Genomic DNA, 57,671 nt, shown 5'->3' with positions numbered 1-57,671 from the left:
CATGACCGTGTTCGACGGTGCGGCGGTGGTCGAACAGCCGGCGTTCACGGTGCCGGTGGTCGATACCGTGGGCTGCGGCGATGCCGCCATGGGCTGCTGGATCGCCACCCGTCTCGCCGCGCCGAACGCCAGCCTGGCGCAGCAGGCGGCACGGGCCGCCGCCGCGGCGGCCGTGGTCGCCGGTCATGCCGGCGCCTACGCGCCGACACCGGCCGACATCGATCGCCTGATCGCCGGTCGCGGCTGATCGGTCGCCTGCCGCCCCGCGCGGACCTTCGCCATACTGTCGCCCCCGCCGCCACGCCCGCTCGCACCATGCTGCCGCCCGATCATCCGCAACGCCTGATCCTCGCGAACGAAGTGCATGCGCGGCCGCCGGAAGCGGTGGAAACGCCATCGCGCGCGGCCTACGTGGCCTTGCTGGTCGAGCGCAGCGAGCGGGCGCGCGAGCTCGAGCATCTTTCCGCCTTGTGCCGGCAGTATTCGGCGCTGCCGCCGCTGGCGGACGCGACGCATTTCAGCGTCCAGCTCGGATCGATCCGTCTGAAGTGGGAGCGTCACGGCGAGTTCTCGAGCTTCACCGTGCTGGCCAGCGGTGCCAGCCGCACGCCGTTCGCGGAGCCGGTGACGGCGCTGCTGCCGCCCGGCTGGCTGGCCGGATTGCCGGGTTCGACCATCGTGGCGGCCCATGCCGAGCTGATTGCCGACGAGCCGCTGCAGGCGGCCGGCGCGCTGCAGCAGGCGTTCGGCAGCCATCTGGTGGTCGGGGCCGAGGTCGGCGACCGCGCCGCGCTGACCTATACCGACTTCCGCGTGCATGGCGATGGCTTCGCCCGCTTCCTGATCATCGATCGCTCGCTGACGCCGCGTCAGGCGGGCCGGACCTTGCAGCGCCTGTTCGAGATCGAGGCCTACCGCGTGCTGGCCTTGCTGGCGCTGCCGATCGCGCAGCGCTACTCGCCGCGGACGCTGGCGATCGAACAGGAACTGTCCGAGCTGACCGACCGCATCGCCGCTGACGGCGGTGACGACGAAACGCTGCTGCAGGCGCTGACCCGGCTTGCGGCCGAAGTCGAAAGCGGCATCGCCGCCAGCCAGTTCCGCTTCAACGCCTGTCGCGCCTATCACCAGCTGGTGCTGACCCGCATTGCCGAGTTGCGCGAGCAGCGACTGGCCGGCATCCAGACGATCGAGGAATTCATGGCGCGGCGTCTGACGCCGGCCGTGGCCACCTGTGCCACCGTGGCGCAGCGGCTGCATGACCTGTCCGAGCGCGTGGCGCAGGCCAGCGCGCTGCTGTCGACCCGGGTGGACATCACCCGGGAACGGCAGAATCAGGCGCTGCTGGCGTCGATGGACCGCCGGGCCAAGCAGCAACTGCGGCTGCAGCAGACGGTCGAAGGGCTGTCGGTGGCCGCGATCGTCTATTACGTCGCGGGGCTGGTCGGCTACGTTGCCAAGGCCGGCAAGGCCGGCGGCCTGCCGGTCTCGCCGGACCTGTTCGTGGGCCTTGCGATCCCGGTGATTGCCGTGTTCGTCATCTACGCGTTGCGGCGCGCCCGGCACGCGCTGCACGACGACTGAGTCGCATCGGCGGCGGCATCCGTGACCGGCATCACGATGAATCGGCACAACTCGGTGCCGACGATGCCGACAGGTTGAAGAATCCTACAGACGACGACGCCTGAGCGGCGGAGGGCTCTGCTACGCTCGATCCAATGTCGAATCATCGTCCGGAAGCTCCGGCTTCTCGTTGATTCTTATAAAAAATTCCATCGAACGCCGCTCAGGAGCCTGCCCATGATGCCGTCCCATGCCGACCGCGATCGCCGCCGTCGCGAACCCAGTGGCCGTGCCCGGATGCTGGCGCTGGCCGCCGTTCTTGCTTTCGGCGTCGTCCATGCTCAGGACACGCCGACGCCCCTCGAGCCGACGACGGAACCATCGGAGGTTCCCGAGGCACCCGAAGCGGCTGAAGCACCCGACGGCGTCGAATCTTCCGAGTCCCCAGACTCGCCAGCGCGCGATGCGGATGCCGATGACGGCACACTGCCATCGGCTCCGGGCGCCACTTCCAATCGCGAAGACGGCGCGCCGAAAGGGCCCGGAACCCGCGAGGGTTCGTCGCAAACCGATGCCAGTCCCAAGGGGCCAGGCAACCCCAGCCAGGCCGCCCCGAAAAGGTCGGAAGTACCGCATTGAGGTGAGGCCCGATCGGAGCCGTTGGCGGTGCAGCAGGGCAGAGCGAAGTCATTGATTTGCCTTGCCAAGGACGAAGTGGCGCGCGGTCTGCCTGACCGTTGCCGGTCACGCTAGAATCCGGCGCGCACGAGGCCCGCGCTTGCGTGGCCGATGCGGCTTCACCGCGAACAGGAGTGCGCGCAATTGGCGACCACCAGCGACCGTTTCGAGCGACAGTTGGCGGCGATCGTCTTCACCGACATCGTCGACTTCAGCGCGTTCGTGCACCGGGACGAACTGCTGGGCGAGCGCCTGCTGAATCGCCAGCGGCTGGTGGTCAGGTCGCTGCTGCCGGTCTACGGCGGGCGCGAGATCGAAACCGCCGGCGACAGCTTCCTGCTCGAGTTCAGCAGCGCGCTGGCGGCAGTCGAAGCCGTGGTGGCGATCCAGCAAAGTCTGCACGAGGTCTGCGCCGGGCATCCGGATGATCCACCGGTCGTGCTCCGGGCAGGCGTTCACCTGGGCGATGTCGAACGGCGTGGCACGCGGGTGTTCGGAGATGGCATCAACATCGCCGCGCGCATCCTGCCGCTGTCGCCGCGCGGCGGCCTGGCCATGTCGTCGACCGTGCTCGGGTCGGTGCGCCAGCGGCTGGCCCTGCCGGTGGCGGCAATCGACGCACCGGAACTGAAGCAGATCGACAGCAGCCTCGATGTCTTCGTGGTCGAGGCCGAGGCGGTGCGGCAGGTGGCGATGACCCGTCCGCGCGATCCCGCCGACGTCGCCCAGACCAGCGTTGGCAGGCGCGCCGGCGGCACGCGCTCGTTCTTCGCCGAGTTGCAGCGGCGCAATGTCTACAAGGCCGGCGCGATGTACGCCGTGATCGGCTGGCTGCTGGTCCAGGTCGCGACGCAGGTGCTGCCGTTCTTCGACGTGGAAGGCAGGCTGATCCGGGCGCTGGTCGTGCTGGTTGCGCTCGGTTTCCCGGTGGCGCTGCTGATCTCGTGGTTCTACGAGATGACGCCGTCCGGGCTCCGGCTCGAAAGCGAGATCGAGCAGTTGCCGGAGCGTCCGCCCGGCCTCGAGCCGGTGCTGACCCGGCCGGTGCTGGTCGCGTTGCTGGCGGTTGCGGCGCTGGTCGGAATCGACATGACCCTGCGCTACGGCAAGTCACCGGGACCGGACGTGAGTGCGGACGAGGGCCGGCATTCGATCGCCGTGATGCCGTTCAAGAGCGTTGGCGGTGGGGACGACGGCAGCTATCTGTCGTCCGGCATTCAGGACGAGATCCTGACCCGTCTGGCGAAGATCGGCTCGCTGAAGGTGATCTCGCGCTCGTCGACGGCCTACTACGCCGCGCAGCCGGCGAACCTGCGGACGATCGCGAAGGATCTGTCGGTGACCCACATCGTCGAAGGCAGCGTCCAGCGCCATGGCGATTCGGCCCGGATCGCCGTGCAGCTGATCGCGGCCGATTCCGACTCCAGCCTGTGGGCGGAAACCTACGACCGTCAGCTGACCGACATCTTCGGCGTCCAGAGCGAAGTCGCGACCGCGATCGCCACCGCGCTGCAGACCAAGCTGACCGGCGTGCAGCAGCAGGATCTGGCGTCGACGCCGACGCGCAACGCCAAGGCCTACGACGCGTACCTGCGCGGCATCGCGCTCGACGCCCGCACCTTCGATGCCAGCTATCTCGGCAGCACCGCGCTCTGGATCGGCAAGGCGGTGGAGCTTGATCCGGAGTTCGCGCTCGCCTGGGCGCGGCTGGCCCGGGTCGATGCCAATCGCGCGTTCTACGGCTTCGACCTGCAGCAGCGGCCGTGCGAACGCGCGCGCAACGCGCTGGAAACGGCCGTGCGGCTGGCGCCGGACCTCGGTGAGACCGATCTTGCCCGCGGCTACGTCCGCTTCATGTGCGATGACGATCTGCGGGCGGCCGAAGAAGCGTTCAATCGCGCGCGGATCAAGCTGCCGAACAGTGCCGACGTGCTGAGCGCGCTGGCCCAGATCGAGTGGCGCAATGGCGACTTCCCGGCAGTGCTCGCGCTGCTGCGGAAGTCGGCCGAACTGGACCCGCGAAATCCGGAACTGCTGTCGCGGCTGTCGCTGTATCTCGGAATCAACCGACAGATGGCCGAGGCGCGCTCGGTGGCCGACCGGGCGCTGAGCATCACGCCCGACGACGCCACGCTGACTGCCCAGAAGGCCTTGATCGATCAGGCCAATGGCGATCTCGACGGCGCTCAGAAGCTGCTCGACACCCTGCCGCTGCAGCCTTCGTCGTACGACGTGTTCGATCCGAAAGTGCTGCAGATGCTGTACCGAGGCCGCTTGCCGGAAGCGATCACGGTGCTGAACACCGCCTTGAGCCAGGATCTGACGAGCCTCGGCGTCAATGTCGCGGACTACCATGCACTGCTGGCGACCGCGGAACTGGCCAGTGGCCGCGCGGATGCGGCGCGTGCCGCGTTCGCCGCCGGCTACGAGCTGCTGAAGCCGTACGACGATGGCAGCCTGACCGACCTCAGCTCCAGCGGGGTCTACGCCCGGGGCATGCTGTGCCTGACCGCCACCGGGCTGAATCCGACCGCGGCCGACGGCAGCGACTGTGCGCGCCTGAAGCGCATTGCCACGTCCAGCAACAGCCAGTTCGCACTGACCGCCCTCGAGATTCTGGCGGTGACCCATGTCCTGGCCGGCCGTCACGATCAGGCGTTCGACGCGATCGGCAAGCTGCTGGAGCGGCCGTATACCAGTGTCCGATACACGTTCCCGCTGACGCCGGCGCTGCTCCGCGAAGACCCGATCTGGGCACCGTTGAAGTCGGATCCGCGCTTCGGCGCCTTGATCGCCGCCGACGCTTCCCCATCGCCCGAGAGTCCGGCCGGGCGCTGAGCGGCGACCCTTCGGGCGAGGCCGGCCCTGCGGTCGTCACCGACGAGCGGCGCCAGTCAGCGGAGACGGGCAGGGCGTCGGCCTGTCCGTCGGCGTTCGACTTTTCGACTTGCCGACTTTCCGACCATCCGGCCGCTATGCCGGATCAACCCTCGCGTCGCGCTTCGCGATCCGCGCGGCAGTCGCGCTGGCGGAGTCTCACCGGCGGCACTGCCGCATCTCCGGCAAGGCCATCACGCCAGTGGGCCGGGTCGATCGCCGAACGCCGTGTGCTCATTCCTGCCGCGCCAGCCTCTGCTGGACCTGATGGCTGGCAATACCAGCGTTCCTTCGTGCGCAGCAATTCGTTTTTAAGCCATTCGCGTTAATTCGCCTTCGAAATTTGATTTAATGCAGCTTGACTTTTGCCAAATCAGTATTTTATAAACCAGTTGTATTAAAAAAACGGTCGAAGTGCAGCGCGGTACGACATGCACATTCGGCTTGGTGCGAGGACATGGCAAGGCTTGCTGCACATTGACAGCCGCCTTGATTCGAACAGTGCGAAGGGGAGAGACCGTATGGAACCCGCCGGCGTTGCGTGCAACGAGGTGTCAGGAACAGTGCAGCCTGCAGAGGCTGGAATCCATGCAGACGATCTTGGCGCGAGGGCTCGTTCGCGACGTGGCCTCGCGGCATTGATCGGCGCAGCGGCGCTGCTGGGATCAAGCTTCGCGGCGCCAGCGCTTGCGCAGGACAGCAGCAGCAACGACGCCTCGCTCGACGAACTGCTGGGCCCGGCACCGGTCGACAGCGCTCCGCCGCCGGCAGCAGCACCCGCCGAGGCAGCGCCAGCAGCGGCCGCTGCACCTGTCGCGGCAACGGAACCGGCGGCGGCACCGGCCGCGGCTGCCGCCGATGCCGCGGCACCGGCGACTGCGGCCGAGGCCGAGGCCACGCCCGGCGCGGCTGAGACCACGACCAAGCGTCGCAAGAGCGGCATCATCGAGGAAGTGATCGTCACCGCGCAGAAGCGCGAAGAGAGCCTGACCGATGTGCCGATCTCGATTCAGGCATTCAGCCCGGAAGCACTGGCCGCGCGCGGCATCGACAACCAGATCGGCCTGAGCCGTGCAGTGCCGGGTCTGGATGTCGGCAGTCAGGCCGGTTACGCCACGATCTTCCTGCGCGGCATCGGTACCGAAGCGTTCCTGACCGCCGATCCATCGATCGCGAGCTATGTCGACGGCGTCTACTTCCCGTTTTCGCCGACCTTCGTGTCCGACTTCTCCGGCGTCAAGCAGGTGGAAGTGCTGAAGGGCCCGCAGGGCACGTTGTTCGGCCGCAATGCCGTCGGCGGTGCGATCAGCGTGACCAGCTATGCGCCGTCGTTTACCGAGGCCAACACCGATGTCGATCTCACCATCGGCAACTTCGCGCTGGTCAAGCCGCGCATCTACTCGAACTTCCCGATCACCGACAACTTCGCGCTGAACTTCAGCGCGTACTACTCGCAGTCCGACTCGAACCTGAGCAAGGACAGCCGCACCGGCGGTGAGCCGCTGCGCAAGCAGATCGACGAAGGCGTGCGCGTGCGCTCGCGCTGGGCACCGATCGAAGATCTCGACATCCAGTTCGGCTTCACCCGCACCCGCAACCAGAACAACGGTGCGATCGGCCAGAACCTGAATCCGAGCCCGCTGGGCCGCCTGCTGCTGATCCAGCCGCCGGACGACCCGCGCAACGTGCAGGTCAACACCCGGCTCTACGGCATCTCCGAAACCAGCGTCATCAGCACCACGAACACGTTCTATGCCCCGTGGCTGGACGTGAAGCTGCTGGCCAGCAAGCAGAAGAACAGCCTGCTGTACAACTACGATTTCGACGGCTCGACCCGGCCCTACGTCTCGTTCGATGTTCCGGGCCATCCGGCCGACATCACGCAGGGCGAGCTTCAGCTGATCTCGAACAAGTCGCAGCCGTTCGCGGACTTCCTCGATGTCACCGCCGGCGTCTTCATGTTTCACAACATCCAGGGCTTCAACCCGGTGCAGCTCGAAGTCGGCGATCTGGTGATTCCGCCGGTGCTCGGCAATCTGCTGCAGGATCTGCCCGTGGTCGGTCCGATCCTCGCACCGGGCCGCGCCTATCGCGTGCAGGCGCAGGCGCAGGTCAAGACCTTCTCGGCCGGCTACTACCTGCAGACCACCGCGCGCTTCACCGACTGGATCGCGCTGACGCTCGGCGCCCGCTACCAGCGCGAGGATCGTGGCGTTCACCGCTCCACCGTCAATCTGCTGGCCGGCACCACGAACCTTGGCGAGGCACTGGTTGGGGGCCCGCTGCTGACCTACAACCAGGCGCGTGACGATCAGGGCAACCTCTGGTGCCGAACCGCTCGACCACGCACGGCCTGTCGCCGAAGGTGACCATCGACATCCACCCGTTCCAGGACGAGACGCTGCTGTTCGCGTCGTTCCAGCGGGCGAAGAAGGCCCATGCCTACAACGCGTTCGCGGTCTACCTGCCGCCGCAGTACATCCGGCCGGAGGACACGACCGCGTATGAAATCGGCCTGCGCACGCCGCTGTTCAACGGCACCACGCGACTCAATCTGGCGGGCTTCTACTACCGCATCAAGGATCTGCAGACGCAGTACGTGTCGCTGATTTCCGGTGGCGCGCTGGCGTTCGAGAACGCGCCGCTGGCAACGTCGAAGGGTGTCGATTTCGACATCACTTCGGAACTGTTCCCGGAGACCATCGAAGGCTTTGCGGTGTCGCTGAACGGCGCCTATCTCGATGCCAAGTTCGGCAGCTATCCCAATGCCGCCGGCTACGATCCGCAGACGGGCCTGTTCTCGCCGAACAATGATTTCTCCGGCAACCGTCAGACGCGCACGCCGAAGTTTTCCGGAACGATCGCGTTCACCAAGCTGTGGACGCTCGGCAACAACGAAGTGGAACTCGGCGCGGACTACTACCGCAACACCGGCTTCTTCTACAGCGCCTCGAACGATCCGAACTACGAACAGAGCGGCTACGGGCTGCTCGGCGCCTTCCTGCGCTACGAGTTCGTGCCGTGGAAGGTGCAGGTGCGGACCTACGGCAAGAACCTGCTCAACAAGACCTACACCCAGGGCGTGATCTCCACCGATTTCGGCGGCGTGTTCTCGATTGCCGCCCCGCGTGAGTTCGGCGTGACGCTGTCGTGGAAATTCTGAGTTTGACGATTCGCAATCCGACTGCGCCGCAAATTCCACTGGAGGCCGTTACGCCATGAATTCAACTTCGCGCAAGCCCATGAACCTGGCCGCGCTCGCCCTGCTGTCGTTCGCCGGCAGCCCTGCCTTCGCCGACGCCCCGTCGACGACACCGCTGCGTCAGGGCCCGTATATCTCCGTGCTCGGCACGGCCGTCATTCCGGTCAACCGCGAACAGCTCAGCAACGGCTATGGCGGCACGCTGGGCTTCGGCTACCGCAAGGACTGGTATGCGCTGGAACTCGCCCCGACCGTGGTCAAGTTCAAGTCCACCGAATACCTCGGTGGCGGCGTCAATGCCCTGATCTTCCCGTTCCCGAGCTTTCCCTACGTCTACGGCGTTGCCGGCATTCAGGCCCTGCAGTACGTCAAGTTTCCGACCACCAGCGGCAACCGCGATTTCAACACGCTGAATGCCGATGGCGGTCTCGGGGCGCTGGTGCCGCTGCGTGTGGGTCAGTACCAGTTCGCCATTCGCGGCGAAGCGCGCTACCGCTACGGCAAGCGCGAGCGCGAGTACAACGATCAGGATGTCGACCTCAGCGCGCCGCTGCGCTATCGGCAAGTGGTGCTGCATCTGGGCCTGCAGTTCCCGCTCGGCTTTCTGCCGAACGAACCGGCTGCCGCCGCGCCGACCGAGCCGCAGGTGGTGCCACCGGAAGTGCCGGCCGACAGCGATGGCGATGGCGTGATCGATGCCACCGACCAGTGCCCGGATTCGCCGCCGGGCAGCGTCGTCGACGCGACCGGTTGTCCGCCGCCGCCACCGCCGCCGCCACCATGCAAGACCGCTGGCCCGGGCGAGAAGGTGTCGCTGGCGGGATGCGGCACCGGCGACAGCATCGTGCTGCGTGGCGTCAATTTCGACACCAACAAGGCGACGCTGACCGTCAACGCCAAGACCCTGCTCGATGACGTGGCTTCGGAACTGATCCAGTACTCGTCGATCACCGTCGAAGTCGGTGGCCATACCGATGCCCGTGGCAGCGATGCCGCAAACCAGAAACTGTCGGAACGGCGCGCCGCGGCGGTGATGAACTATCTGGTCAGCAAGGGTGTGGCGGCCGAGCGGCTGACCAGCGTCGGCTACGGTGAATCGCAGCCGATCGCCGACAACGACGGCGAAGCGGGCTGGGAACTGAATCGCCGCGTGGCGCTGAAGATCGTGTCGGGTACGGGCACGGTGTCGTCGCCGGAACCGGCTGCCGCCGATGCCGGAGCGCGCTGAGCGTCGGCGTATCGACATCCGCATGCGCGGCGTCGCCCATCAGCGCATCGCGGCTCGCGTCCGCGCCTTGATGCGGGCGTGGCCGATGGTGCTGCTGACGCTGGTGGCGGACGCGGCGGCAGACAGCGGGGACCGCACCGCCGTCACGCGCGGCCCCTGGCGCTTGAGCCTCTCCTGGTCGCCGCAGTTCTGCCACGCGGCGCCGGAGTTCTCGCAGGAAATCCAGTGCAGCACGGCACTGGGTTTTGCGCCGGCCGAGATCGTCGAATTGCCGGCGAGTGCCGACGGCGACTGCACGCGAGCGCGTGAAGTGCTGCCGCCGGATCAGCTCGTGCGCTTCCAGGAACTGTTGCGCAACCGGCGCTGGGGCAAGATCCAGGCGACGCGACGCTATCCGTGCGGCCAGGCCTTCGGCGTCGAGAACATTCTTGCCGGCGAGTATCTGTACGGCACGCTCAGGTTCCCGACGTTCGACACCGCCGGCCAGCGTGCCGACGCGGCGAATACCGATGACTTCGTACGCGGCTTCCGGGAACTCAACGGCTGGCCCGACAGCGTCACGATCACGCCGACCTGCGACCGCGGATGGCTGCGCTCGGTGGTGATCTGTGCCGACAGCGCCTTGCGATTCCAGACCTGCGAGGAACCGGCCGTCCCGCGCTGCCCGACGACGTTCAAGGTCCGCCCGCCAAGGGCTGACCTCGCGCGCTCCCGCTAGGCCGGATCCGGGAACATCGGCTTCGGTCGAAAGCTGCCGCCTTCGACGCCGAGGATGCCGTCGAGCACCAGATTCGCGATTCGGGGTGGCCCGTAGGCGGTCATCGTCACCCAGGTGATGTGATCGAAGTTGCCTTCGTCGCGGGTGGAGACCCAGCAGCCGCCGCTCGGCCCGAGGCGGATGTGATCGCAGCCGTCGATCACACGGCGCTGATAGTTGTGCAGATGGCCTGCGAATGCCGTGTACGGCCGGCCGGCGAGGGCCTGGCGAATCGTGACCAGTGCCGGATGCATCTCGCCCTGCCAGGCCGGGATGTGCATCAGCATCACGGTCCAGCGCACATCGGAATGTTCGCGCACGACGCTTGCTGCCCATTCGGCCTGATCTGCAGACAGATGCGCCGGCTGGCGCGCCTCGCTGTCCATCGCGGCTTCGATCCGCTCGGCGAAGGCTCGCGGGTTCGCGGCCTGCTCGCGCTGCAGCTTGCCGATGTCCAGATCTCGCTCCAGCTCCGGCGCCTGATGCGCCGGCGGGTCCACGCCGGCAAAGTCGGCCGCCCGCTGCGGCGGGTCCTGCGTGTTCAGCACCAGAAACAGCACATCGCGAAAGCGGAAGTGGTAGTTCAGCGCACCGAAGCGCCGCAGCCAGTCCGCCGCCATCGCCGGGTTGCTGACATCGTGATTGCCGGGCACGCGAAACAGTGGCACTTCGAGCGCTGCCGTCATCGCGTCGAACTCGGCCCACTCCGCCGCCAGCTGTGCCGGATTGCGGGTGTAGCCTTCGATGCAGTCGCCGATCTGGATCGCGAAATCGGGCCGCAAGAGATTGGTGGCCGCGATTGCGCGCTCGAAGACACCGGGCTTCGGCAGCCCGGTGCGGTCCGACAGCAGCACGAAGTTGAATTCCTGCGGCCGCTGTGGCCAGTGCTCCAGCCCCGACCACGGCGTGGCCGGGCCGATGCCGGGCAGTTGCAGCAGCGGCGCGACCGGCGCCACAGCCTGTTTCACGGCGCGCCGAGGCGCGAGCAGATGTAGTCGAGGTAGGTCTTCGGCCACATGAACTCGGACCAGCCCATGCCGCTGCGGCCATCGAGCTCGCAGCGCATCGCGCCTTCGTTCAGCACCGTGTGCGGGCCGGGAATCAGCGGGAAATGCGCGTAGTGCAGGCCGTTGAGCTTGGTCACGCGGCCGAGCGTGTCGACCATCTCGATCTCGATGTGTCGCTGGCGATACTGGTCGTCGTGATCGAACTCGACCTCGATCGATGCCATTTCCGCGATCACGCCGTCCTTCAGCACATAGCCGCGCAGCTCGGTGGTGCCGCGCGCCTGGAACTGCCAGAAATGCACGCAGAGATCGGGACCGGCCTGCGCGTGCAGCCACTTCCAGTGCTGCGGCGTCTGCCAGTCCCGAGTGCCCCAACTGTGATCACGGGCGCCGAGCGCTTCGAACGCAAGCTTGCGCTCGCCGACGCGAATCGTGCCGGTAACCCTGCCGGCCTGTTCGATGCGGTTGGTTGCCGCGTAGTCTGGACAGCCGTCCGGATGGAAGCCGTAGGCGTAGGGCGGATGGAAGGCCTCGAAGTGCGCGTGGATGCCGGCACCCTGACCCTCGAGGATCATCTCGGCCTTCTTGAACTGAAGGTCGTGCTTCAGATGCACCGAGCCGACACGCCAGTCGTCGAAGTTCATCGAGCGCGGCACTTCGATGCCGTCGATCGCTTCGGCGATGGGTTTGCCGCCGACGCCGGGGCCGAACACGACGAAGGCCGACCCGGCGACGCTGTCCTTGTTGACCCAAGTGTAGCAGAACGCCGCCAGATCATGTTCCGGCAGCACGAAGGTGTAGGGGACCGACTCGCGTTCGAGCGGCAGGTCGCGCAGCACGTGGCGACCGTCATTGACCGCATCAAGACCGGGGAACGGTCGATGTTTCAGTTGGGGTTTCACGGGAACTCCAAGGGCATGCCAACGGGAGAGGAGGGCGATGCGTCGACACGCATCGCCCTCCGATACTGATCACGCCATCAAGACGCGGATCGACGTGCCTCAGGCGGCTTTTTCGAGCGCGCCTTCGGTCGGCGTATCGGTCTCGTCATGGATGATGACGAGACCGTTGTCGCCGTCGAGCGTGATCGTCGCGCCGTCCGGAATCAGCTGCAGCGCGCCTTCGATCTGCACGCCAGGCAGGCCGAACTCGCGCGCCAGCAGCGCGCCGTGGCTGATCAGTCCGCCCGTTTCCAGCACGATGCCCTTGATCAGCATGAACACCGGCGTCCAGCCCGGATCGGTGGCATGGACGATCAGGATGTCGCCCTGCTTGACCTTGCCGATCTGGTTCAGCTCCAGCACCACGCGCGCCGTGCCGGTGACCTTGCCGACGCTGGTGGTCTTGCCACGCAGCACGCCGTCGCCCGAGATTTCCGGCTGGTCGATCGGCGCCGGACGGTCGGCGACGATGAAGGGGGCCGGGTGCCGGGCCTTGGTATCGATCGCGTTGAAGTTCTTGCGCCGCGCGTCGATCTTGGCTCGGGTCAGCCGCTTGTTATCCTTGCCTTCGAGCACTGCATACAGCTCTTCCATGGTCAGGAAGTAGCACTCCTTCATTTCCTTCAGGCCACCACGTTCGACGCAGCGCCGGCCGATCTCCTCGAAGCAGAGCTTGATGTCGTAGGTCGACCAGTCCATGACCTCGCGCTCGTTGTCGCGGTACTCGATGGAGTCATGCGAGAACTGGATCAGGAACTTGAACAGCTTGGCCTTGAACACGCCGAACTCGGGCGATGCGGCCAGATTGTCGTAGACGTGCTGGATCGATTCCTCGAGACGGGCACGGGTGCGGTGTTCCTGAATGCGCGGGTCCGGCGTGCCGAACAGGCCGGCGAACATGCGCAGATCGACCATCACGCTGTCGGCGCGACGATCGAAGTAGATGTCGCGATCCGGATGGCCGCGATGGCCGCGCAGGCGAACGTGCTCCTGATACTTCTTCAGGAACTCCGGGCCCTGAACGCACTGGCCGACGAAATCGAAGAAGCGCTCGTCCGGGTACTTGCGGTACAGCTCGCGCAGCTCCGGCGACTTGTAGACGAAGTTCGCCAGCTCCCACGACGCGTACGACTCCACGCCGGTGATGCACTCGTTGCGGGTGCCGGTCATCAGGTCCATGAAGATCGTCGGGCGGCCACCGGTGTACCAGTTGGCGCAGATCCAGCCGATCCAGCCCAGCGAGTCCCCCATGTACCAGAGCAGCCCGAACCAGGGCGGATCGTACGAGCTGATCTCGAGTCGGATCACTTCGGCAAGGTGCTTCTTCAGCTCCTCGTCGGACATCGCTTCGCGCTCGGCGACCGTGCGCGGCCGCGTGGCCTCGCGATAGACCGGGTTGTTGATGAAGTCGTCGCGGATCGCCTTCGGCCAGTTGAAGCCCATGTCCGGACGCGTGGTTTCCGCGCGCAGGAAGTACTCGATGTACCGGCCCCAGTCGAACGGGGCGTTCAGCACTTCCTCGTGCCACATCTTCGGAATCTTGTGCAGCAAGCCCGGACGCAGCGGCGGCGGGATCGACTGGATGATGCGATGACGATCGGCCTCGACGTTGTAGTACGACACGCCCTTGTAATAGCGCCACAGACGGCGCGTCGTGTAGTCCTGCTCCGGATAGCCGGCCACGTGAACGCCAACGCTGTGGCACTGGTTCAAACCCCAGCAGCGCCACGAGAACATCAGCGGGCTGATGGCGCCGGTCCACATCTCTTCCGGGAAGACGCGCGACCAGATGTTGTCGTAGGGCACGGCATCGCTGTTGCCCTGGACCGATTCGGTGACGTCGGCATCCCACGAGAACTCGACGCTGGTGATCGGTCGCGACTGCAGCGCGTAGAACTTGCCCTTGGCATAGCCCCACTCGATGTCCTGCGGCATGCCCTCGTACGCGGCCTGCACCTTGCGGCCGATGTCGGCGAGTTCCGCCACGCGCTCGTCGGTGAACGTGAACAGCTCGCGCAGGGAATCCGGCACATCCTGATGCACGGTGCCCACGCCGTTCGCGGCATCGCGGACGACCTGCACCTTCTTGCTGCCGAGGGTCTTCTGCAGCACCTTCAGGTTGCGGTGGCTGACGATGTACTCGTCCGGCGTGACGATGCCGGACACGATCGCTTCGCCGAGGCCCCAGCTGGCGTTGATCATCAGCTCGTCGGTCGCGGTGTTGATCGGGTTGCCGGTGAACATCACGCCCGACACTTCCGACTCCACCATCTGCTGCACGACGATGGCGATCGACGGGAATGCGTTGAATCCCTGGCTCTTGCGATACGAGACCGCACGTGCCGTCCACAGCGATGCCCAGCAGCGCTTGACGGCATCGATCACCGCCGCGTCGCCGCGGATGTCGAGGTAGGTGTCATGCAGGCCGGCGAACGAGGCGCCGTCCAGATCTTCGGCCGTGCCGGAAGAGCGGACTGCGACGTAGGTGTCCTGACCGAGCTTGGCGTATCCGGCGGTGATCTCGGAGGCGATGGCCGGCGGCACTTCGGTGCCGACGATGAGCCGGCGGATCTGCGCCACGGTTTCGTCGAGCGCCGTCGCATCCTGGTAGTTGATGCGCGCCAGCATCGTCGCGATCTGGCTCTTCAGGCTGTCGATATGGGCCATGTAGGCGCTGGTCGACACCACGAAGCCCGGCGGCACGACGAAGCCCTTCTGCGTCATGCGTCCAAGATTGGCGCCCTTGCCGCCGACCAGTGCGAGGTCGGTCCCTTCCGGATCGGCGAACCAGATCGTGTGGTTCGCGGCTGCTGCGATGCTCATCGTTTTCTCCTCCTGCTGTCGCGTGATGGCCGCCGGAGTGGACCCCGGCTGGTAAATCCGTATTGGGTCGAGGTGATGGTTCGGCTCAGCGCGACGGCTCCATCGTCATCGGCGGGCAGGCAATCGCTGCGGCCATCATCTCGATGGTGTCCTCGAACAATTCATCGAGTGGCAGATTCAGCTCCTCGCGTCGCGCGGCGTGCTGGATGAACGCGCTCAGGAACATCGTTCCGGCACTCTCCAGTCGCAGCCACAGGCGCCGCTCGCCGAGGAAAGCCAGCCGGCGGCCGAGCAGTGTGATCGCACGGCGATAGCTGACGCTGTTCGGCGACTCCACATCGACCGGGTGCGGCACGCCGCGTGGCCGATGGGTCGCCAGATAGGCGGCATGCAGTTTCATGTAGCCGACATCGTGCTGATGCTGGTACATGCGGAAGTTCGGCTCGAAGCACACCCGCAGCAGCCAGCGCAGATCGTTCAGCCGACCCTGCGCCTCGCCCAGTTCAAGCAAGGCCCTGCGGTGCGGCTCCAGCTGCCCTTCGCGCCATTCCAGGATCGCATTCAGCAGCCCCAGCTTGCTGCCGAAGTGGTACTGCACCGCGTTATTGTTCTTCTGGCCGGCCGCTTCGCTGATCGCGCGCAAGCCGACGCCATCGATACCGGCATCACCGAACAGACGCTCCGCGCAGATCATGAGCGCGATCTGCGTCCGCTCGCCCTTGCCGAGTGCCGTCTTGCTGTCGCTGCCATCCATTCGAAATGCCTTGCGAGCCCCGGCTTTTTGACCGTGGCTGAGTATTGACGGGCATTCCAATTTCTGTCAATCGACTTATTAATTTTGTGCAGCGCAGCGAAATCGTCAAAAAACCGCCGAGAAAAAGCTCGACATAAGCGTACCGACTTATTTGCAACCCGGCGCATGTCCGCCGTCGCCGCCGCAATCGGAAGCGCCGTTGGACTCTCAGGAACAAGGCGAGACGCCCGTGCCATGACCAACTGCCGGCGTCGGTCATCGCGCCGCGCCTCGGCCAATCCCGAATCCGCTCCATCGCCCCGATGCCGATGGGCGTCGATTGCCAATCCGCCGCGAATGCGCCCGCCGGACATGCTGCCGACGCGCTGCGCCAAGGTGACGCCGCGGTTGCCGGAGCCGTGGGGCACATTGTGACGCCGCGGCGATCTGCGGCCGCAGCGCGGGCCACGGGCCCCCACGGGACCCGCGAGCCGATCACCCATCGGTCGGTCGCCGCTCACTCCCAGGGAGCGAAGCCGCGTCGACGCGGGAATGTCAGGCACCTCCGCCGAGCCCGTCGCCCAACACTGCCTTGCATCCAACGCACAGGAATGCTTGTTGTCGTCCGATCAATGACTTGCGCCAGGGCTTCGAATGCGATGAATCAAGCCCGTGGTCGCTCCCGTGTGCAGCCACGCGCCCTGCTGAAAATCTGACAGTGGATTCTGACGCGACGCAGCAAATTCGATTTTGAGAAGCCAATCACAACGGCTGAAAAACCGTCGGTCAATTGTGACAAATGCATCATTTTCATCGGTCGGCAGCGCTGTAAGGTTTGGATCAACGGCGACGCGGTTGGGGCAAGAAGCCTTCCTAAACTTCATTAAATTTTCAGGCCTAGGACATTTGTCCTACGCCATGTGGATGAGGTCGATGCGAAGCGTCTTGGAAGTGACGCGGAAACGCGTTAAGTTCCAGCCAGACCGAAGTGCCGCCAAGAAACGCAAACTTGCATACAAAATAGCGTGCGGTCAGTCCGTCAAATCCTGACACGGGGAACGATGGCCAAGTTCGACATAGAAGATCTGCTGATCCCGGTGGGCGACGATGCGCCCAGCGGGCCCGATCTTGAATACGACGCTGACTTTCTGGCACTGGAGCGTGCGGCAGCGCCGAAAGCGGAAAAGGTGACAGGCGACAGCGTCATCGCCGGCGAAGAGCCGGATTGGGATGACGTCGCCGAACGGGCGGCAGGCCTGCTCGAACGCAGCAAGGACCTGCGCGTCGCGATCCATCTCGCGACCGCCTGGCTGCGGATCGGCGGGCTTGCCGGCTGGTCTGCCGGCCTAGCGCTGATCCATGGCCTGCTCGAGAACTTCTGGGCCGATGTGCATCCGCAACTCGATGCCGAGGATGACGACGACCCGACCCTGCGTGTGAATTCGCTGGCACCGCTCGGCAGTCTGAACGGCCCGCTGCGTTACTTGCGGGCCACGGTGTTCGTGCAGTCGCCGCGGGTCGGCAAGATCACGCTCCGCGACCTGAAGATCGCCAACGGCAGCCTGAAGCCCGCCGCGGTCGGCGATGACGACACGCCGCCGCCGCCAACCGTGTCGATGTCGGAGATCGAGGGCTGCTGCCTGGACTGCGCCGAAGAGCTGCTGCACGCCAGCGCCGCCGCAGCCCAGTCCGCGCTCGACAACGCCAAGGCGATCGAGAAGGTGCTCGACGGTCATCTCGGCAGTCTTGGCCCGAACCTCAAAACCCTGCTGTCGGATCATTTCGAGCTCCACAAATTCCTGTCGGCGCAGGTCGCGAAGCGCGCGCCGCCGACCGATGACGATGAGGACGAAGCCGACAGCGACGCCGGCGATGACGATGCCGGCGACGACGACCGCAGCACGGCCTCCGGCACCGGTGGCGGCGGCCGTTCGGTGCAGGCCGGTGGTGGCCGCATCGCCGGTCCTGCCGACGTGATCAAGCGCATCGACGAGATCTGCGAGTACTACGCGCGCTACGAGCCGTCGAGCCCGGTGCCGATGGTGCTGCGGCGGGCTCAGCGTCTCGTCGGCAAGGATTTCCTGCAGCTGTTGCAAGACCTCGCACCCGATGGCATCGACCAGCTGCGCGTCGTCACCGGCGCCCAGCCCGAGGCGGAAGCCGATGACGATGACGATTGACGGCGATCCGGTCGGTGTGGGTCGAAAGGGGCGGCACGGCGGAGGTCTATGACGCGGATCTGCGGCATGACGAGGGGTCTGGACCGGCTCGCGTCGAGCCGATGGTAGGGACAGTGGCTTCGCCGATGGGCACGTCGGTAACCGCGCGAAGCTGAACAGTTTTTGTCGTTGCACCATGCGGTGCCCCGGGCACCGCGACTCGAAACTCAGGAGAAACGGGATGGCCAAGCAAAGCAGTCAGAAGTTCATCGCCCGCAACCGGGCGCCCCGCGTGCAGATCGAATACGACGTGGAGGTCTATGGCGCCCAGAAGAAGGTGCAGGTGCCGTTCGTGATGGGCGTGATGTCGGACCTGTCCGGTGCGAACAACTCGACGCTGCCGGGGATCGAGGAACGCAAGGCGCTGGAAATCGACGTCGACAACTTCGACAGCCGCCTGCAGGCGATGAAGCCGCGCGTCGAGTTCTCGGTGCCGAACACGCTGACCGGCGAGGGCAATCTTCCGGTGAACATCACCTTCGAAAGCATGGACGATTTCTCGCCGACCGCCGTCGCCCGCAAGGTGGGCCCGATCGCGAAGCTGTTGGAGGCTCGCACCCAGCTGGCGAATCTCGGCACCTACATGGATGGCAAGGCCGGCGCCGAAGAGCTGATCGCCAAGGCGCTGAAGGACCCGTCGCTGCTGCAGTCGCTCGCGTCCGCTCCGAAGCCATCCGACAACACCTGATCTGGAGATCCTGCCCCCATGTCCACCGAACAACTGGCTGAAGCCGGAACCGGCACCAGCTTTGCCGAAGGCGGCGACTTCGCGTCGCTGCTGACCAAGGAATTCAAGCCGAAAAGCGATCGTGCGCGGGAAGAGGTCGAGTCCGCAGTCCGCACGCTGGCCGAACAGGTGCTGAACAAGTCGGACATTGTGTCCGACGACGTGACGCAGACGATCAATGCCTATGTCGCCGAACTCGATCGCAAGATCACCGAGCAGCTGAACCTCGTCCTGCATCATCCGGAGTTCCAGAAGCTCGAGAGCGCCTGGCGCGGCCTGCACTATCTGGTCAACAACACCGAGACCGACCAGCAGCTGAAGATCCGCGTCATGAACATCTCCAAGAAGGAGCTGGGCAAGACGCTGAAGCGCTACAAGGGCACGGCCTGGGATCAGAGCCCGATCTTCAAGAAGATCTACGAAGAGGAATACGGCCAGCTTGGCGGCGAACCGTACGGCTGCTTCATCGGCGACTATTACTTCGACCAGAGCCCGCCGGATGTCGAACTGCTGGCTGGCATGGCGCAGGTTGCCGCCGCGGCGCACGCGCCGTTCATCGCCGCCGCGAACTCCACCTTGCTCGGCATGGATTCGTGGAGCGAGCTGACCAACCCGCGCGATCTCGCGAAGCTGACGTCGACGCCGGACTACGCCGCCTGGCGCTCGCTGCGCGATTCCGATGACGCCAAGTACCTGGCGCTGGCGATGCCGCGCACGCTGTCGCGCCTTCCGTACGGCGCTGCCACCAATCCGGTCGAGGAATTCAACTTCGAGGAAGACGCGAACGGTCAGGATTCCAGCAAGTATCTCTGGCAGAACGCGGCCTATGCGATGGCCGTCAACATCAATCGGTCGTTCAAGGAATACGGCTGGTGCTCGCGCATTCGCGGTGTCGAGTCCGGAGGCATGGTCGAAGGTCTGCCGGTCCATACCTTCCCGTCGGATGACGGCGGCGTCGACATGAAGTGCCCGACCGAGATCGCGATCAGCGACCGCCGTTCGGCCGAACTCGACAAGCTCGGCCTGATGCCGCTCGTGCATCGCAAGGGCACCGACATGGCGGCGTTCATCGCGGCCCAGTCGCTGCACAAGCCGGCCGAGTACGACGACCCGGATGCCACGGCCAATGCCGCTCTCGGCGCGCGTCTGCCTTACTTGTTCGCGTGCAATCGCTTCGCGCATTACCTGAAGTGCATGGTCCGCGACAAGATCGGCTCGTTCAAGGATCGCAGTGCGATGGAAAGCTGGCTGCAGAGCTGGATCAACCAGTACGTCGATGGCAACCCGGCGCTGTCGTCGGAAGACACCAAGGCCCGCAAGCCGCTGGCTGGCGCACAGGTCGTGGTCGAGGAAATCGAAGGTGCCCCGGGCTACTACCAGTCGCGCTTCTACCTGAAGCCGCACTACCAGCTCGAGGGTCTGACCGTGTCGCTGCGGCTGACGTCCAAGCTGCCTTCGGAAAAGAAGTAGGGCTGAAAGGGAACGCCGGCTCCATGGAGCCGTGATCGGGAAGGCTGCGAATCAACCGCAGGCGCGGCAGTCCTTGCACTCGTTGATGTGATTGCGGAATCCGTAACAACCTCACAGGAGAAGATGTCATGGCATTGGACATGTATTTGAGCTTTGACGGCAACAAGAAGATCAAGGGCGAATCGAAGGCCGAAAACTTCGTCGACCAGATCGAGATCCTCGCGTGGAGCTGGGGCGCCAGCCAGAGCGCCACCACCCATTACGGTGAAGGCTCGGGCGCTGGCCAGGCCAACATTCAGGACCTCAGCGTGACGAAGTGGGTCGATGCGGGTTCGGCCGGCATCCTGCAGTGCTGCGTGGCGGGCGAGCACATCCCGGAAGTGGTGCTGACGATGTGCAAGGCCGGCGGCATCGACAACAAGCAGAAGCCGTTCCTGAAGCTGACGCTGACCGACGCGATCATCACTTCGTACTCGACCGGCGGCAGCGGCGGCGAAGACCGTCTGACCGAGAACATCTCGATCAACTTCGCGAAGGTGAAGTTCGAGACGCTGAAGCAGGACAAGAAGGGCGTCATCGCGCCGTCCGGCACGGCGAGCTACGACATCCCGGCGAAGAAGGTCTCGTAAGGCTGTCCATTCAGGGCAGGCGAACGCGGATCGGTTGTCCGCTTCGCCTGTCCCGGTTTTCCAGAATTCCAGGGGAACGTGCGTGCAGGCTCTGCAATCCATCAAAAACGGCGACGTGACTTCGGCCCTGCGTGAACTGCAGGCCGAGGTGCGCGGTAAGCCCAGTGATCCGAAGCTGCGCACGTTCCTGTTTCAGCTGCTGTCGGTGCTGGGCCAGTGGGACCGCGCGATGAATCAGCTCAAGGTCGTCGGGGAATTCGATCCGCTCGCGACGATGATGGTCCACACCTATTCGCGCTTGCTACAGGCCGAGGCACTACGCGCCGAGGTCTTCGCCGGCAAGCGAACGCCGGTCATCATCGGCGAACCGCCCTCGTGGATCGCATTGCTGTTCCGGGCGCTCAGCCTGGATAGCCAAGGACACCATGTCGAGGCAAGCGAACTGCGCGCGCAGGCGTTCGATCAGGCGGACGCCGTAGCCGGCGAGATCGACGGAACACCGTTCGAATGGATTGGCGACGCCGATCCACGTCTGGGTCCTTGCGTGGAAGTGATGGTCAACGGCGGCTACTCCTGGGTGCCTTACACGCGGATCAAGCGCCTGAAGGTCGAGGCGCCGACTGACCTGCGTGACAAGATCTGGACGCCCGTCGAAATCACCTGGGCCAACGATGGTCAGGTGGTCGGCTTCATTCCGACGCGCTATCCGAATTCCGAGCGTGCCGAAGACGGTGCGTTGGCACTGGCGCGCAAGACCGATTGGCTCGAAGTCGCGGATGGCGTCTCGTTCGGGCTCGGCCAGCGCCTGCTGGCGACCGACGTTGGCGATTATCCGCTGCTGGATACCCGGGTCATCACCTTCAACCACCCGGCCACGGCGGACACCTGAGCCATGGCGGAATTGACCGCACAGGAACGGTTGCAGCCGTCGCTGCTGGATCGTCTCACGGACGACGATCCCGGCAAGCGCGAAGAGGGACGCGACCAGCGCGTGATCTCCGCAAATCGCCTGCGCGAGTGCGTGACCCGCGATCTGGGCTGGTTGTTGAATACGGTATGGATGGAGTCGGATCAGCCACTGGAGTCCTTGCCCGAGGTTCAGAAATCCGTACTCAACTACGGCATCCCGGATCTGACCGGAACCGCCATTTCGGGGCTTGACGCGTCGGCACTGCAGCGCCGGCTGCGGGAAACGATCCTGCAGTTCGAGCCACGGCTGACGGCGGAGACCCTGAAGGTCGTGGTCGAAGCCAGCGATGACCGCATGGATCGGCGTTCGCTGGTGTTCCGGATCGAATCCGAGATGTGGGCGCAGCCGATTCCGCTGAATCTGTACCTCAAGACTGAAGTCGATCTTGAAACCGGGCGCCTCAACGTCACCGAGAGTCTCGGCTGATGGATCCGCGCCTGCTTCGGTACTACAACCGAGAGCTCCAGCATGTTCGCGAGATGGGCAGCGAATTCGCTCGGGAGTTCCCGAAGATCGCCGGGCGCCTCGGCCTCGAAGGCTTCGAGTGCGCTGATCCGTATGTCGAGCGTCTGCTCGAGGGATTTGCCTTTCTGGCAGCACGCGTCCAGCTGAAGCTGGACGCTCAATTTCCGGTGTTCACCCAGCATCTGCTGGAGATGATCTACCCGCATTTTCTGGCGCCGATCCCGTCGATGGCGGTGGTGCAGTTGCAGCCGGATCTGAAGGAGTCGTCTTTGATGGCAGGCGTCGTCGTGCCTCGCCACACGTTGCTGCGCGGGCTGACTGGCCGCGACGATCGTACCGCCTGCGAGTTCCGAACCGCGCACGACGTAACCTTGACGCCGCTGCGGGTCGACGAAGTGAAATACCTCGAAACACCGGCCGCAATCGCGGCGACCGGTGTGGTCGTGCCGCCGCGCAAGGCAGCACGGGCGGCGATTCGCATGCGGTTCTCGGTACCCGACGGTGTCACGCTGAACATGCTGACCCTGGACGAGATCCCGCTGTTCATCGCAGGTGCGGATGAACTGCCGAAGCGGCTGTATGAACAATTGCTGGGCAATGCCGTCGGCTTCATCTTCCGAGCGGTCGGCACTCAGGGTCCGATCAGCGAAATATTCGATGCCAACCAGATTCGTCGCAAGGGTTTTGACGATCAGGAAGCGCTGATTCCGTACACCGGTCGCTCGTTCAGCGGCTATCGATTGCTGCAGGAATACTTCGCCTGCCCGGAACGCTTCCTGTTCGTCGTGCTGGGCGGGCTGCGCCGTGCGATGAGCCGTGCGCAGGGCACCGAGTTTGAGATCGTGGTGCTGCTGAACCGCAGCGTCTCCAGCCTTCATGGTGCGGTCGACGCCTCGAACATCCGCCTGAACTGCTCACCGGCGATCAATCTGTTTCCGCGGCGTGCGGACCGGATCCACCTCGATCCGGGCAAGGTCGACTATCACATCGTGCCCGACCGTACACGGCCGATGGACTACGAGATTCACAGTATCAGTCAGGTCGAAGGCTTCGGTGACAGCGTCGATCCTGAGCAGCGCTTCCTGCCGTTTTACGGCTGCGACGAGCGGACCTGGCATCACCGGAAAGCCGCGTTCTACTCGATCCGTCGCGAACCGCGAATGCTGTCCTCGCGGCAGAAGCTTCAAGGCGCACGATCCAGCTACGTCGGCAACGAGATGTTCATTTCACTGGTCGACGGCAACGAAGCGCCGTACGCCACGTCGCTGCGGCAACTCGGAATGATGCTGATGGTGACCAACCGCGACTTGCCGCTGACGATGCCCATCGGCAAGTCGACCACGGACTTCACGCTCGATAGTGGCGCGCCCGTCGAGTCGATCCGCTGCGTCGCAGGTCCGACGAAACCGCGCGCGTCGATTGCGACCGGCAGCAGCGCCTGGCGCTTGATCAGTCATCTGCAGCTCAACTATCTGTCGTTGATCGAAGGCGGGCAGGAGGACAGCGCCGCCGCGATCCGCGAAATGCTGACCTTGTACTGCGACGAGTTCGATTCCGCCGCGAGACGTCAGATCGAAGGCATCAAGGCGGTGCAGTCGGCCCCGGTGGTGCGCCGCGTACCGGTACCGGGGCCGATCACCTACGGTCGTGGCCTCGAAATCACGCTGACCTGCGATGACGGTGCCTTCGAAGGGACCGGTGCGTTCCTGTTCGGCGCGGTGATGCAGGAGTTCCTTGCGCGTTACGTGTCGATCAACTCGTTTTCCGAAACCGTGCTGCGAACGGTCGAGCGCAACGAAGTGGCGCGCTGGCCGGCCAGCCTGGGCAAGCGGCATGTGATGTAGGCCCGCCATGGACTTGCAAGCCTCGCTGCAGCATGACCCGTCCCGGTACGACTTCTTCGCCGCCGCGCGTCGACTCGAATGTGTCTATCGGGATCGGCCGCGCATTGGCTGCTCGGTCAAGGCAACGGAGGATTTCGTCCGGCTGTGCCAGACGCCGTCGCTGAAGTTCGCGCCTCGGATGATCGAGCGCTACGTCCCGGGCGCGCCGGGCGAGCCGGCGAAGCTCTACGGCTTGTTCTTCGGCCTGTTCGGGCCGCACGGACCCCTGCCGACGCATCTGACCGAGTACGCGATCGACCGCATCCGGCATGAGCGCGACCACACGTTCAGTGCCTTCGCGGACATCTTCCATCACCGCATGACAGGGTTGTTTTACCGCGCCTGGGCCGATGCCGAGCCGACCGTGCAATTCGATCGTCCGGCCGAAGACCACTTCCGGCGCTACCTCGGTGCCTTTGTCGGGCTTGCCAGCGGCGACCTCGAAGATCGTGACGCGCTCCCTGACAGCTACAAGCGATTCTTTGCCGGGCGCCTCGTCTCGCATTCGCGCAGCCGGGAAGGCTTGAAGGGAATGATCGAGCGCTTTTTCCGCGTGACCGTCGACGTCCTCGAGTTCGTTGGCGAGTGGATGCGCCTGCCGGCAACTGCCCACATGAGTCTGGGCGGCGGCTCGGAACTGGCGTCGCTGGGCCGCACTGCCGTGATCGGCGAGTACGCGTGGGGCTGCCAGCAGCGCTTTCGCCTGCGGATCGGGCCACTGAGTCGCAGCGAGTTCGAGAAATTCCTGCCGGGCGGGGAATCGCTGAGGCAACTGGTATCGACGGTACGCAACTACGTCGGCGACGAAAAGGCGTGGGACGTCCAGTTGGTGCTGAAGAAAGAGCAGGTACCCGCGATGACCTTGGGGCGCTCCGGACGTCTCGGCCTGACCGGATGGATGGCACCGCCTCAACCGGCGATCGACGATCTGGACGACGTGATTCTTCGTCCAGTCGGGTGACGGAAATGCATGCAATCACGAGCTACGGACGGTTCAACCACTGAACAAGGTGTCGAGGTCCGGGGCCCCATGAGGACCCGATCCGGCACGCGTTGATCTCAACAACATCAAGGCAAGGGGAGCGACATGGCGGAAATCAGTCGGGGTGCACTGTTCGGCAAGCTGAACAAGCTCGCGTATCGCGGCATCGAGAGTGCAACGGTCTTCTGCAAGCTGCGCGGCAACAAGTATGTCGAGCTTGTGCACTGGATCCACCAGCTGCTGCAGCTGCCGGATTCCGATCTGCACCGCATCATCAAGCACTTCGGCCTGAACCCGTCGAAGCTGGCCGGTGACATCACCGATGCGCTCGATCGTCTGCCGCGCGGTTCCGCCACGGCCGACCTGTCGACCAACGTCGAGGAAGCCGTCAAAGAAGGCTGGCTCTACGCCACGCTGATGTTCGGCGAAGCGCAGGTGCGTTCCGGCTATCTGCTGGTTGGCATCATCCGCACGCGGGAACTGAAGTCCGCGCTGAACGGCGTATCCGCCGAGTTCGCGAAGATCAAGCCGGAAGAGCTGTCCGAACGATTCCGCGACATCGTTGCCGGCTCGCCGGAGGATGGCCAGTCGGCCTCCGATGGCTTCAAGGTTGGCGGCGCCGAGCCCGGCGAGGCCAGCGGTGCGATTGCGCCGGCCGCGATGGGCAAGCAGGAAGCCCTGAAGAAGTTCACCACCGATCTCACCGAGCAGGCGCGCTCCGGGAAGATGGACCCGATCGTCGGGCGCGACGACGAAATCCGTCAGGTGATCGACATCCTGATGCGCCGACGCCAGAACAATCCGATCCTCGTCGGTGAGGCCGGTGTCGGCAAGACCGCGGTGGTCGAAGGCTTTGCCCAGCGCATCGCGCGCGGCGATGTGCCGCCGAGCCTGAAGGAAGTGCAGTTGCTGGCGCTGGATGTCGGCCTGCTGCAGGCCGGTGCCAGCATGAAAGGCGAGTTCGAACAGCGGCTGCGCTCGGTGATCGAGGAAGTGCAGGCCAGCACCAAGCCGATCATCCTGTTCGTCGATGAAACCCACACGCTGGTCGGCGCGGGCGGTGCCGCCGGCACCGGCGATGCGGCCAACCTGCTGAAGCCTGCGCTGGCGCGCGGCACCTTGCGTACGGTCGGCGCGACGACCTTTGCCGAGTACAAGAAGCACATCGAAAAGGACCCGGCGCTCACCCGTCGCTTCCAGACCGTCACCGTCGACGAGCCGGACGAGAAGAAGGCCATCCTGATGATGCGCGGTGTCGCATCAACGATGGAGAAGCACCACAAGGCCCAGATTCTCGACGAGGCCCTGGAGGCGGCGGTCAAGCTGTCCGCCCGCTATATCCCGTCACGGCAGTTGCCGGACAAGTCGGTCAGCCTGCTGGATACCGCCTGCGCGCGGGTTGCTGTCAGCCTGCACGCCACACCGGCCGAAGTGGATGACAGCCGCAAGCGCATCGATTCGCTGAACACCGAGCTCGGCATCATCGCGCGCGAGAAGGCCATCGGTATCGACGTCGGCGAGCGTGAAGCCGAGGCAAGCGAGCATCTGACCCACGAGAAGGCGCGGCTCGCCGCCCTCGAAGCCCGCTGGGAGCAGGAAAAGACGCTGGTCAGCGAGATGCTGGAACTGCGCGCGAAACTGCGTGCCGGTGGCAAGCCGGTGGAAGGCACCGGCTCCAAGCTCGAAGCGGAAGCGGGCAAGGCGGGCGCGGAGACGGCAGCCGCGGTAGCTCTCAGCGATGCCGAACGCGAAGCCACGCTGGCAAAGTTGAAGGACGTACAGGCCAAGCTGGCAGACGTGCAGGGCGAAAGCCCGCTGATGCTGCCGACGGTCGACTACCAGGCCGTGGCCAGTGTCGTCGGTGACTGGACCGGCATTCCGGTTGGCCGCATGGCGCGCAATGAGATCGAAACGATCCTGAAGCTACCGAAGCTGCTCGGCGAGCGGGTGATCGGTCAGGATCACGCAATGGAGATGATCTCCAAGCGCATCCAGACCTCGCGCGCCGGCCTCGACAATCCGCAGAAGCCGATCGGGGTGTTCATGCTTGCCGGCACCTCCGGCGTCGGCAAGACCGAGACGGCGATCGCGCTCGCTGAAGCCCTGTATGGCGGCGAGCAGAACATGATCGTCATCAACATGAGCGAGTACCAGGAAGCGCACACGGTCTCGTCATTGAAGGGCGCACCTCCGGGCTACGTCGGCTACGGCGAAGGCGGCGTGCTGACCGAAGCGGTGCGCCGCAAGCCGTACTCGGTGGTGCTGCTCGACGAAGTGGAAAAAGCCCATCCGGACGTCCACGAGCTGTTCTTCCAGGTCTTTGACAAGGGCTTCATGGAAGACGGCGAAGGCCGCAGCATCGACTTCAAGAACACGTTGATCCTGCTGACCACTAACGCCGGCACCGACACCATCGCCAGCCTCTGCAAGGACCCGGAATTGATGCCGGACCCGGAAGGCATGGCCAAGGCGTTGCGCGAGCCGCTGCTGAAGGTGTTCCCGCCGGCGCTGCTGGGGCGGCTGGTGGTGATCCCGTACTACCCGCTGTCCGACGAGATGCTGGGGCGCATCGTCAAGCTGCAGCTCAATCGCATCAAGAAGCGGGTCGAGGCGCGCTACAAGATCACGTTCGAGTACGGCGAGGACGTGGTCAAGCTCGTGGTCAGCCGCTGCACCGAAAGCGAATCGGGCGGCCGCATGATCGACGCCATCCTGACCAACACCATGCTGCCCGACATCAGCCGCGAGTTCCTTACGCGCATGATGGAGGGCAGGCCGATCGAGCGCGTGCAGGTCGGAGTGGCCGACGGGCAGTTCGCGTATTTGTTCTGACACGAGGAGATCCGGACCATGGCGAAGATTATGAGCTACGACGAGTGGATGCGCCGCACGCGGCGCGGTCTCACCAAGCCGCGCAGCGACGAGCTGCGCCGCGTGGACACGGCGCTCAAGGCCTACAGCACGAGCCGCGGCGATCCCGGCACGCTCGAGGCCCTGAGCGCGGCGGTGGCCGCGTGGCAGCAGAGCAAGGACGACCTGTTCAAGAGCGTGCGCAACACCGACGGCGCGGTGACCGAACTGGTCGACGGCATCATCGCCGCGCTCGACCAGGACAAGGCAGGCCGCCAGGCGCAGGTGAAGGCGGTGAACAACATCGCGCGCATGAACCGGCCGGCCGGCTTCCTCGACGAGGTGCGCGGCGGCGCGAAGCGGCTGGCCGATGGCGACCTGGACGGCAAGTTCGCGCGCGCCGGGCTGGCGACGATCGTCAAGGACGCCACCTACTCGAACGTCAGCTACGAGGGCTTCTCCGACACCGAACTGGTGAAGGCCCGCAAGGGCTGGGAGAACGCGTTCATCGGTGCCAAGAAGGCGACGATGGGCATGCGCGCGGTGCAGATGGGCCTGGCCACGGGCGGCGGGCAGTCGACGCCGGAGCGCACCCGCTACACACGCTGGTTCGGCGCCGCGAACGCCCAGGTCGTGGCCGACATGGCGCAGAAAGCCAGCCTGATGGAGATGGCGATGCGCACCCGGCCGATCACCTTCGTGCACCGGCCCAGCGTGACGCTGCACTACGTCAACGGCAACGACCCGCTCGGCCCGACCCAGGACGAGGTCATCGGCCCCGGCGTCTACGGCTACGTGTGGTCGGCCGGCAACCACACCGGCAACGGCATGCGCATCGTCTGTAACGCGGAGTTCCTCGGCGACCCTTGCCCGTACGAGGGCGCGGCGGCCACCGTCTACCACGAGCTGACCCACAAGGTGCTCGGCACCTCGGACAAGAGCCTGGCCGGCGTGACGACCTACGGCATCGGGGACTGCACCGCGCTGGCCCGCACCGATCCGGCCTCTGCCCGCAACGTGGCCGACTGCTGGAGCTACTACGCGATCAGCTTCCTGAAGAACATCTGAACCCGCCCCCCCGAACAAGCGTGAGCTCCACCCCGCCTCCCGGACCCGACCTGCGCGCCGCGGCACGCGTCGACGGTGTCACGATGGCCCGGCTGCGCCAGCAGGCGGCCGGGCTGCCCGGGGTCGGCGGGCTGGCGATGCTGGACGACGACACGGTGATCGCGCTGCTGGCCGGCTTTGCGCGGCCGGGCGCCCGTGCCGCCGCGGAGCTGCCGTTGCGTGCGCTGGCGACGCCGGAGGAATCGGCGACGCCGGCGCCCGCACCGGCCGCGGTCCGCCGCGCCGGCGCCGCGGCGCCGAGCCCGTCGGACGACACCTTCGGCGAGCCGCTGGACCCGGCCGCAATGGCGGCCTCCCTGCAGGAGGCCGCCGCCAGCGGCGTGCCGTTCTGCGAGCAAGCGTAGCCCGGATGGAGCGCAGCGACATCCGGGATTCTTTGATCTTCGAAATGGAGCTACGATCGATTTTAAGCATCACATGCGAGCCTTTGCTAGCGAAAATTGGCTAGGTCCAATTATTAAACATCGCTCGCCTGTTTCTGCGGTTTGCGCGAGCTGAACAGATTTATGGAACTCCAATGCGTGTTGTGTTGCTAGCACTTTGCCCCAGCGTGTTTTCTGCTTCGCGAAAAGTTCGCGGCTGAATTCATTAATGCTCCCCGAAGTAGAACTCGGTCATCAGCGTTTTTGGCAACACGATTGCGCTGGTAGTTGGCTAATATTCGATGACCCGTATTCGGTGTAACGCCCTTGCTCAAAGGTCGAGGAGTGTCGGCGTGGCGAATGAGCTGAATGCATGAAAGTCATGCAGACGGTGGAATTCGGCTACTCGTTGAAGTATCAAGCGTCGCTGACAGATGAGAAATTCTTAAAGACGATATGAAGTGGACCATTGCGCGCAATGCTGTTCACCGTGCCGTGCCGCAACCGGCGGCATTCGCTGCTGCTGTTGATAAGGCAAACGAGTTGCAGCGTGCGGGTGAATTTGCTGAGTCCGAGCGTCCGTATAACGAGGTGTTGCAGCACTACCCAAGCCACCCGGATGCATTGAATTTTCTCGGTGTGCTGCGCATTCGTCAGCAACGGATGGACGACGCGATCGTGCTGATCGAGGCTGCTGTCAAGGAGGCCCCTGACTACGTCGATGCGCATATCAATCTGGGCAACGCCTACAAGCTGCTCGGGAGACTGGATGACGCGCAGCGGTGCTACGAGCGGGCGCTTGAACTGCGTCCTTGCTTGTTGGATGCGCTGCTTAACCTCGCGGTAGTGCTCGAAGCCGATGGCCGTATCGCTGAAGCGCGTGCGATGTACCGCAGGTTACTGGCGGCTTCGCCGCCGCGTCGCTCCACCCTGTTCAATTACGACCGCTTTCTGCGCCGTAACTCGATGTCGATGACGGATATCGAGGAGGCGCTGAACTGCTTCACGGCCATTTTCCGGCACGAGCCTGGCGATGGACCCGCGCGATCGGAACTCGGGCTGATGTTGTACCTGCTGGAGCGTCGTGACGAGGCCGCGGCCGTGTACCGCGACTGGTTGGCGCATGAGCCGCATCATCCGGTAGCGCGTCACATGCTGGCCGCTGCGGGTGGTGCGCCAGCCCCAGGTCGCGCGGATGACGCATTCATCAAGTCTACGTTCGACAGTTTCGCAGCCAGCTTCGATGAAATGCTGGTCGACAACTTGAATTATGTTCCACCGCAGCGGCTCCTTGAGCGCACGGCGCCATTTTTGGGCAATCCGAACGGGCGGCTGTCCATGCTGGATGCCGGGTGCGGAACCGGGCTTTGCGGGCCGCTGTTTCGGCCATTCGCGGCCGAGCCGGTAGGCGTTGATCTGTCGGCCGGCATGCTTTATCGCGCGGACGGACGCGGTTACGACCGGCTGGAAGTGGCTGAGCTGTCGGACTTCCTGGCATCTGCCGAGGCACGATGGGAGGCGGTGCTGTTGGCGGACACGCTGATCTACTTCGGCGATCTTCGCGAGCTGTTTGGTCGTGTCGCGTCGGCTCTGGTCGATGGCGGGCTGTTTGGATGCACGCTGGAAGCGCTTCCTGACGAGGAGGACCGATTTGAGTTGTCGATGAGCGGGCGCTTCCGGCACAGCCGGCGTCATGTCGACAATGCTCTCTCACTGGCTGGCTTCGTCGATGCCTGTGTCGATCAGGCGTCGCTCCGTCAGGAAGCCGGGCGGCCCGTGCCGGGCTGGATCGTCGTGGCGCGACGCCGTGACCGCGCAGTGTCGGTAGAGCGGATGCGCATGACGTCACAGGCCAGTGTCTGCGTACCCTGATAATGTCCGGGCTGGCAATCAGAATTGGCCGCAAAACCCATGATTGGGTGCCGCTTTTGGTCGGATTTCGGCCGAGATGTGAGCCGGTAGGCATTGGCTTTAAGCTCGATGCGGCTGTGACGTTCGATTTATCAAGAAATATGCTAAACAGTGTCACGGGTTTCGAGGCTGAAACCGCGACTTTCGGCGGAGACCGATAGATGGCACGAACGATCAAGCTGACCTCCGACCTGGGTGATGCGCTGCTGTTCTCGAGCCTGCAGGCTGACGAGTCGCTGGGTCGGCCGTTCAGCTTCAATCTGCGTGCGACGAGCAGGAACGCGAAGGTTGATCTGCAGGCGCTGCTGGGCAAGCCGATGACGGTGACGGTGACGCTTGACGATGGCCTGAAGCGACATTTCAATGGCATCGTCGCCGAGGCGGAACAGATCAGCTTCGAGTCGCTGGATGACAAGCGCCACGCCGAGTACGCGTTCCATCTGGTGCCCAAGCCCTGGCTGCAGACGCGCAAGGCTGATTGCCGCATCTACAAGAATGCGAGCGTCGTCCACATCATCAAGAAGGTGCTGAACGAAGTTGGTTACTCGGACGTCAAGCTTTCGCTGACCGGGACGTATCCGAAGCGTGAGTACTGCGTGCAGTACCGGGAGACCTACTTCAACTTCCTGTCGCGGCTGATGGAACAGGAAGGCATCTACTACTACTTCGAGCACACGGCCAGTACTCACACGATGGTACTGGCGGATGGGACAACGGGCCACGCGAAGCCCGCCAAGTTTGGCGAACTGCCGTGGCTTCCGGGCGACGCCTCGCAGCGTCATGCCGGTCCTGCGGTCACGGACTGGAAGACGTCACGCAGCGTTCAGACGACCAAGTACGTACTGAACGATTACGACCCGATGAAGCCCAAGGCGTCTTTGATGGCGCCTGAGCAGGTCGGCAATCCGGCGGATGTCCACACCGTTGCCGGTCTCGAAGTATTCGACTACCCCGGCGATCACGAGGCGGTGGCCGATGGCAAGCGCTACGCCAAGGTTCGGGTCGAAGCGCTGAACGTGCCGCAGGCCATTTTTCAGGGCGCGACCAATTCACTCACGCTGACCTCCGGCGCCTTGTTCAAGCTCAAGGAGTTTCCGATCGCAGCGTTGAACCAGGATTACCTGGTGGTGTCGACATCGACCCACTGTCAGGAATCGGCCGAAACGTCCGGTGGGGGCAGCAACGAATCCTACCGCTGCCGATTCGAAGTGATTCCGAGCAAGCAGCCGTTTCGCGCTGCACAGGTCACGCCGAAGCCCAGCGTGATCGGCCTGCAGACTGCCGTCGTCTGCGGCACGAAGGACTCGGTGGCTGAAGACATCGTGGTGGACAGCAATGCCCGGATTCAGGTGATCTTTCATTGGGCGAAGGCCGACCGGGCCAACCATGACATCTCGTGTCCGGTTCGTGTGGCGAGTGCCTGGGCCGGCAAGCAGTGGGGCATGATCCACATTCCGCGCGTCGGTCAGGAAGTCGTCGTCAGTTTTCTCGAAGGGGATCCGGACCGGCCGCTGATCATCGGCAGTGTCTACAACGCCGATCACATGCCGCCGTATGCGCTCCCGGCCAATATGACGCAAAGCGGCATCAAGAGCCGCAGCCACAAGGGCGGCGGCGCCGCGAATTTCAACGAGTTCCGGTTCGAGGACAAGAAAGGCGAGGAAGAGGTCTATCTGCACGCCGAAAAAGACCTGCGGGAGATGGTCGAGAACGACCATTTCGTCGAGGTCGGTCACGACGAGACCGAACTGATCAAGCACGATCGCATGCACACGGTGGATCACGATGAAACGGTGCTGATCAAGCATGACCGGACGCACACGATCGAAAACGACGAGACGTTCACGATCAAGTTCAACCGGACGCATGACATCGGCAAGGAGGACACGCTGTCGGTCGGTGCCAACGCGACGACGGACGTGAAGCAGAAGTACAAGCTGACGGCCGGGACGGAAATCGAGCTCGTGACCGGCGCGTCGAGCATCACGATGACGGCCGGTGGCGACATCACGATCAAGGGCGTCAACGTCAAGATCGAAGGCAGCGTGAATGTCGAGGCCAAGGCCGGGGTCGGGTTCAAGGCCAGCGGCGGCGCCACGATGGAAGTCACCGGCGGCGCCTCGGGCACAGTCAAGGCGCCGATGCTGAATCTGACGGGCGATGGCATCGCATCGCTTTCCGGCGGTCTGGTCAAGATCGGCTAGGAGCGCGCCCATGTCCAACGTGATGATGGCTGCCGAACAGATGGATCTTTCGCCTGAGGCATTGGCCTTGCTGACGCCTGACGCCGCACCGGCGGCGGCCGTGCAAACGCTGCTTGCGGCCAACCTCGGCATGGATGCGCTGAAACTGATCGCCCGCCTGCTGCCGAAGCGCTATGCCGTGGGGTGGCTCTGTCAGTGCGCTCGAGACTTTCCGCTGGATATCACCGAGAAGTCCGGCGCGGCAATGGCCGAGAAGTGGGTGCGTGACCCATCGGAAGCCAATCGGCGCGCCGCCTTCGAGTTCGCGAACGCCGGCAAGTACAAGACCTTGGCGACGTTTTTCGCCGCTGCGGCCGGCTGGGCCGGCGGCAGTCTGGCGCCTGCCACGCAGACGGTTCCGGTACCACCGCCGGATCACCTGACGGCGATGGCTGTGGCCGGGGCGATCAATTCGCTGTGTGCCAAGGTGCCCGCCGAGATCAATACGCGCCGTATCGCGTTCATCCAGAATGCCTTGTCGTTGCTAGGCGCCACCAGCGCCAACCACGCGGGTGCTGCATGACGCCGGTCGATTCGGAACGCGCTGCGCCCGCGCAATGGCCGACAACGGCCGATGGCTGGCAGCTCGTGCCCATAGGCCGGGCGCTGTTTCCCGGCGGGCATTCTGCGTATCGGGTGAATTCGCCTCACTATCACTTCTTCTTCGCCATGACGTTCGAGCCTCTGTTCGGCGACCCGTGCCGTGCCGTCATCAGCAGCTTTGGCCGATCGGCCGCACGTGGCCCTTGGCGCTATCTGCTGATCACTCCTGACGCGATCAGCAAGGCGCAGGCGGTCGTGCGTGAACTGTTGTTGACGCATCCGCTGGCTTATCACGACCGATGGATTGACGCGGTCAAGTTCCGGTTGGGCGACGACGTGCATATCGAGATTTTCTGATGGCTGACCATTTTGCAGCAGCGTCGATATCCGGACCGCATGACTAAGCCCGCGTACGACCAGAGTGGCCAATGGCCGATCAATGCCGATGGCTGGCAGGTTTTACGCATCGGCAAAGCCCTGTTCCCGGGCGGGCCTGCGGCTTGTCAGGCGGTCTCTCCGGCCGGCAGTTTTTATTTCGGGATCAATTTCGAGCCTGCCTCCGGGCCGGTTTGCCGGGCGGTGATCACCAGTTTCGGCATCAATGCGCTGGGGCCGGTCTTCCACTACGTGCTGGTCACGCCGGATGCCATTGCAAAGGCGCAGGGCGCCGTTCGCAGTTATCTGCTCGAACACGCGGCGCGGTTCCATTTCCGACGCTTTGACGCGGTCGAGTTCCGCTTGGGTGACGGGGCGATCAACGAGATCTTCTGATGCCTGGCCCGGAACTCTCGAACGCATTATCCAGACTTGACCAGGCGAAATCGCTGGATGAGCTGGCTGCGATCGCCCGCACCGTCGATGCGTCGCCCGCGACACCGAACGTCATTCTGTATTCCGGCATGAGCCGAGCGGCGCGCGCGGCGGCCATTCAGGAAACCGGGTACTCGGTCATCGATACGACGGATCGTGTAGCCTTGTTATCGAATCCCACTTTCGTCGCGAAGCTTGGCGAGCTGTCCGGCGTGAAAGCTGGCAGTCGCGAAGAACTGGAGTATCTCGTGACCAACGCGCGGAAGCTCGACGTCAACGATCCGAACAAGGCTGCCGCGATGGCTGCCAACGCGGCCCTGTTCGGTATCGAGGGCGATGCACAAGCGCTGCAAAACAGCTTCTGGGGGCAGGCATCAGCGGAGTTTGTCGAGGCCGCAAGCGGCGACGTGATCGTGATGATGCCGAAGCCCCTGCAAAAGGTTTTCTGGGCCACCGAGCTGCCAACGATGCTCGAAAACCCCGGCAAGCGCACGATCAACGGCATTCCGGCAGCCGAACTGGCGGCAGAAAAGAACAGCGCCTTCGCGCGCATCCTGCCCGAGGCACACGCGAAGGCGGTCGAATTCGAGGCCAAGGGGGCCATCGTGACCGGGGCCAATCAGCAGGCGGCAGCGGCGGCATCGGCCGGCACTGCTGCTGCCGCAGGCGGTGCGTCAGGAGGCGGCAACGACGCAGCGGCGTCGAATTCCGGTTCGTCTGCGGGCGGCAATGGCGGTGCGGCTGGCAGTGGGGGTGGCGGCGGTGGCGGTGGGCAGCCGGCCGCGCGCATTGGCGACCTGCATGTCTGCCCGATGTTCACCGGCCCGGTTCCGCATGTCGGTGGCCCGATAGCGCTGGGTTACCCGATGGTGCTGATCGGCGGCATGCCCGCGGCCAGAGTCGGCGACATGGCGACCTGCGTCGGTCCGCCGGACGCGGTCATGCTCGGATCGTTCAAGGTGCTGATTGGCGGCACGCCCGCCGCGCGCATGGGTGATCCGACTGTTCATGGTGGAACGATCGTGCTTGGCTGCCCGACCGTATTGATTGGCTGATGACAGCGCCCGCGCCCCGATGACATTGTTCACCGCAGATGCCGATCCGACCGTTAACCGTGCCGCGACGCATCGCTTGCCCGCAGCTGCGGCTCGTCGTGCTGTCCGCGTCGCCTGACTTCCCGTCCCATTGACCATGCCGCAATCGCTGATCCTGCAAGTCTCCGGTCCCCACGCGGCGCAATTCGGTGCGCGCGCACGGAAGGTCTTCGATGGCCGTGGCGGTTCCATCGGCCGTTCGGAGGATTGCGACTGGGTGCTGAGTGCCTCCGGCGTGTCGCGCGTGCACGCGATGATCCGGCTGCTGAACGGCTTCTATTTCATCGAGGACCGCAGCACCAACGGCATGCTGCTGAATGGAGCGCCGCTGACCAAGGGCGAGCCATCGATGCTGAACGATGGCGATCGACTGCTGGTCGATTCGTTCGAGGTCGAAGTGAAGCTGGCCGATGCGTCCGCTGCGGCGATGGCGTCGCCACCGCCGTTGCCCACGGCAGCGCCGCCGTTGCCGGGCTATCCGGCGCCGCCGGCGTATGCCGCGCCGCCGGCGCCGCCACCGCGTGCGGCGAACCTGATCGAAGACCCTTTCGATTTCGACCTGCTGGCGCCGCCACCGGCACCCGCGGCGGCCCCGCCGCTGCCGGGCGGCAGCCTGCCCGGTCTCGGCATGGCCAGCGGGGCCGGGGATCTGATTCCCGGCTGGGATCCGCTGGCCGGGGGCGTCAACGAACTGGATCCGCTGAGTTTCCTCGGACCGGGCGACAGCAGCGGTTCGATGCTGGGCCCGAGCCAGACGTCGGCCCCCAGTTGGAACCACACGCCGGCGATGTCCGACAGTTTTCGGCCGCCAACACCGTCGCTGCCGCCGATGCAGTCGGCCAATCCGCGCAGTGGCCAGACCTTGCCGGACAACTGGGATCTGACGATGGGCGACTTCGCGCCGAAGCCGAAGCCTGCGCCGCCGGCACCGCCAGTTGCCCCGCCACCGCCACCGCCGCCTGCGCCGCGACCTGTCGCACCCGCGCCGGTGACGATGGCCGCACCGACCGTGCTTCCGGGCGCGCCGGTGCTGCCGGCCGATGTCGATCAGATTTTCCGCGTGGTCGTCGATGGCGTGATGGAGGTGCTGCGCGCACGCGCCGAGATCAAGAACACCTTTCGGTTGCCGGTCACGATCATCCAGCGGTCGGAGAACAATCCGCTGAAGTTCGCGCCGAATCCCGAAGAGGCGCTGGCCCGGATCATGGCGCCGCCGTCGTCCGGATTCCTGTCCGGAACGGCCGCGTTCCAGGATGCCTTCGAGGACATCCGCTGCCATCAGATGGCGATGCTTGCCGGCATCCGCGCCGCGTTCGAATCGATGCTTCAGCAGTTCAGTCCGGAGCGCTTCGAGCAGGACGTCGATGGCGGTGCCAAGCGCTCCGGATTCATGGACTTTGCCGGCAAGGGCAAGTATTGGGACAAGTACCGCGAGCAGTTCGAAGCGATGAACCGGAATCCTGACGATCGATTCCGTCGGCTGTTTGGGGAGGAGTTCGCAAAAGCTTACGAAGAGCAGTTGTCGCGCCTGAAATCGGCGCGGAGAATGCAGCAGGCGACACACCGCTGAGCATCGGCGGATAACGAGAAAGAGAGTTCGCTGGTTCGGGGAGTGGCCTTGCCGTTCTGCGGCAGTGGAGCCCCGCATCGGTGGTGGCGGCAGGCTGTCGTGGCTGCGGCAGCACCTACTGGGAACGGGCGCAACACATGGCGGAGAACAACAAGGTCGTCTGGAGCGAAGGGCTGTTCCTTCGACCCCAGCATCTGCAGCAGCAGGAACGCTACCTCGAGCGCTATGTCGAGATCCGGGCGGCTGCGCTGCGTCCCTACAGTTGGGGCTTTACCGAACTGGAACTGGAGTCCGATCTGCTGGCGATCGGCAAGATCGGCATCCGTCGCGCGAAGGGCGTATTCCCGGATGGCACGCCGTTCTCGATGCCGCAGGATGATCCATTGCCACCGGCGATCGACATCGACGCCAACTGGCGCGACCAGACCATCTTTCTGACCTTGCCGCTGCGCTCGCCTTCGCAGCCGGACAGTGGCCGGCCGGAAGCGCCGGCCGACAAGCTGTTCCGGTTCCGCGTGCGGGAAGTGGAGGTTCGCGATGCCTCGGGGAGCGTCGATGGCGTCACGCCGCTGGAAGTCGGCGGCATGGCCAGCCGGCTGCTGCCGCAGGCACAGCCGCTGGAGGGCTTGTCGCACATTCCCCTCGTGCGATTGATCGAAGTGCGTCCGGATCGCCGCGTGCTGCTCGACGAAAGTTTCATGCCGACCGGTCTCGCCGTGCAGGCCGTGCCGCGTCTGGTGACCTTCCTGACCGAACTGCTGGGCCTGCTGCATCAGCGTGGCGAAGCACTGGCGAGCCGAGTGGCAGTGACCGATCGTGGCGGCGCGGCGGAGATCGCCGAGTTCCTGCTGTTGCAGGTGGTCAACCGCTACCAGCCGCTGGTGGCGCATCTGGCTGCCGCACCGATCCTGCATCCGGAAGACCTGTATCGCGTGCTGGTCGCGATGGCCGGCGAGCTGTGCACGTTCACGGCGCCGAAGAAGCGGCCGCCGGCGTTTCCGCCGTATCGGCACGAACTGCTGCGCGAAAGCTTCGAGCCGCTGATCGTCAACCTGCGCAATTCCCTGAGCGCGGTGATGGAGCAGACCGCGATCGCGATCCCGCTGCAGCAGCGCAAGTTCGGCGTCTGGGTCGCGGTGGTGCCGGACCTGACCCTGATCGATACCGCCGCCTTCGTGCTGGCGGCGAAGGCCGACATCAAGTCCGAGGACCTGCGCCGCCTGTTGCCGATGCAGTCGAAGATCGGCCCGGTGGAGAAGATCCGCGATCTCGTCAACCTGCAGCTGCCGGGCATCGCGGTCAATCCGATGCCGGTGGCGCCGCGGCAGATTCCATACAACGCCGGCTATCTGTATTTCGAGTTCGACAAGAACTCGCCGATGTGGCGAATGCTGAAGACGGCAGGTGGCATCGCCTTCCATTTCGGCAGCGAGTTCGCCGGTCTTGACCTTCAGCTCTGGGCGATCAGGGGGCAGTGATGTCGACCAAGGGTCCGCACGACGACGATTCGAGCGACCGCACCGTGGTGCGTCCCCGCGGCGCGCCGAGTGGCGGTGGACTGCCCGGCGGCTATCCGCCGCCGCCGGCACCCCCTCCCGCGCAGGCCATGCCGCACCCGCATGCGCCACCACCACCGCCGCCACGTCGGCCATCGGCCTGGCAGCCGGCGGCGCCGGCCGGGGCTGCGGCGCCACCCGCGCAGATCAGCGATTTCCTCGGTGGCAGCGCCAATCCGCTGGTGCAGGCCGCATCGCCGCTGCTGCTGCTGGCGGTGCAGTTGCGCGGCACTGCCTCGCAGCCGAACGCGATGGGGCTGCGCGAACAGGTGGTGAATCAGGTGCGGCAGTTCGAAAGCCGCGCACAGGCCGCCGGCCTGACGCCGCAGATGACCACCGCCGCCCGCTACGCGCTGTGCGCGATGCTTGACGAAGCGGTGCTGAACACGCCGTGGGCCGAGCACAGCGGCTGGGCCGCCAAGACTCTGCTGACGATCTTCCACAGCGAAACCTACGGCGGCGAGAAGTTCTTCCTGATTCTCGATCGCCTGACCCAGGACTTTGCCAAGCATCTCGACTTGATCGAGATGATGTATCTCTGCATCGCGCTCGGCTTCGGCGGCCGCTACCAGATCGAACCGGGCGGGCAGGCCAGGCTCGCCGACATCCAGGAAGAGCTGTACCGGCGGATCAAGTCGCAGCGGCAGCCGCCGGCTGACGAACTGGCGCCGCACTGGAAAGGCATCGAGGACCGCCGCAATCCGCTGCTGCGCTACGTGCCGCTGTGGGTGATCGCCGCCGCCGGCGCCTGCGTGCTGCTCGGCGTGTTCCTGTATTTCTACGCGCAGCTCAATGCCGCCAGTGCGCCGTTGAGCGCAAGGCTGTCGCAGATCGGTCTTGAAAGCGCGGTGCCGGCCGATGCGCCGAAGCCGGTCGTGGCACGCAAGAGCCTGAAACAGCTGCTCGCGCCGCAGGAGCAGGCTGGCTATCTGACCGTCGACGAATCGCCCGACGGCAAGGCGCTGATCCGCCTGATCTCGGCTGAGATGTTCCCGTCCGGCGGCGTGCAGGTCGGCGCCAGCCAGATTCCGGTGCTGAACGCGGTGACGCAGGCGCTGAACCAGGCGCCGGGCCGCGTGATCGTGATCGGCCACACCGACGATCAGCCGGTGCGCTCGCTGCGATTCAAGGACAACTACGAGCTGTCGGCCGAGCGCGCGCGCGCCGTGGTGCAGATCCTGAGTCAGGGCATCGACAACCCGGGGCGCCTTGAATCGAGCGGTGCCGGGCCGTCGAAGCCGATCGCCGAGCCAGCCAGCCTGCCGGCCAACCGGGCGCGCAACCGGCGCGTCGAAATCAGCCACAACCCGGAGGGCTGAGTCGTGGGCAAGATCCTCGGCGTATTCAAGTCGCGCTGGTTCATGACCCTGATCGGCCTGCTGCTGCTGTCGCTGCTGATCTGGTTCGGCGGTCCCTATCTCGGCATCGGCGATTCCGAGCCGTTGTCGTCGCCGATCGTGCGGCTGGTGGTGATCATCGTCATCCTCGCGATCTGGCTGGGCTGGCTGCTGTTCCAGCAGGCGCGCGAACGGGCCAAGACGCGACAGATGGCCGGCGACCTCGCCGGGCAGGATGCCAAGACCAGCGGCAATGACCGCGACGACCGCTCGCAGTCCGAGCGCACGGCGCTGCAGGCGCGCTTTCAGGAAGCGGTGGATACCTTGCGCAAGTCGCGCAAGGGCGGCGGCAATCTCTATTCGCTGCCGTGGTACATCGTCATCGGCCCGCCGGGCTCGGGCAAGAGCACGTTGCTGCTGAACTCCGGGCTGAACTTCCCGCTGTCGAACCGCTTCGGCAAGGAAGCGCTGCGCGGCATCGGCGGCACCCGCAACTGCGACTGGTGGTTCACCGACGAAGCGGTGTTCCTCGATACCGCCGGCCGGTACACCACGCAGGATTCCGACCGCAGCGCCGATGCCTCGGCCTGGGAGGAATTCCTGAAGCTGCTGCGCAAGTACCGCAAGCGCCGGCCCATCAACGGCGTGATCGTGACGATGAGCGTGTCGGACCTGCTGACGCTCGACGATGCCGGCCGGCAGGAACACATCCTCGCGATCCGTGCGCGACTCGAGGAACTGGCCAAGCATCTGCGGATTGGCGTGCCGGCCTATCTGGTGTTCACCAAGTGCGATCTCGTCGCCGGTTTCACCGAGTATTTCGATGACCTGAATCCGGCGCTGCGCGGGCAGGTCTGGGGCATGTCGTTCCCGGTCGACAAGACGCTCGACGGCACTGCCGCGAAGCTGTTCGGCGACGAGTTCAACCTGCTGCTGGAGCGCCTGCAGACGCGCAGCCTCGATCGCCTGCATGCCGAGCGCGATCGCACGCGGCGCGCGGCGATCCTGTCGTTCCCGATGCAGCTGTCGGCGCTGCGCGACATCGCGCGGCAGTTCGTCGAAGGCGTGTTCACCGGCCATCAGTACAGCGCGCCGTTGCTGCTGCGCGGGGCCTATCTGACGTCCGGCACGCAGGAAGGCACGCCGATCGACCGGATGATGGGCGCCGTCGCGCGCACCTTCGGGCTTGATGCCTCGCGCCTGCACGCGCCCGGTGCGCAGAGCCGCACGTTCTTCGTCGAGCGCCTGCTGCGCGAAGTGCTGTTCAAGGAATCTGGCTTCGCCGGCACCGATCCGCGGCTGGAGCGGCAGAAGCTCTTGCTGTCGATCGCGTCGTACGCCGGCGTCGTGCTGGTGACGGCGCTGCTGATCGCCGGCTTCGTCACCAGCTACAACCGCAACAGTGCCTACCTGAAGGATGTCGAAACCGCGCTCGCGGCCTACAGCACCGACAGCAGTCTGGCGCTGGCGCCGAACCGTCCGGCGTTCTTCTCGCTGGTGCTGGCGCGGCTCGAAGCGCTGTCATCGACGGTCGACGTGGCCGATCGACATCGGGGCGACGTGCCGCTGTCGATGCGTTTCGGGCTCTATCAGGGCCGCGCGGTCGGCCGCGAAGTGCGCGATGCCTATTTCCGTGAAACCAACGGCATCCTGCTGCCCGGCGTCGCGGCGCAGTTCCGTTCGGGCCTGCAGGCGAACGCGACGGATCCGCAGGCGCTGTATTACTACCTCAAGGCGTATCTGATGCTCGGCCAGCCCCAGCACCTGAAGCGCGAGGAACTGATCGCGCTGTCCGAGTTCGAGTGGCAGAAGCTGTTTCCGGGCGATGCCGTGCTGCAGGGCCTGCTGGCCAAGCACTTCGGCGCACTGGTCGGCGAGGATGGCCGGCTGCGGGCGCAGACGCTGGACGAAGCGGCGGTCGAACAGAGCCGCAATACGCTGCGCACCGCGGACCTGCCGATCCTGATCTACGGCAGCCTGAAGCTGGCCGGGCAGGGCAGCGATCACCCGCCGCTGAAGCTCGACAAGGAACTGGGCCTGCTCGGCAACGTGTTCCGCCGCGCCAGCGGTGCGGCACTGTCCGACCCGCTGCCGGCGCTGTACACGCAGCCGGTATTCAAGGCGCAGGCCGAGGGCGGCATCGAGGAGGCGGTCAAGGGCTTCGCCGAGAACGACTGGGTGTTCGGCGCCAGCAAGATCGACGACGTGCAGAAGGCGCGCTACGCACAGGACGTGCTCGGGCTTTATCAGGCCGACTACATCAAGGCCTGGGACGATCTGCTCGCCGATATCCGCCTGCAGCCGGTGGCCAACATTCAGGATGCCAGTGCGCTGGCGTCGAAGCTGTCGGGCCCGAACTCGCCGCTGAAGCTGTTCCTGAAGGTGGCCCGCGACAACACGGCCGATCTGCTGCGCGATCCTCCCGGTGCCGACGACGCCGCTGGCGCTGCGGCCGACGCGGCGGAAAAGCTGGCCAAGAAGAAGGCGTCGCAGACCGCTCTGGCCAAGGCGCTTGCCGCGGCCGGCGGTGGTGGCGCCGCGCCGGCCGAGAAGCCGGGCGATGCCATCACCGCGCACTTCGAAACCTTGAACAAGCTGACCGAAGGCGCCCCCGGCGCGCAGCCGATCGACCAGACCATCCAGGTGCTGGATCAGCTCGGCAAGACCCTGCTGACGATGAACGACTTCTCGTCCGGCGCAGGGCAGCCGAACCCCGCCCTGCTGCAGGCTACGCAGGCAGCCTCGCAGCTGCCGCCGCCGGTGGCCGGCTGGGTCACGTCGCTGACCGGCAAGAGCGAAGCGCTGGTGGCGAGCGGCGCGAAGGGTGCGATCGACGATCAGTTCCAGCAACTGGTGCTGAAGGACTGCGGCGATTTCACCCGCAACCGCTATCCGTTCACGCTGGCCAGCGCCACCGACATCCCGGTGCAGAACTTCGGCGAGCTGTTCGGCTACGGCGGCCGCTTCGATGCGTTCTACCAGCAGACCTTGGCCAAGCTGGTCGACGCCAGCAACGCGACGTGGCGCTGGAAATCCGGTCCGGGCGCGGTCAGTGGATCGCCCGGCATGCTGGCGCAGATGCAGGCGGCCGACCGGATCAAGCAGATGTTCTTCCGCGGCAGCAACGTTCCGGAAGTCGGCTTCAGCTTCCTGACGCCGGTGCTCGATCCGGGCATCGCGAAGCTCGTCATCGAGGTCGATGGCCAGAAGTACGAGTACACGCCGGGCGGTGCCGCGAACGCGCCGATGAAGTGGCCGGGGCCGGTGCCGGGTCGGGCCTCGGTCGCCGGCTTCGACGCCAGCGGCACCCTGCTCGCCAAGTTCGAATTCCAGAATGACTGGGCCTTCTTCCGCGTGCTGCAGGCTGGTCGCCTGACGCGCGAAACCGACGTGCGCTACCTCGCCACGTTCGACTTCGGCGGCAAGCAGGCGCGCGTCACGCTGCAGGCCAACAACCTGAAGAACCCGTTCCTGAAGCCGGAACTGCAAGCGTTCCGGTGCGGAGGCTGAGCGGTGGCGGGACCGGTCAACGTCGGCTTTTTCGGCAAGCTGCCCAGTGCCGGTGATTTCGTGCAGCGGCGCCTGCCGGCGACCTTCGTCGACAGCTGGGACCGCAGTTTCGAGCATGCCGTCGCCGCCAGCCGGCAGGCGCTCGGCAGCGACTGGAACAGCGCTTATCGCAGCAGTCCGGTCTGGCGCCTCGTGCTCGGGCAGGGCGTCTGCGGGCCGTCCGGCTGGGCCGGCGTGATGGGACCCGGTGTCGATCGGGTGGGCCGCTGCTTTCCGCTGGTCATCGCCTGCGATCTCGGTCCGGATCCGGCCTCGCCGGCGAAGGCGCTCGCGCTCGGGCACTGGTTCGATGCCGCGGAGCGCGTGCTGAACGGCGCCTTGTCGACGCAGGCGTCGCCGGTCGAGCAGTTCGATCGGCAGGTGGCGTCGCTGGCGCATGGCTTCGGCCAGCCCCCGAGCGACTTTGCCTGGCTGCGCGAGGTCGACATCGTTTCCGATCGTCACTGGCGGCTGCCCTTGCCGACCGCCGGCACGCTGAGCAGCAGTTACCTGCAGACCGCCTGGCAGCGCATGACCAACGTCCGCTCCGGCGCGCTGTGGTGGACGCGCGGCGCCGGCCGCGTGCCGCCCACCGTGCTGATGACGGCGGGACTGCCGCAGCCGCAGGCTTATGTCGCGTTCATCGATGCCGCCGCTGCCGGTGAGCCGTGGCAGACGCGCGGCGATTTCGCGGCCGTGCCGGTGTCGGCGCCGGCCACGCCAGCCGCCGCGGCGATACCGAACCCGGCGCTGCCCGGCGGCCGTCCGGCGATCGATGCCGGGCCCGCCGGCAGCCCGGAAGCGCTGGTCACGCCGGCACCGATCGCCGATGACCTGTCGGACCTGTTCCCGGATGCGCCGGCTGCCGCGTCACCGCTGGCCGTTGCGGGAAACCGCTCGCTGCTCGATCCCGACGCCACCGTGCCGATCGCCCGCGCGTCCGCGCCTTCGGCACCCGCAGCAGTGCCGCCGCCGCCAGCATCACCGTCGGCTGGCTCCACACGGGCGGCCATCGGTGCGGCTGCCCATGCCGCACCGTGCGCGCGGCTGCGGACGCCGGATGGCCGGCTGACCCTGATCGCCTGCGACGCCGGCGGTCACGACGTGCGGCAGCGGGCGGCGGCGACTGTCGCCATCGCGCTGGACGATCTGCCCGAGCACGGCGATGCCCCGGCCATCGACTGGCTGCGGCAGCGTCTGATCGCGCTGCACGCGCCGCTGCGCGACGCCGCAAGCGATCTGATCGATCCGATCCAGGCCGATTGCGCCGTGGTTGCGGCGCGGCTGGCGTCCGGGCAGGCGGAGCTGCTGGCCATCGGGGCGGCCCAGACCTGGCTGATCCGTGGCGGGCAGGCGCCGACGCCGTTGCTCGGCAGCGCGATGCCGACGTCGGCACTGCCCGGCGGCGACGATCTCGACGATCTGCTGTTCGGCGCCGCGCCATCGACGGCGGCCGGACTCGGCGCTGCCGCGACCCCGACCTGCCTGAGCGCGCGCTGCGACGTTCGTGCCGGCGATCGGCTGGTGCTGGCGTCGTCCGCCGACCTGCTGGCCCGGCTGCCGTCGCTGCTGACGGCGCCATGGTTCGAGGTGCCTGCCGGGCGGGATGCCCAGGCCTTGCTCGCTGCAGCGGCAGGATTGCCGACCGATCCTTCCACCTGGCCGTTTGCCGTGATCGAGGTCTGATCCCGATGAGTTCATCGCCGTGAGCCGCTTTCTCAGTGCCGGACGCACCGATACCGGCAAGGTGCGTCATCACAACGAAGATGCCCTGCTGATGCGGGACGATATTGGCCTGTGGGTCGTCGCCGATGGCCTTGGCGGCCATTCAGCCGGCGACTACGCCAGCGGCTTGATCGTCGAGCGACTTCGAAGCCTGCAGCGGGCGCCGGAAATCTGCGACTTCGTCGAGCAGATCGAAGACACGATCACGCAGGTCAACGCCGATCTGCGCGCCGCGGCGTATCAGCGCCGGGTCGACCTGATCGGCTCGACCGTCGTCGTGCTGGTGCATCACCAGGACTACATGCTGTGCGGCTGGATCGGCGACAGCCGCGCCTACTGCTACGAGGACGGTCGCCTGCGTCAGGCCACGCGCGACCACGCCCACGGTGCCGAGGACGAGGTCACCCAGTTTGGCGATGCGCCGGCCGGCCAGCGTGGCGGCGGCGTGCTGACGCGCGCGCTGGGCGCCGAGGATCAGGTCTACGTCGACTGGGTGGTTGCGAGCAGCCGGCCCGGCACGCAGTTCCTGCTGTGCTCGGACGGCGTCAACAAGGAAATCAGCGATCGCGAGCTTGAAGCCGAGTTCCGTCGCGATCAGTCGCCGGCAACGCTCGTCGGCAGCATTTTCGAAACCGCGCTGGCGCGTGGCGCGCGCGACAACGTGACCGCTGTGGTCGTCCGTCTGACGGAGTAGCCGCCTCGCCATGAAAACGCTGGCTGAACTGCTTGCAGCCTATCGCAGCGGCACGCTGACCCTGGCCGCGCTGTTCGAGGCGCTGGACGCCCGCGGCCCGGTCGATGCCGCACAGCACGGCGCGGAGGTCGCGGCGCTGGAGCGCCTGGGTTCCGATGGCCGGCTCGACGCCAACATCGTCCGCGCCCTGGTCGCCAAGCTGCGGACGGTCCAGCAGCGGCTGGCGGCAGGCGACAGCGACGCGACGCAGCCGACGCAGCGTCCGCCCGCGCCGCGGCCGCCGCTCGACGATGCCACCGTCGTCAAGCCGGCAGCGCCGCCCGCGGCGCCCGATGGCGACGCCACGATCGTCAAGCCGGCGTCCCCACCACCGTCGGGCCGGCCGCCCGCGGTCGACGACGCCACGGTGGTCAAGCCCGCGACGCCGCCAGCAGCGACGGCGCCTGTGCCACCCGTCGACGACGCGACGGTGGTCAAGCCGGCCGTGCCCCCGCCCGCGGTCGCAGCGCCGCCGCCGGACAGCGACGCGACCGTCGTTCGCACGCGCACGGTGCTGCCGGTGCCTCCGCCGAGCGCATCTTCAGCGCCGCCGTCGACCCCGGCCGGCGACATCACCGTGGTCAATCCGACGGCGGGAGCCGGCCGACCGGCCGCACCGCCCCCCACCGGCCCGCTGCCCGGCCAGCCGGTCGATGCCGGCGGCTCGAACACGGTGTCCAGCACCGTTTCGAGCACGGTCTCGGGCACGGTGTCCGCGACCTCGGGCACCAGCTCCAGTTCCACCTGGCAGCGCGTGGCCGAGCAGGAAGGCGGCGACTTCGTCACCGTCGGCTCGCTGCTGAAGGGCCGCTTCTATCTCGAAAAGGAAGTTGGTCGCGGCGGCATGGGTGTCGTCTACAAGGCGCGCGACGAACGCAAGGTCGAAGCGCGCGACCGCGATCCGTATCTCGCGGTCAAGGTCCTGAACGACGAGTTCCGCCGCCATCCGGATTCGCTGATCGCGCTGCAACGGGAATCGCGCCGCAGCCAGCAACTGGCGCACGACAACATCGTGCGCGTGTTCGACTTCGACAAGGATGGCTCGATCGTCTTCATGACGATGGAGTACATCGACGGCTCCGACCTCAAGGGTCTGATTCGAGACAAGGCCTACAACGGCCTGCCGCTGAAGGACGCGCGGCTGCTGATCGAAGGCATGGCGCGCGGCCTGTCGCGCGCCCATGCCGACGGCGTGGTGCACAGCGATTTCAAGCCCGGCAATGTCATGGTCACCCGCGGCGGCGTGCCGAAAGTGTTCGATTTCGGCATCGCCCGCGCCGGCAAGCCGATGGGCGACGCCGTCGGCGAGACCTCGGTGTTCGATGCCGGCACGCTCGGCGCGCTGACGCCGGCGTATGCCAGCCTCGAAATGATCCAGGGCAAGGACCCGGAGCCGGCCGATGACGTCTACGCGCTCGGCTGTGTGGCGTTCGAACTGCTGACCGGTCGCCACCCGTTCGACAAGGTCAGCGCCGAGGTGGCGCAGAAGGAAGGCCGCAAGCCGCCGCCGGTCCCGGGGCTGACCAAGCGCCAGTACAAGGCGCTGGCCGCAGCCGTCGCGTTCAGCCGGGACCAGCGCCTGAAGAGCGCGATGGATCTGGTCGAAGGCCTGCGCGAACTGAGCCTGCGCGAACGCGCGATGCCGTACCTGCTGGTCGGCGTGCCGGCCGTGGTGGTGCTCGCCGGCGGCGGCTGGGGCGTGATGAGCTATCGCGAGAACCAGCGGCTCGATGGCGTGATCTCGCGTTTCGAGGTCGCGCGCGCCGATGCCTACGCCAACGAGGACGAGGCGCGCGCCGCGCTCGAGACGCTGGACGAAGAGGTGCGGAACCGGCTGGTCCTCGCCAAGAGCGAGATCATCGAGGGCTATCTGCTGGCCCGCATCAACGGCTACTGGAGCCCGGACAAGAACCTGTTCGACTACGCGAAGGCGAAGAACGTCTTTGCGCTGCGCGATCGCCTGAAGCTGTATTCGCCGGCGCTCGACATGAAGCGCGACGAGGTCGAACGTGCCCGCAACGACCTGCTGAACACGCTCGACAGCCAGCTGACGGCACAGATCGATGCCGACGCGATCTTCGAGACCGGCACCGAGAACGTCGTGCTGACCTTGGCGAAGATTCGGGCGATCGATCCCGACAGCGGCCTGTTGAAGAACGCGCGGCTGGAATTGAAGTACGACGCGGCGATCGGCAAGTCGCTCGACGAAGGCCGCATCGACGAAGCCAAGCAGCGGCTGGACCTCGCCAATCGCTACTTTGCCGATTCGCCGCGCATCAAGACCCGCGCCCAGCAGATTGTCGAACTCGGCAACACGCTTGCGGCGCAGCAGCAGAAGGAGCAGGACGCCCAGCGCGCGCAGCGCGAGCGCGAGCAGGCCGTGCAGACGCTGGCGGGCCTGATCGATCGCCCGGTCAACGCCGACGACTGGCGCCAGCAGGCGGCCGAGGCTTATCGCAGCGCGGCCAAGGCCGCCGAGGATTCCTCGGCGCTGAAAGCCCAGCTCGACACGCAGGCGGCGCGCCTGAAGGCTGCACTGGCGACGCAGGTGCGCGAGACCCAGGACCCGGCGAAGGCGATCGATCTGGCCGGCTTCGGCATCGACCTGTTCCCGGGCGATCCGGCACTGACCAAAGCGCGTCAGGCCCTGCTCGACCAGCAGAACAAGCTCGCGCAGGAAGCGCAGACCAAGGCGCAGCGCATCGACAAGGCCAAGGCCCGCATCGCCGACCTGCTGGCCAAGCCGCTCGGGACCGCGGTCTGGCTGCAGGACGTGAAGACGGCGCTGAACGAGGCGCGCACGCAGATCGGCGGTGAATCGCCGGACTTCGCGAGCCTGCGCAGCTCGGTCGACAGCGGCGTGGTCAAGCTGGCGCGGGATCGCATCGCCAGCGGTGCGCTGGACGATGCCGAGCGCATCGCCAGCGCCGGTCAGCAGATCAATCCGGCCGATCCGGGCTACGCGAAGATCCTCGCGGATGTCGGCCAAGCCCGTGCGGCCGCGAAGTCCAGGGTCGAACAGGAAAAGGCCCAGAAGCTGGCCGACGCGCGCAAGGCGCTGAGCGACCTCGTGGCCCGTCCGGCGTTCACGGCCGACTGGCAGCGATCGGTCTCGAATGCGCTCGATGCCCTGAAAGGCGATGCCTCGGCAGAAACCAAGCGCGTCGTCGATGGCATCGGCGACGGCATTGCCGCGGAAGTCGCCAAGCTGACTGCACCGCAGCAGATTCCGCAGGCGCGCGCCGCGCTCGACTTCGGCCTCAAGCTGCAACCGAAGGCGCCGAAGCTGCTCGAGCAGCGGGCAAGGCTGGATCAGCTGCAGCGCGACAATCAGGCCAAGGTCGATCAGGAGAATGCCGAGGCCGAGGTGAAGTCGCGCATCGAGTCGGTCAAGAGTGCGGCTGCGGCCAACGACATCCAGAAGGCTCGCGAGTCGCTGACCCGCATCCGCGCACTGCAGCCGGACAACGCCTTCGCCAAGACCGAAGGTCCGGACCTGCTGTCCGGCGCCTATCAGCGGCTGGCGGCGGAGGCGTTCCAGCGCAAGAACTGGCAGTCGGCGTCGGACCTGATCGCGCAGGCCGGCAAGCTGCTCGGCGACCGTCCGGAACTGCGGCCACTGAAAGCCCGCTACGACCTTGTTGCCGCGATCAAGGCGGCCGGCAACGGGCCGCTGGCGCAGGCCGACTACGACCGTCTGAAGAAACAGCTCGACGACGTGCGCAGGCTCGATTCGGCAGCGCTGACCAAGCTCGAGTCCGATCTCGCCAATGCCGGCCAGCTGGCCGAAAAGACGCTGGCCGGACGGCTCGACAAGATCAAGCCGGGCAGCGTGCCGGTACCGTCACCGGCCGCTCCCGGTGCGGCACCGGCGCCTGGCGCGGTGTCGGCTCCGGCGCCGGTGCCGGGCGCTACGCCCGCGCCGGCCGCGCCCGTGCCCGGTGCGCCGCCGGCGGCGGACAGCAAGCCGGCCGTGCCCACGCCGGCTCCGGTAGCGCCGGCACCCGGCGCCGCAGCGGTGACGCCGGCTGAAGAACCGCCGTTTGTCGCAACGGGCCCGGACCCGTGCAACAAGCCGGACCTGATCGGCAAGGGCAAGGCCTGCTTCGATGCACTGGCCGGCAGCCGGCGCGGCCCGCGTCTGGCAATCGTTCCCGGCCTCGACGGCGGTACCGCGTACGGCCTGACGCGGTCGGAAGTCTCGATCGCCAACTACAACGAGTTCTGCGCCGCGACCAAGTCCTGCGCAACCCGCGCCGTGGCGGACGAGGACATCGGCAACGCGCCGATCACCAATGTCAGCTACGCGCAGGCCAATGCCTATGCCGCATGGCTGACCAAGGCCAGCGGTGGCTATGTCTACCGCTTGCCGACCGAAGCCGAGTGGGCCCATGCAGCGAAGGGCGGCGCCGGATTCAAGCAAGCCGAGAACAGCAACTGCGTGCCACCGGGCGGTACGCCCGGCAGCGGCTCGCCGGTCTCGGCCAAGGGCCGTGATCCGAATCCTTGGGGACTTGTGCACATGAGTGGCAACGTCTGGGAATGGGTCACGGCCGGTGGCAAGATCGTGATTCGTGGCGCGAGCTTCAACGACTACTGGTCCGACTGCACGGTCGACGCTCGCCGCGATGACAACGGTCAACCCGAGAAGGACGTCGGCTTCCGGGTCTTGAGGGAACTGAAATGAACGAACGCGAAGGCGCCGTGAATCAGGATCTTCAGGTGCTGGGCGATGCCTATCGCCTCGGCCAGATCGCTGCGGCGGAATACCGCATGCGCCGTCGCAACGTGCTGGCCACGCTGCGACGCAGCGACACCATCACCGCTCGCAAGGCGCCGAAGGCCGCCAGCATCGAAACGGTCCGCACCAGCCGTCCCAGCGCGCGAACGCCGGCCGGCGCCGTGGCCGCCATGCCGGGGTCGATGACGATGCCACCACCGTCGGCAACGGCGCGAAACACGGCTTGGCGGTACTGGCTGCTGTTCGCGATCGGCGTGGCTCTCGTTGCTGCGCTGATCGCGATGCTGCTGGCGAGCCCGGACGGCGCCGGTGATCGCGCGGCCTTCGGCGCGGCATCGGCGACGACGGTCGCCACCGCGTTGCCATCGAATCCGGCGGCCGTTCGAGCAGTGCAATGATTCATCGATATGACTTGAACAAGCGGTTGAATGCTTGCAAGGTCATGGCGAATCGACTCCATTTCCCGATGAATGAGATTCAGATCACAGCATCGCGATTCGGAGCCTGTGACATTAACGTCGTCGTGATCGTGGGGCTCACGAAGTCCTGATCGACGACGCAAGGCAACCGCGCGACGCCTCGCGCCGCGGCTGACCGGCGCAGCGAGAAACGCTGACAGACAAACGCTGAACCGTGGTGGCAGTACCTTTTCACCGATGAGGATCGCGTGAAGAAAGAACGAGACAGCGCCTCAGGCGCGGGCTGGGTGAATACAGGGTCGGACGGTCATCGGGCCGAGTCCGATGCAGGGCGGGATCTCGTATCCGCGCCCGAGGCCGGTATTGCTTGCGACGGCCACCGGCCTGTCGCGCTCGACGCACGCGTCTCGCAACCATCGCCGCCTGCTGGTGATCGCGCGCCTCACTCCGGCAGACCCGTAATGCACGGCGACCCAGGCGGTCGGCCTTGCGAACCCGCTCTCGTGTCGTGCGCCGAAAGCAGCGCCACCGCGCATGCACCTGCCTCTGCTTGCCCAGACCTCGTCACGCAGCGAGGGAATACCGATAACAGCCGTTGCAATACGGCATTCAACCCGGGAATGACGATGAAACACCGCCCAGCAGCACGTCCATCCGTCGTGTCGCCCGCGCCTGATGCGCGGGCCAGACCTCTTGCACGCAAGACATTGTCGCGGGCGATCGCGGCGTGGCTGCTGCTGTTGGCGGGCTCGGCACCGGTGGCCTTCGCCGAAGACGCAGCGACTGCGGATGTGGTGCCGCCGTTGAAGGATCGCAAGGCGGACGACGCGGCGCCGCGCATCGTCGTTCGTGGATTCACGGTGTCCGGTGTCGGCAACCATCCGGAGCTCGGCATCACGCCGGCCTTGATCCAGTCGCAGGCCGATGCCGAGTTCGCAGCCGCGGTCGCCGCGGCCGGCGATCAGCCGGTAAAGTTCAGCTTTGCCGACATGCAGGCGATCGTCGACCGGATCAGCAACCGCTACAAGGCAGCCGGCTTCATCCTGAGCCGCGCGTTCCTGCCGGCGCAGTCGATCGGTGAAGACAAGATTGTCCGCATCGATGTGCTCGAAGGCCACTTGTCCAAGGTCATCGTCAAGGGCAACAAGCGCTACGGGGCGAATGTCATTGCCTCGCCGACCCAGCGCCTGATCGGCAAGCCGCTGATCGAGGACGAGGTCAAGACCGCGCTGCTGTACGCCGACGATCTGCCGGGCGTCAGCGTCTCGTCGACGCTGCAGCCGGGCCAGAACCCGGGCGAGACGGAGCTGGAACTGCGCGCGACCGAAGACAAGCGGCCGCTGCAGTACTCGCTGGGTTTCAGCAACTTCGGAACGCGCTTCACTGGTCGCTATCGCGCGACAGCGGGCGTCCAGTGGAACAGTCCACTGGGCTTCGGTGACACGTTCAACGCCCTGTTCGAATACGGCATCTATCCGGAAAACAATTACTTCGGCTCAGCCAGCTACCGCCTGCCGATTTCGGAAGTGCGTGGACTCGGCACGGTGGTCGGCTACACGCGCAACCAGTTGCAGATCAACTCCGGCACCTTCGCCGGCCTCGGCATCAATGGTCCCTCGTCGACGTATTACGGCGGTGCCGAGTGGAAGTTCATCAACACGCCGGATCTGAAAGTCACCGGCAACCTGCTGTTCAACTACGAGTCGTCGAAGCTGTCCGACGCCACGAGCCTGATTTCGAACGACCGGTTTTCGCTGGTCACCGGCAAGGTCGTGGCCAACCGGACCGACAAGGTCTTCAAGGGCGTCGACGTCTTCGAGTTCGGATTCCGCAAGTCGATCGACGATCGCTCGGTGGAGACCGACAGCCGGCCACCGGCCGATACCGCCTTCATCATCGGGACCGTGTCGTATACCCGTCTGCAGTTCCTGACCAAATCGCAGCGACTGATCTTCAAGGTCAACGGACAGTACACGCGTGATGCGCTGATTCCGATCGAGCAGTTCGCCATCGGCGGGCCGGAAAGCGTCCGCGCCTATCCCGTGGTCGAGGTGCTCGGCGACCGCGGCGTGTTCACCTCGCTGGAGTATCACGTCAATGCCCCGGGCTTCGGCGATGCGATCTCGCCGTTCTATGGCCGGCCGTGGAAAGAGATTCTCGAGTTCGAGGTCTTCACCGATTTTGCACGGGCCGAGCAGGCCGGCCAGCACCGCGGCGCCGGCAGCAACGCATCGAGCCGCAGCGGCATCGGCACGGGCGTCCTGTTCCGCCTGCCGCGCTTCTATCAGATGCAGTTGCACCTGTCCGGCGCTGTGCCACTCAGCAACGCCGAGGCCAGCGACCAGAACGATTACCACATCTACGGCCAGATCGGCTTCTCGTTTTAAGGGGTGACGAACATGAACCAGAACCGCCGCCAGTCCGCTTCCCATACCCGTCCCGCGCAGGCTTCGGCCGTGTTTCACCCGGCTGCCGCGCCGATTGAAGGATCGCTGCCGCAACTGCGCCGCCGCAGCTTCCCGTTTGCGGCCTACTTCCTCAGTGCAGCGCTGACCACCGGTGCGGTACTGCTGTCGCCCGATGCCGAGGCCGGTCCTACCGGCGGCGTGGTCGTTGGCGGTTCCGGCACCATCGGCAGCAGCGGCACGACGACCACGATCAACCAGAGTTCGCAGCGCCTGTCGCTCAACTGGCAGACGTTCAACGTCAATGCCAACGAGACGGTCAATTTCGTGCAGCCGTCGTCTTCGTCGGTGGCGCTGAATCGAATCCTCGATCAGAACGCGAGCCAGATCTTCGGCTCGATCAACGCCAACGGCCAGATCTTCCTGATCAACAAGCGCGGCATCATCTTCGGCGAATCAGCGCGGCTCAACGTCGGTGGTCTGTTGGCGAGCTCGCTGGATCTGACATCGAACAACTTCCTGGCCGGCAACTACTCGCTCGATGCCAACGGCCAGCTCGGTGCCATCGTCAATCACGGTCTGATCGTCGCGGCGAGTGGTGGCTCGGTCTCGCTGATCGGCAGCAAGGTCGTCAACGACGGTCTGATCCTCGCGAACTATGGCCGCATCAACCTCGGTGCGGCCGATCGTGCGTTCCTCGATTTCGACGGTGACGGACTGATCACGGTTGAAGTCACGGGTGAACTGCGCGAGCGCCTCGATGCAGCGGCGCCGGCCATCAGCAATACCGGCGAACTGCGCTCGGAAGGCGGCACCGTGGTGCTGCAGGCTTCGGCCACGCGTGAGCTGTTCAACAATCTGATCAACAACAGCGGCGTGATCAGCGCCGGCAGCATCAGCAGCGAAGGCGGCGTGGTGCGGCTCGTTGCCAACGGCGGCAATGTCCAGAACAGCGGCCGTATCGATGCGACCGGGACCCGCGGCGGCAGCATCCAGCTGCTGTCCGATCGGGATGTGCTGGTCACCGGGCAGGCGGTCGTCGACGCCTCCGGCCGCGACGCCGGCGGCAGCGTCCGCATCGGCGGCGGCATCAGTGGTGGTGAAGGCCTGCTGCAGGCAGAGCGTACCTATGTCGCCGATGGCGCCACCGTCAGCGCCGATGCCACCGGCAACGGCAATGGCGGCTCGGTCGTCGTCTATTCGAAGACCAACACCGTGATCGCCGGCGATCTGTCGGCGCAGGGCGGTACGCAGGGCGGCAATGGCGGCTTCGTCGAGACGTCGAGTCAGGGCGGCTTCTACATCAGCAAGACGCCGAAGGTCGGTGCGCGAACGGTCGATGGACTGGGCGGTGAGTGGCTGATCGATCCCTACGACATCACGATCGTGGCCGACGGGGCCGGCAACAACACCTTCGATCCAGCGGACCCTTTCGCCGCCAATGCGGAAGGAACGACGATCGACGTCGGGCTTCTGATCACGGCGCTCAACGGCGGAAACACGGTGACCGTGTCGACCGGTGGCGCACTGTCGCCGGGTGGTGATCCCGGCGACATCACGCTGGCGACGTCGTTCGATTACGACGGCATCGGCAGCGGCACGCTGAACCTGAACGCGGCGCGCGACATCGTGATCGATGGTGTCATCAGCGATGGCGTGGCGGGTGGCGACCTGCTGAACGTGAACTTTCAGGCAGGTCGCGCGATTGCCATCAATCAGAACATTCAGCTCAACGGTGGAGACGCCGTGCTGAATGCCACAACCGGCAATATCACGCGCAGCAACAGCGCCGTGATCGATGCCGACGACATCACCGCCACGGCCGCCACCGGCGTGCAGCTGGCGATCAATGCCAACACGCTGAGCGTCATCAACAACGGCGAGACCGGCAACATCGACCTCACCGAGCAGAACGGCGTGACGGTGGCGCTGCTCCAGCAGACGAATGCCGCCAACGTGGCCGGCACGGTCTCGCTGGTTTCGGACACCGGATCGATTGCGCTGACCGATGGCTCGGTGCTGAGTCAGGGCGGTCTGATCACCTTGACCGCGACGACCGGCGCGATCACGGATGCGGGTGGCGGCGGTGTCGCCAACATTCGCGCGCTGAACGATGGCGACGCCGTGCTGACGGCCGCCACCGGCATCGGCAGCGGCGACGCGATCGAGACCTCGATCGATGCGTTGACCGCTTCCGTCACCGGCATCGGCAACCTTGAGATCGACGAGGCCGACGCGCTGACCGTCACCAGCGCGACGACCAGCAACGGCGCGATCACCATCGTCGCAGGCGGCACGCTGACCGCGACCAGTGTCGTCTCGACGACCGACAGCGACGCGAACGACATCAGTCTGACGGCGACCACGGGCGACCTGAGCGTCGGCACGGTGAATGCCGGTGCCGCAGGCGACGTGACCTTGACCGCAACGGCCGGCGCCATCACCGATGCCAATGGAGCGACAACCAATGTCACCGCCGATGTGCTGACGGCGACGGCAGCGACCGGCATCGACCTCGACACCGCCATTGCCAGCCTCGATGCCAGCGTGACCGGTGCCGGCAACATCGACATCAGCGAGGCCGACGCGCTGACCGTCACCAGCGCGACGACCAGCAACGGCGCGATCACCATCGTCGCAGGCGGCGCGCTGACCGCGACCAGTGTCGTCTCGACGACCGACAGCGACGCGAACGACATCAGCCTGACGGCGACGACGGGCGACCTGAGCGTCGGCACGGTGAATGCCGGTGCCGCAGGCGACGTGACCTTGACCGCAACGGCCGGCGCCATCACCGATGCCAATGGAGCGACAACCAATGTCACCGCCGATGTGCTGACGGCGACGGCAGCAACCAGCATCGACCTCGACACCGCCATTGCCAGCCTCGATGCCAGCGTGACCGGTGCCGGCAATCTGACGATCGACGAAGCGGATGCCATCACCCTGGTCGACGTCGACACCGCCAATGGCGCGATCGCGATCACGGCCGCGGGCGCCGTGAGCGCCACCGATGTCGCCGCGACCGGCGGTTCGGCGTCGCTGACGTCGACCGGGGCGGGCAGCAGCATTTCGGTGGCAACGACGGTCAGCGGCGCCGGTGTCACGCTGGTGGCCAACGCCATCGACATCACGGGCACCGTCAATGCCGGCGCCGGGACGGCGGAGATCCGCCAGGCGACCAATGGCACCGCCATCACGCTGGGCGCCGAGCAGTCGGGCGAGCTGAGCCTCACCGACGCCGAGCTTGATCAGATCACTGCCGGCACGATCGCGATCGGCAATGCGAGCAGCGGCACGATCACGGTACGCGGCGCGATCAGCCCGGCGAACAGCGCCAGCTTGAACCTGACCTCCGGCGGCGCCATCACCGGCACGGCGGCAGGCACCGACATCACGGTCGACAATCTCGTCGCAACCGCGGCAACCGGGATCGATCTCGACACGGCGATTGCGAGCCTGGACGCCAGCGTGACCGGTGCCGGCAGCCTGACGATCGACGAAGCCGACGCGATCACCTTGACCGACGTCGACACGGCGA

At 65.8% G+C, this 57,671-nt stretch carries 39 protein-coding genes (1 of these 39 cut by a window edge); 34 read left to right on the top strand and 5 right to left on the bottom strand.

Annotated elements, in window-relative coordinates:
* A protein-coding gene (locus QZ951_RS17075) for a carbohydrate kinase (RefSeq protein ID WP_293002786.1) crosses the window boundary here: on the top strand, nt 1–247 show its final stretch. It extends 674 nt beyond the left edge of the window; 247 of the gene's 921 nt are visible here — the last part of the coding sequence; the start codon falls outside the window, past its left edge; its stop codon occupies nt 245–247.
* A gap of 68 nt (nt 248–315) precedes the next feature.
* Nucleotides 316–1,584 carry a DUF3422 family protein gene (locus QZ951_RS17070; protein WP_293002784.1) on the top strand — a complete coding sequence of 423 codons (1,269 nt, stop codon included), beginning with the start codon at nt 316–318 and terminating at the stop codon, nt 1,582–1,584.
* A gap of 120 nt (nt 1,585–1,704) precedes the next feature.
* Here QZ951_RS17070 and QZ951_RS17065 read toward each other — a convergent pair whose 3' ends face one another.
* A complete protein-coding gene (locus QZ951_RS17065; RefSeq protein WP_293002782.1) occupies nt 1,705–1,902 on the bottom strand; it encodes a hypothetical protein in 198 nt (65 codons plus the stop codon).
* Nucleotides 1,903–2,385: 483 nt separating this feature from the next.
* Here QZ951_RS17065 and QZ951_RS17060 point away from each other — a divergent pair, with 483 nt between their 5' ends.
* From QZ951_RS17060 to QZ951_RS17040, 5 genes are all read left to right on the top strand, one after another.
* A complete protein-coding gene (locus QZ951_RS17060; RefSeq protein ID WP_293002780.1) occupies nt 2,386–5,079 on the top strand; it encodes an adenylate/guanylate cyclase domain-containing protein in 2,694 nt (897 codons plus the stop codon).
* A gap of 677 nt (nt 5,080–5,756) precedes the next feature.
* Nucleotides 5,757–7,487, top strand: coding sequence for a TonB-dependent receptor (locus QZ951_RS17055; protein WP_293002778.1), 1,731 nt, complete (start codon nt 5,757–5,759; stop codon nt 7,485–7,487).
* The gene (locus tag QZ951_RS17050; RefSeq protein ID WP_293002776.1) at nt 7,445–8,281 is read left to right on the top strand and encodes a TonB-dependent receptor; all 837 of its coding nucleotides are present in this window, start codon (nt 7,445–7,447) and stop codon (nt 8,279–8,281) included. The genes QZ951_RS17055 and QZ951_RS17050 overlap by 43 nt, the downstream gene beginning before the upstream one ends.
* Nucleotides 8,282–8,360: 79 nt before the next feature.
* On the top strand, nt 8,361–9,548 hold the full coding sequence (locus QZ951_RS17045; RefSeq protein WP_293002774.1) for an OmpA family protein: 1,188 nt from the start codon (nt 8,361–8,363) through the stop codon (nt 9,546–9,548).
* Nucleotides 9,532–10,266, top strand: coding sequence for a hypothetical protein (locus QZ951_RS17040; RefSeq protein WP_293002772.1), 735 nt, complete (start codon nt 9,532–9,534; stop codon nt 10,264–10,266). Before QZ951_RS17045 ends, QZ951_RS17040 begins: the two co-directional genes overlap by 17 nt.
* Here the strand turns inward: QZ951_RS17040 and QZ951_RS17035 are convergent.
* The 4 genes from QZ951_RS17035 to QZ951_RS17020 form a co-directional block, all read right to left on the bottom strand.
* Nucleotides 10,263–11,273 carry a hypothetical protein gene (locus tag QZ951_RS17035; protein WP_293002770.1) on the bottom strand — a complete coding sequence of 337 codons (1,011 nt, stop codon included), beginning with the start codon at nt 11,271–11,273 and terminating at the stop codon, nt 10,263–10,265. The two genes, QZ951_RS17040 and QZ951_RS17035, sit on opposite strands and share 4 nt — an antisense overlap.
* Complete coding sequence (locus QZ951_RS17030; protein ID WP_293002768.1) at nt 11,270–12,214, bottom strand: hypothetical protein; 945 nt, start codon at nt 12,212–12,214, stop codon at nt 11,270–11,272. Before QZ951_RS17030 ends, QZ951_RS17035 begins: the two co-directional genes overlap by 4 nt.
* Nucleotides 12,215–12,313: 99 nt before the next feature.
* Complete coding sequence (locus QZ951_RS17025; protein ID WP_293002766.1) at nt 12,314–15,076, bottom strand: PEP/pyruvate-binding domain-containing protein; 2,763 nt, start codon at nt 15,074–15,076, stop codon at nt 12,314–12,316.
* 85 nt (nt 15,077–15,161) lie between these two features.
* Nucleotides 15,162–15,830 carry a TetR/AcrR family transcriptional regulator gene (locus QZ951_RS17020; protein ID WP_293002764.1) on the bottom strand — a complete coding sequence of 223 codons (669 nt, stop codon included), beginning with the start codon at nt 15,828–15,830 and terminating at the stop codon, nt 15,162–15,164.
* Between the two features lie 1,040 nt (nt 15,831–16,870).
* Here QZ951_RS17020 and tssA point away from each other — a divergent pair.
* The 27 genes from tssA to QZ951_RS16885 all read left to right on the top strand — a co-directional run.
* On the top strand, nt 16,871–17,989 hold the full coding sequence (gene tssA, locus QZ951_RS17015; protein ID WP_293002761.1) for a type VI secretion system protein TssA: 1,119 nt from the start codon (nt 16,871–16,873) through the stop codon (nt 17,987–17,989).
* 220 nt (nt 17,990–18,209) lie between these two features.
* Nucleotides 18,210–18,716: a type VI secretion system contractile sheath small subunit gene (tssB, locus tag QZ951_RS17010; protein ID WP_293002759.1), complete on the top strand. Its 507-nt coding sequence runs from the start codon at nt 18,210–18,212 to the stop codon at nt 18,714–18,716.
* Nucleotides 18,717–18,734: 18 nt separating this feature from the next.
* Nucleotides 18,735–20,225: a type VI secretion system contractile sheath large subunit gene (tssC, locus tag QZ951_RS17005; RefSeq protein ID WP_293002757.1), complete on the top strand. Its 1,491-nt coding sequence runs from the start codon at nt 18,735–18,737 to the stop codon at nt 20,223–20,225.
* A gap of 128 nt (nt 20,226–20,353) precedes the next feature.
* Nucleotides 20,354–20,854, top strand: coding sequence for a type VI secretion system tube protein Hcp (locus tag QZ951_RS17000; protein ID WP_293002755.1), 501 nt, complete (start codon nt 20,354–20,356; stop codon nt 20,852–20,854).
* An 82-nt stretch (nt 20,855–20,936) separates the two neighbouring features.
* Nucleotides 20,937–21,743: a type VI secretion system accessory protein TagJ gene (locus QZ951_RS16995; protein WP_293002753.1), complete on the top strand. Its 807-nt coding sequence runs from the start codon at nt 20,937–20,939 to the stop codon at nt 21,741–21,743.
* Nucleotides 21,744–21,746: 3 nt separating this feature from the next.
* Nucleotides 21,747–22,250: a type VI secretion system baseplate subunit TssE gene (gene tssE, locus QZ951_RS16990; protein ID WP_293002751.1), complete on the top strand. Its 504-nt coding sequence runs from the start codon at nt 21,747–21,749 to the stop codon at nt 22,248–22,250.
* The gene (tssF, locus tag QZ951_RS16985; RefSeq protein ID WP_293002748.1) at nt 22,250–24,133 is read left to right on the top strand and encodes a type VI secretion system baseplate subunit TssF; all 1,884 of its coding nucleotides are present in this window, start codon (nt 22,250–22,252) and stop codon (nt 24,131–24,133) included. The genes tssE and tssF overlap by 1 nt, the downstream gene beginning before the upstream one ends.
* A 7-nt stretch (nt 24,134–24,140) precedes the next feature.
* Nucleotides 24,141–25,133, top strand: coding sequence for a type VI secretion system baseplate subunit TssG (gene tssG, locus QZ951_RS16980; RefSeq protein WP_293002746.1), 993 nt, complete (start codon nt 24,141–24,143; stop codon nt 25,131–25,133).
* Nucleotides 25,134–25,259: 126 nt separating this feature from the next.
* Complete coding sequence (gene tssH / locus QZ951_RS16975; protein ID WP_293002744.1) at nt 25,260–27,986, top strand: type VI secretion system ATPase TssH; 2,727 nt, start codon at nt 25,260–25,262, stop codon at nt 27,984–27,986.
* A gap of 18 nt (nt 27,987–28,004) precedes the next feature.
* Nucleotides 28,005–29,072: a M35 family metallo-endopeptidase gene (locus QZ951_RS16970; protein ID WP_293002741.1), complete on the top strand. Its 1,068-nt coding sequence runs from the start codon at nt 28,005–28,007 to the stop codon at nt 29,070–29,072.
* A 20-nt stretch (nt 29,073–29,092) separates the two neighbouring features.
* On the top strand, nt 29,093–29,476 hold the full coding sequence (locus tag QZ951_RS16965) for a hypothetical protein (RefSeq protein WP_293002739.1): 384 nt from the start codon (nt 29,093–29,095) through the stop codon (nt 29,474–29,476).
* Nucleotides 29,477–29,950: 474 nt separating this feature from the next.
* Entirely contained in the window at nt 29,951–31,366 is a 1,416-nt protein-coding gene (locus QZ951_RS16960; RefSeq protein WP_293002737.1) for a tetratricopeptide repeat protein, read from the top strand.
* Between the two features lie 200 nt (nt 31,367–31,566).
* Nucleotides 31,567–33,609 (top strand): type VI secretion system Vgr family protein, encoded by a 2,043-nt coding sequence (gene tssI, locus QZ951_RS16955; RefSeq protein ID WP_293002735.1) that lies wholly within the window; start codon nt 31,567–31,569, stop codon nt 33,607–33,609.
* Nucleotides 33,610–33,619: 10 nt separating this feature from the next.
* On the top strand, nt 33,620–34,171 hold the full coding sequence (locus QZ951_RS16950; RefSeq protein ID WP_293002733.1) for a hypothetical protein: 552 nt from the start codon (nt 33,620–33,622) through the stop codon (nt 34,169–34,171).
* Nucleotides 34,168–34,548, top strand: a complete 381-nt coding sequence (locus tag QZ951_RS16945) for a hypothetical protein (protein WP_293002731.1) — start codon at nt 34,168–34,170, stop codon at nt 34,546–34,548. Before QZ951_RS16950 ends, QZ951_RS16945 begins: the two co-directional genes overlap by 4 nt.
* A gap of 12 nt (nt 34,549–34,560) precedes the next feature.
* Nucleotides 34,561–34,962 carry a hypothetical protein gene (locus tag QZ951_RS16940; protein ID WP_293002729.1) on the top strand — a complete coding sequence of 134 codons (402 nt, stop codon included), beginning with the start codon at nt 34,561–34,563 and terminating at the stop codon, nt 34,960–34,962.
* Between the two features lie 851 nt (nt 34,963–35,813).
* The gene (locus QZ951_RS20435) at nt 35,814–36,056 is read left to right on the top strand and encodes a PAAR domain-containing protein (protein WP_366943975.1); all 243 of its coding nucleotides are present in this window, start codon (nt 35,814–35,816) and stop codon (nt 36,054–36,056) included.
* Nucleotides 36,057–36,192: 136 nt separating this feature from the next.
* Entirely contained in the window at nt 36,193–37,665 is a 1,473-nt protein-coding gene (tagH, locus tag QZ951_RS16930) for a type VI secretion system-associated FHA domain protein TagH (protein ID WP_293002725.1), read from the top strand.
* Between the two features lie 137 nt (nt 37,666–37,802).
* The gene (gene tssK / locus QZ951_RS16925; protein ID WP_293002723.1) at nt 37,803–39,143 is read left to right on the top strand and encodes a type VI secretion system baseplate subunit TssK; all 1,341 of its coding nucleotides are present in this window, start codon (nt 37,803–37,805) and stop codon (nt 39,141–39,143) included.
* The gene (icmH, locus tag QZ951_RS16920; RefSeq protein ID WP_293002720.1) at nt 39,143–40,540 is read left to right on the top strand and encodes a type IVB secretion system protein IcmH/DotU; all 1,398 of its coding nucleotides are present in this window, start codon (nt 39,143–39,145) and stop codon (nt 40,538–40,540) included. Before tssK ends, icmH begins: the two co-directional genes overlap by 1 nt.
* A 3-nt stretch (nt 40,541–40,543) precedes the next feature.
* Nucleotides 40,544–44,068, top strand: coding sequence for a type VI secretion system membrane subunit TssM (tssM, locus tag QZ951_RS16915; RefSeq protein ID WP_293002718.1), 3,525 nt, complete (start codon nt 40,544–40,546; stop codon nt 44,066–44,068).
* A 3-nt stretch (nt 44,069–44,071) separates the two neighbouring features.
* A complete protein-coding gene (tagF, locus tag QZ951_RS16910; RefSeq protein WP_293002716.1) occupies nt 44,072–45,793 on the top strand; it encodes a type VI secretion system-associated protein TagF in 1,722 nt (573 codons plus the stop codon).
* Nucleotides 45,794–45,812: 19 nt separating this feature from the next.
* The gene (locus tag QZ951_RS16905) at nt 45,813–46,526 is read left to right on the top strand and encodes a protein phosphatase 2C domain-containing protein (RefSeq protein WP_293002714.1); all 714 of its coding nucleotides are present in this window, start codon (nt 45,813–45,815) and stop codon (nt 46,524–46,526) included.
* A gap of 10 nt (nt 46,527–46,536) precedes the next feature.
* Nucleotides 46,537–51,252 (top strand): protein kinase, encoded by a 4,716-nt coding sequence (locus QZ951_RS16900; RefSeq protein WP_293002712.1) that lies wholly within the window; start codon nt 46,537–46,539, stop codon nt 51,250–51,252.
* Entirely contained in the window at nt 51,249–51,704 is a 456-nt protein-coding gene (locus QZ951_RS16895) for a hypothetical protein (RefSeq protein ID WP_293002710.1), read from the top strand. Before QZ951_RS16900 ends, QZ951_RS16895 begins: the two co-directional genes overlap by 4 nt.
* 728 nt (nt 51,705–52,432) lie before the next feature.
* Nucleotides 52,433–54,112 carry a ShlB/FhaC/HecB family hemolysin secretion/activation protein gene (locus QZ951_RS16890; protein ID WP_293002708.1) on the top strand — a complete coding sequence of 560 codons (1,680 nt, stop codon included), beginning with the start codon at nt 52,433–52,435 and terminating at the stop codon, nt 54,110–54,112.
* Nucleotides 54,113–54,124: 12 nt separating this feature from the next.
* Nucleotides 54,125–57,671, top strand: a 3,547-nt coding sequence (locus QZ951_RS16885) for a filamentous hemagglutinin N-terminal domain-containing protein (RefSeq protein WP_293002706.1), incomplete at its 3' end; no start/stop codon positions are given.

Source organism: Nevskia sp. (genome assembly GCF_021732705.1).
In the GTDB taxonomy this organism is placed as follows: domain Bacteria; phylum Pseudomonadota; class Gammaproteobacteria; order Nevskiales; family Nevskiaceae; genus Nevskia.
The sequence above is the reverse complement of the archived record's forward strand: the minus strand, read 5'-3'. Positions and strand labels throughout refer to the sequence as shown.

What these genes read in the sequence shown, in the direction of transcription:
- QZ951_RS16960 (WP_293002737.1), top strand. Translation starts at nt 29,951, where the DNA reads ATGAAGTGGACCATTGCGCGCAATGCTGTTCACCGTGCCGTGCCGCAA.
- tagH (WP_293002725.1), top strand. Translation starts at nt 36,193, where the DNA reads ATGCCGCAATCGCTGATCCTGCAAGTCTCCGGTCCCCACGCGGCGCAA.
- tssI (WP_293002735.1), top strand. Translation starts at nt 31,567, where the DNA reads ATGGCACGAACGATCAAGCTGACCTCCGACCTGGGTGATGCGCTGCTG.
- QZ951_RS16895 (WP_293002710.1), top strand. Translation starts at nt 51,249, where the DNA reads ATGAACGAACGCGAAGGCGCCGTGAATCAGGATCTTCAGGTGCTGGGC.
- tssG (WP_293002746.1), top strand. Translation starts at nt 24,141, where the DNA reads ATGGACTTGCAAGCCTCGCTGCAGCATGACCCGTCCCGGTACGACTTC.
- tssK (WP_293002723.1), top strand. Translation starts at nt 37,803, where the DNA reads ATGGCGGAGAACAACAAGGTCGTCTGGAGCGAAGGGCTGTTCCTTCGA.
- tssH (WP_293002744.1), top strand. Translation starts at nt 25,260, where the DNA reads ATGGCGGAAATCAGTCGGGGTGCACTGTTCGGCAAGCTGAACAAGCTC.
- tssC (WP_293002757.1), top strand. Translation starts at nt 18,735, where the DNA reads ATGTCCACCGAACAACTGGCTGAAGCCGGAACCGGCACCAGCTTTGCC.
- QZ951_RS17040 (WP_293002772.1), top strand. Translation starts at nt 9,532, where the DNA reads ATGCCGGAGCGCGCTGAGCGTCGGCGTATCGACATCCGCATGCGCGGC.
- tssE (WP_293002751.1), top strand. Translation starts at nt 21,747, where the DNA reads ATGGCGGAATTGACCGCACAGGAACGGTTGCAGCCGTCGCTGCTGGAT.
- tssA (WP_293002761.1), top strand. Translation starts at nt 16,871, where the DNA reads ATGGCCAAGTTCGACATAGAAGATCTGCTGATCCCGGTGGGCGACGAT.
- QZ951_RS17070 (WP_293002784.1), top strand. Translation starts at nt 316, where the DNA reads ATGCTGCCGCCCGATCATCCGCAACGCCTGATCCTCGCGAACGAAGTG.
- icmH (WP_293002720.1), top strand. Translation starts at nt 39,143, where the DNA reads ATGTCGACCAAGGGTCCGCACGACGACGATTCGAGCGACCGCACCGTG.
- QZ951_RS17065 (WP_293002782.1), bottom strand. Translation starts at nt 1,902, where the DNA reads ATGGACGACGCCGAAAGCAAGAACGGCGGCCAGCGCCAGCATCCGGGC.
- QZ951_RS16900 (WP_293002712.1), top strand. Translation starts at nt 46,537, where the DNA reads ATGAAAACGCTGGCTGAACTGCTTGCAGCCTATCGCAGCGGCACGCTG.
- QZ951_RS20435 (WP_366943975.1), top strand. Translation starts at nt 35,814, where the DNA reads ATGTTCACCGGCCCGGTTCCGCATGTCGGTGGCCCGATAGCGCTGGGT.
- tssB (WP_293002759.1), top strand. Translation starts at nt 18,210, where the DNA reads ATGGCCAAGCAAAGCAGTCAGAAGTTCATCGCCCGCAACCGGGCGCCC.
- QZ951_RS17025 (WP_293002766.1), bottom strand. Translation starts at nt 15,076, where the DNA reads ATGAGCATCGCAGCAGCCGCGAACCACACGATCTGGTTCGCCGATCCG.
- QZ951_RS16945 (WP_293002731.1), top strand. Translation starts at nt 34,168, where the DNA reads ATGACGCCGGTCGATTCGGAACGCGCTGCGCCCGCGCAATGGCCGACA.
- QZ951_RS16970 (WP_293002741.1), top strand. Translation starts at nt 28,005, where the DNA reads ATGGCGAAGATTATGAGCTACGACGAGTGGATGCGCCGCACGCGGCGC.
- tssF (WP_293002748.1), top strand. Translation starts at nt 22,250, where the DNA reads ATGGATCCGCGCCTGCTTCGGTACTACAACCGAGAGCTCCAGCATGTT.
- QZ951_RS17045 (WP_293002774.1), top strand. Translation starts at nt 8,361, where the DNA reads ATGAACCTGGCCGCGCTCGCCCTGCTGTCGTTCGCCGGCAGCCCTGCC.
- QZ951_RS17000 (WP_293002755.1), top strand. Translation starts at nt 20,354, where the DNA reads ATGGCATTGGACATGTATTTGAGCTTTGACGGCAACAAGAAGATCAAG.
- QZ951_RS17020 (WP_293002764.1), bottom strand. Translation starts at nt 15,830, where the DNA reads ATGGATGGCAGCGACAGCAAGACGGCACTCGGCAAGGGCGAGCGGACG.
- QZ951_RS16950 (WP_293002733.1), top strand. Translation starts at nt 33,620, where the DNA reads ATGTCCAACGTGATGATGGCTGCCGAACAGATGGATCTTTCGCCTGAG.